This is a genomic window from Shinella sedimenti, assembly GCF_022601905.1.
In the GTDB taxonomy this organism is placed as follows: Bacteria; Pseudomonadota; Alphaproteobacteria; order Rhizobiales; family Rhizobiaceae; genus Shinella; species Shinella sedimenti.
In genome coordinates, this window is record NZ_JAKVIN010000006.1 from 280,780 (window position 1) to 337,552 (window position 56,773).

General features: G+C 61.8%; 51 protein-coding genes, 1 tRNA gene and 1 pseudogene (2 of these 53 running past the window's edge). 34 read left to right on the top strand and 19 right to left on the bottom strand.

Annotated elements, in window-relative coordinates; translation table 11 throughout:
• The 11 genes from tolA to serA all read left to right on the top strand — a co-directional run.
• Positions 1-608 carry the 3' portion of a cell envelope integrity protein TolA gene (gene tolA / locus MKI86_RS15660; RefSeq protein WP_241602110.1) on the top strand. The gene continues 505 nt to the left of window position 1, outside the view, so 608 of the gene's 1,113 nt are visible here — the last part of the coding sequence; its start codon lies off the left edge, out of view; the stop codon is at positions 606-608.
• 22 nt (positions 609-630) lie between these two features.
• The gene (gene tolB / locus MKI86_RS15665) at positions 631-1,935 is read left to right on the top strand and encodes a Tol-Pal system beta propeller repeat protein TolB (RefSeq protein ID WP_241602113.1); all 1,305 of its coding nucleotides are present in this window, start codon (positions 631-633) and stop codon (positions 1,933-1,935) included.
• A 240-nt stretch (positions 1,936-2,175) separates the two neighbouring features.
• Positions 2,176-2,715: a peptidoglycan-associated lipoprotein Pal gene (gene pal / locus MKI86_RS15670; protein WP_241602116.1), complete on the top strand. Its 540-nt coding sequence runs from the start codon at positions 2,176-2,178 to the stop codon at positions 2,713-2,715.
• Between the two features lie 153 nt (positions 2,716-2,868).
• Positions 2,869-3,867, top strand: a complete 999-nt coding sequence (ybgF, locus tag MKI86_RS15675) for a tol-pal system protein YbgF (RefSeq protein WP_241602119.1) — start codon at positions 2,869-2,871, stop codon at positions 3,865-3,867.
• Between the two features lie 14 nt (positions 3,868-3,881).
• The gene (tilS, locus tag MKI86_RS15680; RefSeq protein WP_241602120.1) at positions 3,882-5,168 is read left to right on the top strand and encodes a tRNA lysidine(34) synthetase TilS; all 1,287 of its coding nucleotides are present in this window, start codon (positions 3,882-3,884) and stop codon (positions 5,166-5,168) included.
• Between the two features lie 201 nt (positions 5,169-5,369).
• The gene (gene ftsH / locus MKI86_RS15685) at positions 5,370-7,292 is read left to right on the top strand and encodes an ATP-dependent zinc metalloprotease FtsH (protein WP_241602123.1); all 1,923 of its coding nucleotides are present in this window, start codon (positions 5,370-5,372) and stop codon (positions 7,290-7,292) included.
• Between the two features lie 285 nt (positions 7,293-7,577).
• Complete coding sequence (gene glmM / locus MKI86_RS15690; RefSeq protein WP_241602126.1) at positions 7,578-8,930, top strand: phosphoglucosamine mutase; 1,353 nt, start codon at positions 7,578-7,580, stop codon at positions 8,928-8,930.
• 244 nt (positions 8,931-9,174) lie between these two features.
• Positions 9,175-10,002 (top strand): outer membrane protein, encoded by an 828-nt coding sequence (locus MKI86_RS15695; RefSeq protein WP_241602129.1) that lies wholly within the window; start codon positions 9,175-9,177, stop codon positions 10,000-10,002.
• Positions 10,003-10,179: 177 nt separating this feature from the next.
• Positions 10,180-11,010 carry an outer membrane protein gene (locus MKI86_RS15700; protein ID WP_241602131.1) on the top strand — a complete coding sequence of 277 codons (831 nt, stop codon included), beginning with the start codon at positions 10,180-10,182 and terminating at the stop codon, positions 11,008-11,010.
• Positions 11,011-11,189: 179 nt separating this feature from the next.
• Complete coding sequence (locus MKI86_RS15705; protein ID WP_241602134.1) at positions 11,190-12,371, top strand: phosphoserine transaminase; 1,182 nt, start codon at positions 11,190-11,192, stop codon at positions 12,369-12,371.
• A 76-nt stretch (positions 12,372-12,447) separates the two neighbouring features.
• Complete coding sequence (serA, locus tag MKI86_RS15710; protein ID WP_241602137.1) at positions 12,448-14,043, top strand: phosphoglycerate dehydrogenase; 1,596 nt, start codon at positions 12,448-12,450, stop codon at positions 14,041-14,043.
• Positions 14,044-14,107: 64 nt separating this feature from the next.
• On the opposite strand, the gene MKI86_RS15715 is transcribed toward serA, so the two are convergent.
• Complete coding sequence (locus MKI86_RS15715; RefSeq protein ID WP_241602140.1) at positions 14,108-15,001, bottom strand: DMT family transporter; 894 nt, start codon at positions 14,999-15,001, stop codon at positions 14,108-14,110.
• A gap of 214 nt (positions 15,002-15,215) precedes the next feature.
• On the opposite strand from MKI86_RS15715, the gene MKI86_RS15720 reads away from it, so the two are divergent.
• Together MKI86_RS15720 and MKI86_RS15725 are read left to right on the top strand one after the other, a co-directional pair.
• Positions 15,216-16,511: an adenylosuccinate synthase gene (locus MKI86_RS15720; protein ID WP_241602142.1), complete on the top strand. Its 1,296-nt coding sequence runs from the start codon at positions 15,216-15,218 to the stop codon at positions 16,509-16,511.
• A gap of 69 nt (positions 16,512-16,580) precedes the next feature.
• The gene (locus MKI86_RS15725; RefSeq protein ID WP_241602145.1) at positions 16,581-18,836 is read left to right on the top strand and encodes a hypothetical protein; all 2,256 of its coding nucleotides are present in this window, start codon (positions 16,581-16,583) and stop codon (positions 18,834-18,836) included.
• Positions 18,837-18,920: 84 nt separating this feature from the next.
• Here MKI86_RS15725 and rpoH read toward each other — a convergent pair whose 3' ends face one another.
• Positions 18,921-19,826 carry an RNA polymerase sigma factor RpoH gene (rpoH, locus tag MKI86_RS15730; protein WP_241602148.1) on the bottom strand — a complete coding sequence of 302 codons (906 nt, stop codon included), beginning with the start codon at positions 19,824-19,826 and terminating at the stop codon, positions 18,921-18,923.
• A gap of 235 nt (positions 19,827-20,061) precedes the next feature.
• Positions 20,062-21,105 carry an RluA family pseudouridine synthase gene (locus MKI86_RS15735; RefSeq protein WP_241602149.1) on the bottom strand — a complete coding sequence of 348 codons (1,044 nt, stop codon included), beginning with the start codon at positions 21,103-21,105 and terminating at the stop codon, positions 20,062-20,064.
• A 35-nt stretch (positions 21,106-21,140) separates the two neighbouring features.
• Here MKI86_RS15735 and MKI86_RS15740 point away from each other — a divergent pair, with 35 nt between their 5' ends.
• Both MKI86_RS15740 and MKI86_RS15745 read left to right on the top strand, forming a co-directional pair.
• The gene (locus tag MKI86_RS15740; protein WP_241602151.1) at positions 21,141-21,530 is read left to right on the top strand and encodes a hypothetical protein; all 390 of its coding nucleotides are present in this window, start codon (positions 21,141-21,143) and stop codon (positions 21,528-21,530) included.
• Positions 21,531-21,536: 6 nt separating this feature from the next.
• The gene (locus MKI86_RS15745) at positions 21,537-22,367 is read left to right on the top strand and encodes a TrmH family RNA methyltransferase (RefSeq protein WP_241602154.1); all 831 of its coding nucleotides are present in this window, start codon (positions 21,537-21,539) and stop codon (positions 22,365-22,367) included.
• Positions 22,368-22,375: 8 nt separating this feature from the next.
• Here the strand turns inward: MKI86_RS15745 and MKI86_RS15750 are convergent, their stop codons facing one another.
• Entirely contained in the window at positions 22,376-23,527 is a 1,152-nt protein-coding gene (locus tag MKI86_RS15750; RefSeq protein WP_241602155.1) for a hypothetical protein, read from the bottom strand.
• A gap of 145 nt (positions 23,528-23,672) precedes the next feature.
• Complete coding sequence (locus tag MKI86_RS15755) at positions 23,673-24,251, bottom strand: DUF1134 domain-containing protein (protein WP_241602163.1); 579 nt, start codon at positions 24,249-24,251, stop codon at positions 23,673-23,675.
• Between the two features lie 221 nt (positions 24,252-24,472).
• On the opposite strand from MKI86_RS15755, the gene chpT reads away from it, so the two are divergent.
• Together chpT and MKI86_RS15765 are read left to right on the top strand one after the other, a co-directional pair.
• Positions 24,473-25,126 carry a histidine phosphotransferase ChpT gene (gene chpT, locus MKI86_RS15760; RefSeq protein ID WP_241602169.1) on the top strand — a complete coding sequence of 218 codons (654 nt, stop codon included), beginning with the start codon at positions 24,473-24,475 and terminating at the stop codon, positions 25,124-25,126.
• A 113-nt stretch (positions 25,127-25,239) separates the two neighbouring features.
• Positions 25,240-25,602 (top strand): response regulator, encoded by a 363-nt coding sequence (locus tag MKI86_RS15765; protein ID WP_241602172.1) that lies wholly within the window; start codon positions 25,240-25,242, stop codon positions 25,600-25,602.
• Between the two features lie 153 nt (positions 25,603-25,755).
• Here the strand turns inward: MKI86_RS15765 and ctrA are convergent, their stop codons facing one another.
• The gene (ctrA, locus tag MKI86_RS15770) at positions 25,756-26,454 is read right to left on the bottom strand and encodes a response regulator transcription factor CtrA (protein WP_018327818.1); all 699 of its coding nucleotides are present in this window, start codon (positions 26,452-26,454) and stop codon (positions 25,756-25,758) included.
• 529 nt (positions 26,455-26,983) lie between these two features.
• On the opposite strand from ctrA, the gene MKI86_RS15775 reads away from it, so the two are divergent.
• Positions 26,984-27,334: a flagellar export protein FliJ gene (locus MKI86_RS15775; protein WP_134650592.1), complete on the top strand. Its 351-nt coding sequence runs from the start codon at positions 26,984-26,986 to the stop codon at positions 27,332-27,334.
• Between the two features lie 66 nt (positions 27,335-27,400).
• Here MKI86_RS15775 and MKI86_RS15780 read toward each other — a convergent pair whose 3' ends face one another.
• Positions 27,401-27,682, bottom strand: coding sequence for a GNAT family N-acetyltransferase (locus MKI86_RS15780; RefSeq protein WP_241602175.1), 282 nt, complete (start codon positions 27,680-27,682; stop codon positions 27,401-27,403).
• Positions 27,683-27,778: 96 nt separating this feature from the next.
• On the opposite strand from MKI86_RS15780, the gene MKI86_RS15785 reads away from it, so the two are divergent.
• Positions 27,779-28,273: a paraquat-inducible protein A gene (locus MKI86_RS15785; protein ID WP_370879985.1), complete on the top strand. Its 495-nt coding sequence runs from the start codon at positions 27,779-27,781 to the stop codon at positions 28,271-28,273.
• Between the two features lie 37 nt (positions 28,274-28,310).
• On the opposite strand, the gene sciP is transcribed toward MKI86_RS15785, so the two are convergent.
• Positions 28,311-28,586: a CtrA inhibitor SciP gene (sciP, locus tag MKI86_RS15790; RefSeq protein WP_023515011.1), complete on the bottom strand. Its 276-nt coding sequence runs from the start codon at positions 28,584-28,586 to the stop codon at positions 28,311-28,313.
• Between the two features lie 439 nt (positions 28,587-29,025).
• On the opposite strand from sciP, the gene MKI86_RS15795 reads away from it, so the two are divergent.
• The 3 genes from MKI86_RS15795 to MKI86_RS15805 all read left to right on the top strand — a co-directional run bounded on the left by MKI86_RS15795 (position 29,026) and on the right by MKI86_RS15805 (position 31,370).
• Positions 29,026-29,775 (top strand): helix-turn-helix transcriptional regulator, encoded by a 750-nt coding sequence (locus MKI86_RS15795; protein WP_241602181.1) that lies wholly within the window; start codon positions 29,026-29,028, stop codon positions 29,773-29,775.
• Positions 29,776-29,962: 187 nt separating this feature from the next.
• On the top strand, positions 29,963-31,159 hold the full coding sequence (gene mnmA / locus MKI86_RS15800; protein ID WP_256465738.1) for a tRNA 2-thiouridine(34) synthase MnmA: 1,197 nt from the start codon (positions 29,963-29,965) through the stop codon (positions 31,157-31,159).
• A gap of 134 nt (positions 31,160-31,293) precedes the next feature.
• Positions 31,294-31,370 (top strand) — tRNA-Met (locus MKI86_RS15805).
• A 437-nt stretch (positions 31,371-31,807) separates the two neighbouring features.
• Here MKI86_RS15805 and MKI86_RS15810 read toward each other — a convergent pair.
• Positions 31,808-32,449 (bottom strand): annotated as a pseudogene (locus MKI86_RS15810) (phage tail sheath subtilisin-like domain-containing protein); the annotation flags it as partial.
• 747 nt (positions 32,450-33,196) lie between these two features.
• Between MKI86_RS15810 and MKI86_RS15815 the strand changes: the two are divergent.
• Complete coding sequence (locus MKI86_RS15815) at positions 33,197-34,315, top strand: hypothetical protein (RefSeq protein WP_241602185.1); 1,119 nt, start codon at positions 33,197-33,199, stop codon at positions 34,313-34,315.
• A gap of 60 nt (positions 34,316-34,375) precedes the next feature.
• Here the strand turns inward: MKI86_RS15815 and MKI86_RS15820 are convergent, their stop codons facing one another.
• Positions 34,376-35,803, bottom strand: coding sequence for an oligosaccharide flippase family protein (locus MKI86_RS15820; RefSeq protein WP_241602188.1), 1,428 nt, complete (start codon positions 35,801-35,803; stop codon positions 34,376-34,378).
• A gap of 3 nt (positions 35,804-35,806) precedes the next feature.
• Positions 35,807-36,865 carry an endo-1,4-beta-xylanase gene (locus tag MKI86_RS15825; RefSeq protein ID WP_241602191.1) on the bottom strand — a complete coding sequence of 353 codons (1,059 nt, stop codon included), beginning with the start codon at positions 36,863-36,865 and terminating at the stop codon, positions 35,807-35,809.
• 210 nt (positions 36,866-37,075) lie between these two features.
• Here MKI86_RS15825 and MKI86_RS15830 point away from each other — a divergent pair, with 210 nt between their 5' ends.
• Entirely contained in the window at positions 37,076-38,020 is a 945-nt protein-coding gene (locus MKI86_RS15830; protein WP_241602194.1) for a glycosyltransferase family 2 protein, read from the top strand.
• Between the two features lie 3 nt (positions 38,021-38,023).
• Here MKI86_RS15830 and MKI86_RS15835 read toward each other — a convergent pair whose 3' ends face one another.
• Entirely contained in the window at positions 38,024-39,379 is a 1,356-nt protein-coding gene (locus MKI86_RS15835; protein WP_241602210.1) for an O-antigen ligase family protein, read from the bottom strand.
• The gene (locus tag MKI86_RS15840; RefSeq protein ID WP_241602213.1) at positions 39,379-40,893 is read right to left on the bottom strand and encodes a GumC family protein; all 1,515 of its coding nucleotides are present in this window, start codon (positions 40,891-40,893) and stop codon (positions 39,379-39,381) included. Before MKI86_RS15840 ends, MKI86_RS15835 begins: the two co-directional genes overlap by 1 nt.
• Before the next feature lie 315 nt (positions 40,894-41,208).
• On the opposite strand from MKI86_RS15840, the gene MKI86_RS15845 reads away from it, so the two are divergent.
• Genes MKI86_RS15845 through MKI86_RS15865 form a run of 5 tightly spaced genes read left to right on the top strand, consistent with a single transcriptional unit; the run spans position 41,209 to position 46,945 of the window.
• Positions 41,209-42,648, top strand: coding sequence for a UbiA family prenyltransferase (locus tag MKI86_RS15845; protein ID WP_241602216.1), 1,440 nt, complete (start codon positions 41,209-41,211; stop codon positions 42,646-42,648).
• Positions 42,648-44,000 carry an FAD-binding oxidoreductase gene (locus tag MKI86_RS15850; protein WP_241602536.1) on the top strand — a complete coding sequence of 451 codons (1,353 nt, stop codon included), beginning with the start codon at positions 42,648-42,650 and terminating at the stop codon, positions 43,998-44,000. The genes MKI86_RS15845 and MKI86_RS15850 overlap by 1 nt, the downstream gene beginning before the upstream one ends.
• Before the next feature lie 7 nt (positions 44,001-44,007).
• Positions 44,008-44,430: an EamA family transporter gene (locus MKI86_RS15855; RefSeq protein ID WP_241602219.1), complete on the top strand. Its 423-nt coding sequence runs from the start codon at positions 44,008-44,010 to the stop codon at positions 44,428-44,430.
• 48 nt (positions 44,431-44,478) lie between these two features.
• Complete coding sequence (locus tag MKI86_RS15860) at positions 44,479-45,489, top strand: NAD-dependent epimerase/dehydratase family protein (RefSeq protein ID WP_241602222.1); 1,011 nt, start codon at positions 44,479-44,481, stop codon at positions 45,487-45,489.
• A gap of 10 nt (positions 45,490-45,499) precedes the next feature.
• A complete protein-coding gene (locus tag MKI86_RS15865; RefSeq protein WP_241602225.1) occupies positions 45,500-46,945 on the top strand; it encodes an aspartate aminotransferase family protein in 1,446 nt (481 codons plus the stop codon).
• A 46-nt stretch (positions 46,946-46,991) separates the two neighbouring features.
• Here MKI86_RS15865 and MKI86_RS15870 read toward each other — a convergent pair whose 3' ends face one another.
• From MKI86_RS15870 to MKI86_RS15880, 3 genes are all read right to left on the bottom strand, one after another.
• Positions 46,992-48,671: a hypothetical protein gene (locus MKI86_RS15870; RefSeq protein ID WP_370879987.1), complete on the bottom strand. Its 1,680-nt coding sequence runs from the start codon at positions 48,669-48,671 to the stop codon at positions 46,992-46,994.
• 130 nt (positions 48,672-48,801) lie between these two features.
• On the bottom strand, positions 48,802-49,746 hold the full coding sequence (locus MKI86_RS15875) for a glycosyltransferase family 2 protein (RefSeq protein WP_306424465.1): 945 nt from the start codon (positions 49,744-49,746) through the stop codon (positions 48,802-48,804).
• 128 nt (positions 49,747-49,874) lie between these two features.
• Positions 49,875-50,666 (bottom strand): WecB/TagA/CpsF family glycosyltransferase, encoded by a 792-nt coding sequence (locus tag MKI86_RS15880; RefSeq protein ID WP_241602229.1) that lies wholly within the window; start codon positions 50,664-50,666, stop codon positions 49,875-49,877.
• A 287-nt stretch (positions 50,667-50,953) separates the two neighbouring features.
• Here MKI86_RS15880 and MKI86_RS15885 point away from each other — a divergent pair, with 287 nt between their 5' ends.
• The gene (locus MKI86_RS15885) at positions 50,954-51,607 is read left to right on the top strand and encodes a hypothetical protein (protein WP_241602230.1); all 654 of its coding nucleotides are present in this window, start codon (positions 50,954-50,956) and stop codon (positions 51,605-51,607) included.
• Between the two features lie 111 nt (positions 51,608-51,718).
• A complete protein-coding gene (locus MKI86_RS15890; RefSeq protein ID WP_167719284.1) occupies positions 51,719-51,880 on the top strand; it encodes a hypothetical protein in 162 nt (53 codons plus the stop codon).
• 53 nt (positions 51,881-51,933) lie between these two features.
• Here MKI86_RS15890 and MKI86_RS15895 read toward each other — a convergent pair whose 3' ends face one another.
• Positions 51,934-52,773, bottom strand: coding sequence for a fumarylacetoacetate hydrolase family protein (locus MKI86_RS15895; RefSeq protein WP_241602233.1), 840 nt, complete (start codon positions 52,771-52,773; stop codon positions 51,934-51,936).
• Between the two features lie 114 nt (positions 52,774-52,887).
• Between MKI86_RS15895 and MKI86_RS15900 the strand changes: the two genes are divergently transcribed.
• Positions 52,888-53,562, top strand: coding sequence for a GntR family transcriptional regulator (locus tag MKI86_RS15900; RefSeq protein WP_241602245.1), 675 nt, complete (start codon positions 52,888-52,890; stop codon positions 53,560-53,562).
• Positions 53,563-53,566: 4 nt separating this feature from the next.
• Here MKI86_RS15900 and MKI86_RS15905 read toward each other — a convergent pair whose 3' ends face one another.
• Positions 53,567-54,988: an efflux transporter outer membrane subunit gene (locus MKI86_RS15905; RefSeq protein WP_241602247.1), complete on the bottom strand. Its 1,422-nt coding sequence runs from the start codon at positions 54,986-54,988 to the stop codon at positions 53,567-53,569.
• Between the two features lie 55 nt (positions 54,989-55,043).
• Positions 55,044-55,334 (bottom strand): hypothetical protein, encoded by a 291-nt coding sequence (locus tag MKI86_RS15910; RefSeq protein WP_241602249.1) that lies wholly within the window; start codon positions 55,332-55,334, stop codon positions 55,044-55,046.
• A 301-nt stretch (positions 55,335-55,635) separates the two neighbouring features.
• Between MKI86_RS15910 and MKI86_RS15915 the strand changes: the two genes are divergently transcribed.
• Together MKI86_RS15915 and MKI86_RS15920 are read left to right on the top strand one after the other, a co-directional pair.
• The gene (locus tag MKI86_RS15915) at positions 55,636-55,854 is read left to right on the top strand and encodes a hypothetical protein (RefSeq protein ID WP_241602251.1); all 219 of its coding nucleotides are present in this window, start codon (positions 55,636-55,638) and stop codon (positions 55,852-55,854) included.
• A gap of 156 nt (positions 55,855-56,010) precedes the next feature.
• On the top strand, positions 56,011-56,773 hold the 5' portion of the coding sequence (locus MKI86_RS15920; protein WP_241602252.1) for a VOC family protein. It continues 794 nt past the right edge of the window; 763 of the gene's 1,557 nt are visible here — the first part of the coding sequence; the start codon lies at positions 56,011-56,013; its stop codon lies beyond the right edge, outside the window.

Genomic DNA, 56,773 nt, shown 5'->3' on the forward strand with positions numbered 1-56,773 from the left:
AGGCGCTGCCGGACAAGATCCCGCTTCCTGAGATGAAGCCGAAGGTCGAGACGAAGAAGGCCGAGCCGGCCGAAAAGCCCGCCGAGAAGAAGACGGAGACGGCAAAGGCCGAGACCGCCAAGACGCCGGACCGCAAGAAGGACGAGAAGAAGAAGCAGGAGAAGGCGACGTCGCAAAACGACAGCGACTTCAACTCCGACGAGATCGCGGCGCTTCTCAACAAGGAAAAGGCAGCCGGTGGTGGCGCCAAGCGTTCCCAGGAGCAGGCGGCGCTGGGTGGCAAGAAGACCACCAGCGGCACCAAGCTGTCCATGAGCGAGATGGATGCCCTGCGCGGCCAGATCCAGAACAATTGGTCGATCACGCCCGGGATGTCGGGCGCCGAGGATGTGCGCATCAAGGTGACGATGCAGCTCGATCAGAACGGCGACATTATCGGCGAACCCGAAGTCGTCGCGACCGGCGGCACGGACTCTGCGCGCCGCGCCCTTGCCGGTGGCGCGCGCCGCGCCATCATGAAATCGCGGCCGTTCAAGGGACTGCCGCCGGAAAAATATGATGCCTGGAGCGAAGTCGTCGTGAACTTCGACCCCAGCCAGATGATGTAAGAACTAGGGAAGGCCTAGATACATGCTGAGACGTAACCTCATTCGACTTCTGGTCGTGCTGACCGGGCTTGCGGCGTCCATGCCGATCGCATCGGCGAGAGTTGAAATCAACATCAACAAGGGCAATGTTGAGCCCCTGCCGATCGCCGTGACCGACTTCATCGCAAGTGGTGATCTCGGCCAGCGTATCACTGACGTGATCGCGGCGGACCTGAAGCGTTCCGGCCTTTTCGCGCCTGTCAACAAGCAGGCCTTCATCGAGAAGATTTCCAATCCCGACCAGCCGCCGCGCTTTGAAGACTGGAAGGTCATCAATGCGCAGGCGCTTGTGACGGGCCGCGTGACGCAGGAAGGTGACGGCCGTCTGCGTGCCGAGTTCCGCCTTTGGGACACCTTCGGCGGACAGCAGCTCACGGGCCAGCAGTTCTTCACCCAGCCGGAAAACTGGCGCCGTGTGGCTCATATCATCGCCGACGCGATCTATGAGAACCTGACCGGCGAAAAGGGCTACTTCGACACCCGTATCGTCTATGTCGCCGAAAGCGGCCCGAAGACGGCCCGCAAGCGCCAGCTCGCCATCATGGATCAGGACGGCTTCAACGCCCGCGCGCTGACCAATGGCAACGACATCGTGCTGACGCCGCGCTTCTCGCCGAACCGTCAGGAGATCACCTACATGTCCTTCGAGGGCAACCAGCCGCGCGTCTACCTGCTCCAATTGGAGACGGGGCAGCGTGAAGTGGTTGGCAACTTCCCCGGCATGACCTTCTCGCCGCGCTTCTCGCCGGATGGACAGAAGGTCATCATGAGCCTGCAGCAGGAAGGCAACTCGAACATCTACACGATGGATCTGCGGTCGCGGACCACGACACGCCTGACCTCGACGGCGGCGATCGATACCTCGCCATCCTATTCGCCCGATGGCGCGCAGGTCGTGTTCGAAAGCGACCGGGGCGGCAGGCCGCAGCTTTATGTCATGGGGGCTGACGGATCGAACCAGCGTCGTGTATCCTTCGGCGACGGTTCCTATTCCACGCCGGTCTGGTCTCCACGCGGCGATCTGATCGCCTTCACCAAGCAATCGGGCGGCAAGTTCTCGATCGGCGTGATGAAGCCGGATGGGTCGGGCGAGCGTATCCTGACGACGGGTTTCCATAACGAAGGTCCGACCTGGGCGCCGAACGGCCGCGTGCTGATGTTCTTCCGTCAGGCAGCCGGCGCCGGCGGTCCGCAGATCTACTCGATCGACCTGTCGGGTTATAACGAACAGCTGGTCCAGACGAAGGGCTTTGCGTCCGACCCGGCATGGTCGCCGCTTCTGGAATAGTGACGTTTATGGGACGGGCCTGCCGCGTTCTTGCCGCAAAGTCCTGCAAGGCAGGGATGAGGCGAGATACGGCGGGCCCGTATCCACTGGAATGCGAGGGGCCGGGGACGGTCTTGCAAGCAATCATTAACCATAATCGTTGAATGCGGATTAACCGCTCGCGGTTACAGTCTGGCAACCCTGATTGAAACCGATGCTTCAACGAACTTGACGCTAGACCTGATGCAAGGAGACCGGCTCATGAGCCGCATTGATACCCCGGCCACTGGCCGTATGCAGACCATCGCCCGTAACCCGGCCGTGATCGCCCTGTTCATGACGCTGGCTCTCGCGGGCTGCGCTTCCAAGAAGAACCTGCCCAACAGCGCCGGCGATCTCGGCCTGAACGGCGGGGCCGGCGGCTCGGCCACGCCCGGCTCGCAGCAGGACTTCACGGTTAATGTCGGCGACCGCATCTTCTTCGACACCGACTCCTCGTCGGTTCGCGCCGATGCCGCTGCGACACTCGATCGCCAGGCCCAGTGGCTTCAGCGCTACCCGAACTACGCCATCACGGTCGAAGGCCATGCCGACGAACGCGGCACGCGTGAATACAACCTTGCGCTCGGTGCACGCCGTGCGGCCGCGACCCGCCAGTACCTTGCTTCGCGTGGTATCCCGGCCAACCGCATCAAGACGATCTCCTACGGCAAGGAAAAGCCGGTCGCCGTTTGCGACGACATTTCCTGCTGGTCGCAGAACCGCCGTGCCGTCACAGTTCTGGGTGGCGCAGGCATGTAATTCCCCGCCAAGGGGAAGAAACGGAGAGGCGGCCGCAAGGCCGCCTTTCTTTTTTCAACACACTTTGGCCGAACTCCGTTGCTTTTTAAGAGCATTTGGAAAACTCTTGCGCCTGTGCTTCGGCGCATTTTTCGATCAACAGGACGACGATAGATGAAGAAACTTGTCGCGGCAGGCGTTCTCAGTCTGGCAGCGGTTGTGGGCACTGTCGGGCCGATCAGCGCATCGCCGCTCTCCACGCTGGCAGGCGGTCTCTTTACGGCCAAGGCCGAGCGGGTAGAGAAGGGCAATGTCATTCTTGCACAGGCCATGGACCCCAGGGTCGGCCAGCTTGAAGAGCAGATCCGCACGCTCAACGGTCGCATCGAGGAGATGAGCTACCAGCTTCTCCAGATGCAGGAACAGATCCGCAAGGCGCAGGAAGACAACGAATACCGTTTCCAGGAACTGGAAGGCGGAAAATCTGGCGCCAGCGGAAAGAGCGGCTCGCTCGACAAGCCGGTCAATGGCGGAACGGCCGACAGCCAGATTGCAACGAACAACGTGCCGGCGGATGATACCGCCGGTGCGAACACCCGTGCCAATACCGGTGGCGGTGCGATGCCGCAGGAGCTCGGCTCCATCAAGTTCGACGAGAACGGCAATCCGATCGGCGCGGACACCAATCCCGATCTCAACAACCAGAGCGCTTCGATCGGCAACGACAATTCGCTGCCGGGCGTCGATAGCGGCCAGTCGCAGGCGACGCAGTCCTCGACGGCTTCGCTCGACAATCCCGACGATCTCTACAAGGTCGCCTACGGGCATGTGCTTTCCGGCGATTACCAGCTCGCCGAGCGCGAGTTCCGCGATTATCTCGACATCTATCCCAACACGGAGAAGGCCGCCGACGCCAATTTCTGGCTGGGCGAGGCGCAGTACTCGCAGGGCAATTTCAACGACGCGGCCAAGACCTTCCTCAACGCGCATCAGACCTTCGGCAAGTCCAAGAAGGCGCCCGAGATGCTCTTGAAGCTTGGCATGTCGCTTGCTGCGCTCGACAACCGTGAAACTGCCTGCGCCACGCTGCGCGAGGTAAACAAGCGCTATCCGGACGCGTCCAAGGCCGTCAAAAGCAAGGTCTCTTCCGAACAGAGCCGACTGTCCTGCTGATTGCGGGGCATAGAGTGGTCGTGACCCGGGCGGACGATACCGTCATCGAGGCAGCCGACCGCCTTTTCAAAAGTTTCAAGCGTCCCGTAACGCTTCTGGTCGCGGTTTCCGGCGGCAGCGATTCAATGGGGCTTCTCCTCTCGCTCGCGGAACTTTGCGCAAGCGGGCATTATCCCGGCATCCGGCTTTGCGCCTGCACCGTCGACCATGATTTGCGTGCCGGCTCAGCCGAAGAGGCGCAATGGGTCGCAACCGTCTGCGCGCATCATGGCGTACATCATCTCACGCGTCGCTGGAGCGGCCTGAAGCCGCAGGCCGGCTTGCAGGCTGCCGCCCGCGCGAAGCGCTATGCATTGCTCGTGGATGCCGCAGGCGAAGCGGGCGCCGATGCCATCCTCTCCGCTCATACCCTGGACGATCAGCACGAGACCGTGACCATGCGCGCCACACGGTCGCAGGAAGGGGTTGGACTTTCCGGCATGGCGGACGCCGTGCTGCTGGAAAGCGCCATCTGGTTGCTTCGGCCATTCCTCGGCCTCGGCCGCGCCGAAATCCGATCGTTTCTTCAAGAGCGAGGACAGGGCTGGATCGACGATCCCAGCAACAGCAATCCGAAATTCGAGCGGGTGCGGGTGCGGTCTGGCGATGACCCCAGGGTTTCCGCTGTCGAGCCAAACCAGCGGTTTTCCCTTTCCCTGCGCGGGGCGTATTTCCTGCGCGACCGTGTGCAGGCAGCAAGTGAGGCCTTCTTGCTGTCGCCGAATGGCGTCCACGCGGCACTGGGCGATCCGGCCGCGTGGCGGGCGCTTCTGTTGCTGGCCGCAACGGCGGGCGGACGTCCTCACGTCATCGAAGCGCGGGCTGCCGGGCGGCTTCGCGCTTTCCTTGCCAGCGACACGCTGTCGCGGCTGACCGCGGGTCGCGTGGTGTTTGATCGGCGGCGCGATGGGCTTTATCTCTATCGCGAATGCCGTGACATCGCGGCGGTGACTGTGCCGCCGGAGGGCGTGGCGCTGTGGGACGGCCGTTACCGGCTTGCCAACCGTGGGGGCCGCGCAATTATCGTGACGGCCTCCGATGAGGTCGGTGGGAAGGGGCTGCGTGGACCTGCTTTGCGGGCTGCAAGTGCGGCGCCGCGCCTCATTTTCGAGCGTGGCGGTCGCGTGCCTGACGGCGCCGTGCTTTCGGAGCGGTTGATTGCGCCTTACACTCATTTTCTGCCGCGTTTCGACCTGCCGCTGGCGCAGGCGCTGGCAGTGCTGTGCGGCCGGCTGCCGTTTCTCTCTCCGCCAAACGAATGAAGGCCGCGCCTTGGGCGTTGTGCTAGAATGCAGCGATGCGGGCGGGAGGCAGAACAGCCGCTGTCGCGTGCCTGTTGACGATAGTTTGAGAAATGCCCGCTTGCCGTGCTCTTTGCCTTGGCAAGGCGGCGTGGCGACCCTATGTTAGAGACCAGAGAAGCGGCCGGGACAGCCCGGCCGGGAAAGTGCCCGGACCGTTCGATGAATCCCAATTTCCGAAACTTCGCCCTCTGGGCGATCATCGCCCTCCTGCTGATCGCGTTGTTCAGCATGTTCCAGACGAGCCCGACCCAGACCGGTTCGCGCGACATTCCCTATTCGCAGTTCCTCAAGGAGGTCGATGCGAGCCGGGTGAAGGAAGTCGTCATCACCGGCGAAAAGATCGTCGGCAGCTATGTCGAGACGGGGGCTACCTTCCAGACCTATGCGCCAAACGGCGACAATTCGCTGGTGCAGCGCCTGGAAGCGAAGAACGTCGTGGTCAGCGCGCGGCCTGAAACGGATGGCTCGTCGGGCTTCCTCAGCTATATCGGCACACTGCTGCCCATGCTGCTCATTCTCGGCGTCTGGCTCTTCTTCATGCGCCAGATGCAGGGTGGCTCGCGTGGCGCGATGGGTTTCGGCAAATCGAAGGCCAAGCTTCTGACGGAAGCGCATGGCCGCGTCACTTTTGCGGATGTCGCAGGTGTCGATGAAGCCAAGCAGGACCTTGAGGAAATTGTTGAATTCCTGCGCGACCCGCAGAAGTTCCAGCGCCTCGGCGGTCGTATTCCGCGCGGCGTGCTGCTTGTCGGCCCCCCCGGTACCGGTAAGACGCTGCTTGCGCGCTCCGTCGCGGGTGAAGCCAACGTGCCCTTCTTCACCATCTCCGGTTCCGACTTTGTCGAAATGTTCGTCGGTGTCGGTGCCAGCCGTGTGCGCGACATGTTCGAGCAGGCCAAGAAGAATGCGCCGTGCATCATCTTCATCGACGAAATCGATGCCGTCGGTCGTCACCGCGGCGCTGGTCTCGGCGGCGGCAATGACGAGCGCGAGCAGACGCTAAACCAACTCCTCGTCGAGATGGACGGCTTCGAAGCCAATGAAGGCATCATCCTGATCGCCGCAACCAACCGTCCGGATGTTCTCGACCCCGCGCTTCTGCGTCCCGGCCGTTTCGACCGTCAGGTCGTCGTGCCGAACCCGGATATCGTCGGCCGCGAGCGCATCCTCAAGGTCCATGTCCGCAACGTGCCGCTGGCGCCGAATGTGGATCTCAAGGTTCTTGCCCGTGGTACGCCGGGTTTCTCCGGTGCCGACCTGATGAACCTGGTCAACGAGGCCGCTCTCATGGCCGCGCGTCGCAACAAGCGCCTCGTCACCATGCAGGAGTTCGAGGACGCCAAGGATAAGATCATGATGGGCGCCGAGCGCCGCTCCTCCGCCATGACTGAGGCGGAGAAGAAGCTGACCGCCTATCACGAGGCCGGCCACGCCATCGTCGCGCTCAAGGTTCCGCTTGCAGATCCGCTGCACAAGGCGACGATCATTCCGCGCGGCCGTGCGCTCGGCATGGTCATGCAGCTTCCCGAGGGCGATCGCTACTCGATGAGCTACAAGTGGATGGTCTCTCGCCTCGCCATCATGATGGGCGGCCGTGTTGCCGAGGAAGTGACCTTCGGTAAGGACAACATCACCTCCGGCGCCTCCTCCGATATCGAGCAGGCCACCAAGCTTGCGCGTGCGATGGTCACCCAGTGGGGCTTCTCCGATCAGCTCGGTCTTGTCGCTTACGGCGAAAACCAGCAGGAGGTCTTCCTCGGCCATTCGGTGTCGCAGCAGAAGAACGTGTCGGAAGCCACCGCGCAGAAGATCGACAACGAAGTACGTCGCCTGATCGACGAGGCCTATACCGAAGCCAAGCGCATCATCACCGAGCAGCACCACGAATTCGTGGCGCTCGCCGAAGGCTTGCTCGAATATGAGACGCTGACGGGCGAGGAGATCAAGGCGCTGATCCGTGGCGAAAAGCCGGCCCGCGACCTTGGCGACGACACTCCGCCCAGCCGCGGCTCTGCCGTACCGAAGGCGGGCCACAAGAAGGGTGGCGAGCCGGAAGGCGGCCTGGAACCGCAGCCGCAGTAACACTGCTCGTCTTGATAATGCATGCCACACGGCCGGGAAGCAGTTCCCGGCCGTTTTCTTTTGGTAACGGGCTGTAATGAATTCTGATGCACAGGTGGATGTGCTTTGCCCGCATTTGTGGCAAAGAAGCGCGAAGGCCGCGCGCATTTAAGGATAAAGTGATGTTGCGCGCCTGAACGGTTTCCGTCTTGCCCGCCTTGATATATGGCATGGCGACAGCTGCAGGTTGAGCATGTTGCGGATGGAGAGCGCCGCACCGGCCTGCGATCTTTTTCAGGAGCGAACATGAAACGTCGTTATTTCGGCACGGATGGTATCCGGGGGCAGTCCAACATCTTCCCGATGACGCCGGATCTCGCCATGCGGGTTGGCATTGCCGTGGGCACGATTTTCCGGAACGGCGATCATCGCCACCGGGTGGTGATCGGCAAGGATACGCGTCTTTCCGGCTATATGCTGGAAAATGCCATGGTGGCGGGCTTCACCGCCGCCGGCCTCGATGTCTTCCTGCTCGGCCCGATCCCCACACCGGCCGTCGCCATGCTGACCCGTTCGCTACGCGCGGATATCGGTGTCATGATCTCGGCTTCGCACAATCCCTATCAGGACAATGGCATCAAGCTGTTCGGCCCTGACGGCTACAAGCTTTCAGACGCCATCGAGATGCAGATCGAGGAACTGCTCGACAGCGATCTCTCCACGCAGCTGGCAAAGCCTGCCGATATCGGCCGGGCCAAGCGCGTCGAGGGCGACATTTATCGCTATATCGAGCAGGCCAAGCGCACGCTGCCGCGCGATGTCACGCTGCAGGGCCTGCGGATCGCCGTCGACTGTGCGAACGGTGCCGCCTACAAGGTCGCACCGCTCGCGCTCTGGGAACTCGGCGCCGACGTGGTGACGATTGGTGCGGAACCCGATGGACGCAACATCAATCTCGAATGCGGCTCGACCCATCCCGAAACCCTCCAGCGCAAGGTGCATGAAGTGCGCGCCGACATCGGCATCGCGCTTGATGGCGACGCCGACCGCGTGCAGATCGTCGACGAGAACGGCAAGATCATCGATGGCGACCAGCTGATGGCCGTGATCGCCGAAAGCTGGGCGGCAGACGGCATGCTGCGTGGCAACGGCATCGTCGCCACCGTCATGTCCAATCTCGGCCTCGAGCGCTTCCTCAAGGGCAGGGGCCTCGGCCTTGAGCGCACAAAGGTCGGCGACCGCTACGTCGTCGAGCATATGCGCCAGAACGACTACAATGTCGGCGGCGAGCAATCGGGCCACATCGTGCTCTCCGATTTCGGCACGACGGGGGACGGCCTCGTCGCCGCCCTGCAAATCCTGGCCTGCGTCAAGCGCAGCGGCAAGACGGTCAGCGAAGTGTGCAACCGCTTCGAGCCGGTTCCGCAAGTGCTGAAGAACGTCCGGGTAAAGGCCGGCGCGCCGCTCGAAGATGCCGCCGTATTGCAGGCCATTGCCGATGCGGAGAGTGAACTCGCCAAGAACGGCCGCCTGCTCATCCGTCCGTCCGGCACCGAACCGCTCATCCGTGTCATGGCCGAAGGCGACGATCGCGCCCAGGTCGAGCGCATCGTGGACGAACTCGTCAGCGTGATCGGCGCCGTACGCAACGCAGCCTGAGACATTCCTCTTACAAGTGTTCTAGAAGGCCGGAGCCAATGCTTCGGCCTTTTCTTTTGTCTTGAAGTCGATTCCGCGATTTTATTTAAAATTTTACCGAATTGGTAAACCAAATTTAATGAACAGGGTAAATCTTTGTAGTTAATCGCCCCTTAACCTTTCTTCTTCATTATCCATGCCTGATCGAAGGGCTTGGGGACCGGGGTGCCGGGCGTGCCAAGCGCAAGCCTATTGGAGTCAGGCGATGAGGAAAGTTTTGAGTGGCGTCGCGGCCGTGCTGCTGACAGGCACGTCGGCCTATGCGGCCGATATCTATCAGCCGCAGGTTATCGAGGCACCGGTCCAGGAAACCGCCATCGTCGAGACGGGTGGCTGGTATCTGCGCGGCGACGCGGGCTGGTCCTACAACAAGCTGCGCGGTGCGCACTACTTCCAGGGCTCCAACGGCCTTGATCGTGATTTCGACACCGCCAAGCTGAAAAGCGGCTTCATCATCGGCGGTGGTGTCGGTTACCAGATCACCGACCACTTCCGTACGGACTTGACGCTTGACTATATGTTCAAGTCGAAGTTCCGCGGCAGCACCAGCGGGGACTGCGGTGGCTTCCCCTGCACGTCGAGCGATGAGAGCTCGCTGACGGCACTGACGCTCCTCGCCAACGCCTATGTCGATATCGGCAAGTACGGTGTCTTCACGCCTTATGTTGGTGGCGGTATCGGTGGCTCCTATGTCAAGTGGAACAAGCTGCGGAACACCATCTGCGACGGTCCTGGTCCGGGCTGTGACACCACCGAACACGGTGGCAAGAAGAGCTGGCGCTTCACCTATGCCCTGATGGCCGGTACGGCGATCGACCTGACCTGCAACCTGAAGGCTGATGTTGGCTATCGCTTCCGCCACGTCACCAAGGGTGACATGTTCGGATACGTTGCAAATGGCGGCCCGGGTTACGACAAGGGTTTCTACAGCCACGAAGCGCGGGCCGGTCTGCGTTACTCCTTCAACGGCTGCGAAACGGCGACTTACATTCCGCCGGCCGATATCCCGATCGAGCAGCCCGTCTACAAGTAATCCATTTCCGCAATTTGAAATTCGAAGGCCGTCCGAAAGGGCGGCCTTTTTGCGTCGAGGCGACGCTTAACCGTTTTTTCACCGGTTAACGAATATGGTTAATCAACGGTGTAGCGTGTCGGATTCGGCCTGCGCCGATGGCTCAATCGCCGGCTTTCGGCTGCAAGGATAGAGATCATGGTCCGTCGCATCGCATCGCCTGTCATCGCGGCCTTCGCCGGCCTGCTTGCCACGAGCGCCCTTGCCGGCGACCTCGATATCATCAACGCGCCGGAAATCGACGTCTCCCAGACGACGCTGGCGCAGGGCTGGTACATTCGCGGCGACCTCGGTTATTCCGGCTGGGGCAGTACCGACAGGCCCGATTACACGGCGGAGCGGGCAGGTGGAGGAACGTTCTCGCAACCGTTCGACAGTGCGCGCTTCTCCAAGCCGGTCTCCTATGGTGTCGGCGTGGGCTACCAGTTCAGCGATTTCAGCCGTGCGGACCTGACGACGGATTTCTTCAGCGGCGACATGTCCGGCGATTCGGCGTTCTCCGGCGGCTGCGCTGCGGGCGCGCCCGGCGGCACGAACTGCCGTTTCGACTACAAGGGCGACTATTCCGCCGTGAACGTCATGGCCAACGGATATGTCGATCTCGGCACGGTCGCAGGCATTACGCCCTATGTCGGCATCGGTGCCGGTGCGACCTACGTGAAATGGAGCGACACCAGCGTCCTTCCGGTCTGCCTGGATGGCGCCGGCAGCTGCGCGGGCGCAAGCAACGGTGCCGTCGGCCTCAAGGGCGAGGACAGCTGGCGCTTCACCTACGCTCTGATGGCCGGCGCATCCGTCGATCTGACCGAGCGCGTGAAGCTCGATTTCGGATATCGATTCTCCGACACGGCGGGCGGCAAGGCCTTCAGCGGGCGTGGGCTCGGAACCTCCGTCGATGCCGTCAACGGTCGTGACGATGGTTTCCAGAAGCACGAGATCCGTGCCGGTATTCGCGTCAACACCTGGTAAATCCTTTCAATCCAGTCTTCCTCGCGGCGTGTCGGGCAACCGGCGCGCCGTCTTCGTTTGCGCCGGATTATTTTTCGATAGCGACAGAAACCTCTTGACGAAAATAGTGGTTTTCCATATTCACGGCGGCGGGACACTCCTCCCCAACGAGGAGCTATCTATCTGGAAGGATAGCGATCATGACGAAGACCGTCACCGCACCGGACGTACGTCCGAACAATACCCATTTCTCTTCTGGCCCGTGCTCGAAGCGCCCCAACTGGTCGCTCGACGCGCTTTCCGATGCTCCGCTCGGTCGTTCGCACCGCGCCAAGATCGGCAAAGCCAAGCTCAAGCAGGCCATCGATCTCACCCGTGAAGTTTTGGAAGTGCCTGCGGATTACCGCATCGGCATCGTGCCCGCCTCGGACACCGGCGCTGTCGAAATGGCGCTCTGGTCGCTGCTTGGCCCGCGCGGCGTCGATATGGTCGCATGGGAAAGCTTTGGTTCGGGCTGGGTGTCGGATGTCGTGAAGGAGCTGAAGCTTCCCGACACGCGCAAAATTACCGCCGATTACGGCCTGCTCCCCGACCTTTCCACGATCGATTTCGACCGTGACGTGGTCTTCACCTGGAACGGTACGACCTCGGGCGTGCGTGTGCCGAACGCTGACTTTATCCCGGCCGACCGCAAGGGCCTGACGATCTGCGACGCGACTTCGGCCGCTTTCGCTCAGAACCTCGACTTTGCCAAGCTGGATGTCGTCACCTTCTCCTGGCAGAAGGTTCTCGGCGGCGAGGGCGCACATGGCGTCATCATCCTGTCGCCCCGCGCTGTCGAGCGTCTGGAAAGCTATACGCCGGCATGGCCGATGCCGAAGATCTTCCGCATGACCAAGGGCGGCAAGATCATCGAGGGCATCTTCCAGGGCGAGACGATCAACACGCCGTCCATGCTCTGCGTCGAGGATTACATCGATGCGTTGCTGTGGGCCAAGGAAGTTGGCGGCCTCAAGGGCCTGATGGCCCGCGCCGATGCCAATGCCAAGGTCATCTTCGATTTCGTCGAACAGAACGACTGGATCGCCAACCTTGCCAAGGACCCGGCGACCCGCTCCAACACATCGGTGTGCCTGACGATTGCCGACAAGGATGTGCTGGCGCTCGACGCCGATGCGCAGGCGGCGTTCGCCAAGGGCCTCGTCTCTCTCCTCGACAAGCAGGGTATCGCCTATGACATCGGCGCCTATCGCGATGCTCCTTCAGGCCTGCGCATCTGGGCTGGTGCCACCATCGACACCGCCGATCTCGAGGCGTTGATGCCTTGGCTGACCTGGGCTTTCGAGACCCAGAAGGTGACGCTTTCCAAGGCTGCGGCCTGATCTCGCGACCGGCTTCGTCCCTTGGGCGAAGCCACCTTTGATCTTATTTCCCCTGTTTCATTGAAGGAGGCCTCTCATGGCACCTCGCGTACTCGTATCCGACGAACTGTCGGAAACCGCCGTCCAGATCTTCCGCGATCGCGGCGTCGAAGTCGATTTCCAGCCGAAGCTCGGCAAGGATAAGGAAAAGCTTGCCGAAATCATCGGCAACTATGACGGTCTCGCCATCCGCTCGGCCACGAAGGCGACGGAAAAGCTGATCGCCGCTGCGACCAATCTCAAGGTCATCGGTCGCGCCGGCATCGGCGTCGACAATGTCGATATCCCGGCCGCCTCGCGCCGCGGTATCATCGTGATGAATACGCCTTTCGGCAACTCGATCACGACCGCCGAGCACGCCATCGCGCTGATGTTCGCCGTCGCCCGCCAGTTGCCCGCCGCCGATACCTCCACGCAAGCCGGCAAGTGGGAAAAGTCGAAGTTCATGGGCGTCGAAATCACCGGCAAGGTTCTGGGTGTGATCGGTGCCGGCAATATCGGCGGCATCGTCTGCAAGAAGGCGATCGGCCTTGGCATGCATGTCATCGCCTACGATCCCTTCCTGTCCGCCGAGCGCGCCGTGGAAATGGGCGTCGAGAAGGTTGAACTGGACGACCTGCTCGCCCGGGCCGACTTCATCACGCTGCACGTTCCGATGACCGACAAGACCCGCGGCATCCTCGGCAAGGAAGCACTGGCCAAGACAAAGAAGGGCGTGCGCATCATCAACTGCGCCCGCGGCGGTCTCGTCGATGAAGCAGCCCTTGCCGAAGCCATCAAGTCCGGCCATGTCGCTGGCGCCGGCTTCGACGTGTTCGAGGTCGAGCCCGCAACCGAAAGCCCGCTCTTCGGTCTCGAGAATGTCGTCTGCACGCCGCATCTCGGCGCGTCGACCACGGAAGCACAGGAAAACGTTGCCTTGCAGGTTGCCGAGCAGATGTCGGATTACCTCGTCAAGGGTGCGGTTTCCAACGCCATCAACATGCCGTCGATCACGGCCGAGGAAGCGCCGATCCTGAAGCCCTTCATCCGTCTCGCGGACGTGCTCGGCGCCTTCGTCGGCCAGGTCACGGAAAGCGCGATCAAGGAAATCGAGATCCTCTATGACGGCGCAACCGCGTCGATGAACACCAAGGCGCTGACCAGCGCGGTGCTGGCCGGCCTCATTCGCTCCCAGGTCTCCGACGTGAACATGGTCTCGGCCCCGGTCATGATCAAGGAAAAGGGTGTCATCCTGTCCGAGGTCAAGCGCGACAAGTCGGGCGTCTTCGACGGCTATATCCGCCTCACGGTAAAGACGGAGAACCAGACGCGTTCCATCGCCGGCACGGTCTTCTCCGACGGCAAGCCGCGCTTCATCCAGATCAAGGGCATCAATCTCGATGCCGACGTGGGCAACCACATGGTCTACATCACCAACACCGACGTTCCCGGCATGATCGGCTTCATCGGCACGACGCTCGGCGAAGCCGGCGTGAACATCGCCAACTTCCAGCTCGGCCGTGACAAGCAGGGCGGCGACGCCATCGCGCTGCTCTATGTCGATGCTGCCGTGTCTGAGGACGTGCTGAACAAGCTGCGCGCCAATTCGGCAATCCGCCAGATCAAGCCGCTGGTCTTCAACGTCGACTGACCATCGTCCTCCCAAGACGAAAGCCAAGGCCCGCAGTTTTTTACCTGCGGGCCTTGTGCATTTCTCAGGCTGTCTTTTCCTTGGGGCGGCCCCATTCGGCTATCGCTATGCCGCCCAGCACGAAGAGCAGGGCGATGACATGGAAGAGGTGCAACGTCTCGCCGATCAGCAGCACCGAAAGGATTGTTCCGAAGATGGGAATTGCGTTGATGAACAGTCCGGCACGGTTGGCGCCGATCATCTCGACGCCGCGCACGTAGAGCACCTGCGAAAGCAGGGATGGGAAGATTCCGGCATAGAGCACCACTGCCCAGCCGGTGGTATCCGGAAAGATCGCAGCACCCCGCGACAGCTCCCAGAAGAACAGCGGGATGGCGCTGAGCAGGGCGCCGAATGCGGAAGCGGCGATAAGACCCTGCCACTGCAGGTCCGGTTTCCAGCGTAGCGCAACGGTATAGGCGGCGTAGACGATGCCCGCAAGCAGCATCAGCGCATCGCCAAAATTGAATTCCAGTTCCGCCAGCGCCGAGAAGTCGCCGTGCGAGGCGGTGATGAGAACCCCGATCAGCGTCACGCTAAAGCCCAAAACCTGTGCGAGAGACGCCTGTATGCGAAACAGCACGAAGTTGAAGACGAAGATCAACATGGGAATGCCGGCCTGCTCGATGACGGCATTGATGGCGCTGGTATAGCCGAGGGCCGTGTAGAGCAGCGCGTTGAACGCCGTAAAACCGACGGCGCCGTACAGCAGCAGCTGGAGCCAATGCCTGCGGATGATCGGCCAGTCGCGTTTCACCTGCGGCAGCAGGAACGCCAGGATGATGAGGAGCGCGACGATCCAGCGGTATGTCGTCAGAACCATCGGGCTCACATGGCCGACGGCAAGTTTGCCTGCCACGGAGTTCGCGCCCCAGAAAAGCGCGGTGATGCACAGGTAGAAATAGGCTCTGCTGTTCACGGCTGTATTGTCTCGATGAAGGAACGGCGCACGAAGGGGCGCCGGCGGGTGCCACAGATAAGGCGAAAAAGCGCGGGAAGTCACTCAAAAAGCGGATGCCGGCCGTCATAACAGGGTCGCATTCCCAAAGACAACACAGTATAGATGCGCGGGTTTGAAGTCTGGCGTCCACGCATGTGTCCATGCGTTTTCGCGCGAAAACGGGAAAGATGAAATGGCAAGTGTGGTGGTTGTCGGTTCGCAATGGGGTGACGAGGGCAAGGGCAAGATTGTCGACTGGCTCTCGGAACGGGCCGAGGTAATCGTTCGCTACCAGGGCGGTCACAATGCCGGCCATACCCTTGTCATCAACGGTATCAGCTACAAGCTGGCCCTGTTGCCCTCCGGTCTCGTGCGCGGCAAGCTCAGCGTCATCGGTAATGGCGTCGTCGTCGATCCGCACCACTTCGTCGCAGAAGTCGAGAAGCTGCGGGCCCAGGGCGTTGCCATCACGCCGGACGTTCTGCGCATCGCCGACAACGCGCCGCTCATCCTGTCGCTTCACCGCGATCTCGACGCGCTTCGCGAGGACGCGGCTTCGGCCAGCGGCACCAAGATCGGCACCACCCGCCGCGGCATCGGCCCGGCCTATGAAGACAAGGTCGGCCGTCGCGCGATCCGTGTCATCGATCTTGTCGAGCCGGAGACGCTGCGTCCGAAGATCGAGCGTCTGCTCACGCATCACAACGCGCTGCGCCGCGGCATGGACCTTCCGGAAATCTCCGTCGAGTCGATCGAAGAGGAGCTGTCCGCCGTCGCCGCGCACATCCTGCCCTATGTCGACCGCGTCTGGGATCTACTCGACAAGCAGCGCAAGGCCGGCGCGCGCATCCTGTTCGAGGGCGCGCAGGGCGCGCTGCTTGACAACGACCACGGCACCTATCCGTTCGTGACCTCGTCCAACACGGTGGCCGGGCAGGCTTCGGCCGGCTCGGGCCTTGGTCCTACGGCGATCAACTATGTATTGGGCATCACCAAGGCCTACACGACCCGCGTCGGCGAAGGTCCTTTCCCGTGCGAGCTGGAAGACGAGATCGGCAAGCACCTGGCGACGGTCGGCCGCGAGGTCGGCGTCAACACCGGTCGCCCGCGCCGTTGCGGCTGGTTCGATGCGGTTCTCGTGCGCCAGACGGTCAAGACGAACGGCATCACCGGCATCGCGCTTACCAAGCTCGACGTTCTCGATGGTCTGGACGAGCTGAAGATCTGCGTCGGCTACAGGCTCGACGGCAAGGAGATCGACTACCTGCCAGCCAGCCAGGGTCAGCAGGCTCGTGTCGAGCCCATCTACATCACACTGGAAGGCTGGAAGGAATCGACCGTCGGCGCACGCCGCTGGGCGGACCTGCCGGCACAGGCGATCAAGTATGTCCGTCAGGTCGAGGAGCTGATCGGCGCGCCGGTCGCGCTGCTTTCGACCAGCCCGGAACGTGACGACACCATACTTGTGACGGACCCGTTTGAGGATTAATCTCAAAATCAAAACAAGTTCCGCGACCTATTCCAATGGGATAGTGCGCGGACACGATGGAAAGTTCTGATGGCGGATTTTGTAGCAGTCATTCGAAGGGCCGTTGATGGCCTCTCGGACAACAATGCCGAGATGCGGCAGAAGGTTTATGACAAGGCGCGCGGCGCGGTTCGCCGTCAGCTTGAATCCATGAACCCGCGCCCTTCCGATGACCTCATGAAGCGCCAGCTGGACAAGCTGGAAGCGGCGATCGAAAGCGTGGAAATCGACCATGCCGAAGCGCTGCCGGTCGAGGAGGCCGCGCCGGAGCCCATCGAGGAAATTGCCCCGGCGGCAACAGTCGAGCCGGAGCCCGTCGTCGAGGATCCGGTTCCTGCCAGCGAAGCTGTCGAAGAACAGGCAGCGGTCGAGGAAGAGCGTTATGACGCTTCGCCAGCGGTCGCTGACGTATCCGAGCCCGAGCCGGAAGAGCCGGTCGAGGCCGAGACGCATGCCTATCAGCCCGAGGCCTATCACGATGAGCCAGTGGCTGATGAACCCGCGCCTGAGCCGGTAGAAGACCATCGTGAGGACGCCTTCACCGAGGGCGCGCCGGTAGACGAACCGGTCGCTTATATCGAACCCGCGCTCGAAACGGAGCCGGAGCCGCAAATCGTCGAGGCCCGTTCGGAGCCGTCGTGGCAGGTGGAAGCAACGCCGGCGGACGATTATGTGCCGTCCTGGCAGGAGCCTGAGGCCGAGCGTCAGTCGGCGGCGATGCCAGCGGCGGTCGAGACCGCCGAGGCTTTCGATCCCGCCCCGCATCACGACTACGAGGTGCACGACGCGCAGGTCCCCGAGGCCGAGCCGGTCGCCGATGCGCGCCTGCCCGATGTCGATGCGCAGTGGGAGTGGCATGAACAGCCTTCCCTTGAAACACCGGCGGAAAAGTCGGTGCCGGCCGCGCAGGAACCTGATCTGCTTGCTTGGGAATGGCCGCAAGACAAGGGCGCAGACGTTAAAAGCGTTGAAAGCCAGCCCGAAAAATCTGCCCATGCCGGCAGCTGGAGCGATCTCGACACGCTGCTTGGCACCACGCCGGCCGCCGTTGCGACGGCGGCTGCGGCATCGCAGGCCAATGTTGCTGGCGATGCATCGTCGTCGGCTGCGGCATCGTCCATTTCGACGGCTGATACGACACGCGCTCCACAACGCTCGTTCCGCACCGAGCCGCGCAAGTCCCGCCTCAATCTCGGGGCGCTCGCCGCCACCGTTGCGTTGCTGGCGGTTGTTGGCGGTGCGGGCGCAGCATACTGGTTCAACCGCGATGCTGTGAACGGCTGGGTCGGCAATCTCGTGGCCTCGGTCTCCGGTTCTGCGAGCGAGGACAAACCCGTGGAAACGGCCGAAGGCACACGCGGCGTGTCTGCCGAGACCCCGCCCGCCGAAACGGCACAGACGTCGCAGGACAATACGGCGGGCGGTACGGACGTCGCTGCCGTCACACCGTCAAGCGGCGGCAAGTTTACCCAACGCCTCCTGGCGGACGGCACGGAGGTCGACAACGGCCCCGCGCAGGCGCTCGACGGCACGGCGGAAGAAGGCAAATCCGTTGCCGCGCAGACGACGGAATCGGCATCTGCTGCCGTCGGCGCCGGTACGCCGGCCACGGGCGGCGAGGCCGCTGCGACCGCGACCGATGGCACTGGGCAGACCCCGGGTGGTGCGACCGCTGCCGGAACCGACACGCAGACGACGGCAGCCGGCGGCGAGCAGGCCGCCGCCATCGGCGTGACGCAGAAGATGTTCCTCTATGAAGAGCGGCTCGGCCAGACATCACCGACGGCGATCGAAGGCACCGTCGCATGGTCGTCCGGCGAGGAATCACCGGGTGGAGACGCCAAGCCGGAGCCGGTCGTCCGCGCGCAGATCAATGTGCCCTCCAAGGGCCTGACGGCGCTTGTCACCTTCCGCCGCAATGCCGACAATTCCCTGCCCGCGAGCCATATCATCGAACTCGTCTTCTCCCTGCCGGAGAACTTCGAGGGCGGCGGCATCGAAAGCGTGCAGCGCGTGGCGATGAAGCGGACCGAGCAGGATCGTGGCGATGCACTCATTGCCGTGCCGGCGAAGATCACCGACGATTTCCACATGATCGCGCTGAACGACTTCCCGGAGGCGATTGCCAAGAACACGGAACTTCTGCGCACGCGGCCCTGGATCGATATCCCGATTACCTACCGCAATGGCCGCCGCGCCCTTTTGACCCTCGATAAGGGAACTGCTGGCTCCGAAGCGTTCGACAAGGTCATGCGCGCCTGGGCAGCGGCGGGCAGCAGCCAGTAGCGGCCTGCACGCGATTTGGAACAGCAACAGAAAAGGCCCGGCATTACTGCCGGGCCTTTGTTCATTTCTGATATCGCTGGCGCCTTAGGCGTCTTCGATGACGCGAACGGCATTGGCCTGTTCAGCCGCGTATTTCTGCACGGCCTCCTGGACCTTCTCGAAGGCGCGGACCTCGATCTGGCGGACGCGCTCGCGGCTGATGTCGAACTCGGAGGAGAGCTCTTCCAGCGTGACCGGATCTTCCGCAAGGCGGCGAGCCTCGAAGATGCGGCGCTCACGGTCGTTCAGCACGCGCATGGCACGGCCGAGCATCGCACGGCGCGTTTCCAGCTCGTCCTGCTCGATAAGCGTCTGTTCCTGGCTGTCGTGGTCGTCGACAAGCCAATCCTGCCACTGGCCGGAATCGCCTTCCGACGCCTTGATGGGCGCGTTCAGCGATGCGTCGCCGGAGAGGCGGCGGTTCATCGAGACGACTTCTTCCTCGGAAACTTTCAGCTTGGTCGCGATTTCCTTGACCTGATCGGGACGCAGATCACCATCGTCGATGGCCTGGATCTTGCTCTTCATCCGGCGCAGGTTGAAGAACAGGCGCTTCTGGTTGGCGGTCGTGCCCATCTTCACGAGCGACCACGAACGCAGGATATACTCCTGAATCGACGCCTTAATCCACCACATGGCATAGGTTGCCAGGCGGAAGCCACGTTCCGGATCAAACTTCTTGACGGCCTGCATCAGGCCAACATTGCCCTCGGAGACGACTTCGCCGATCGGCAGGCCGTAGCCGCGATAGCCCATGGCGATCTTTGCCACGAGACGAAGGTGGCTCGTCACGAGCTGATGGGCGGCGTTGCGGTCGTCGTGTTCCTGGTAGCGCTTGGCGAGCATGTATTCCTGCTGCGGCTCAAGCATCGGAAATTTACGGATTTCGTCGAGATAGCGGTTGAGACCACCTTCTCCAGACGTGATAGACGGCAGTGTATTGCGGGCCATTCAGCACCCCTTTCTGAGACGGCTTCCATTGAGGCAAGCCTTGGTATGGAGCTTGATCCTGAAACAGGCTCCCCGTCAGCAACCACGCTCCCTGTGGGACATGGCGTCCCCACGATCCTAAAGATAGGTATGGCGAAACAATGGTTCAAGACGCCGCACGCTTCACGGCTGCGTGAAGGCGGCGATGACGGACGGCTTTGCGCACCCTGCTCAAATGGTGAGCAGGGCCGGAAAATCAAGGGGTATCGGCTTCATCCATACCCCGCAGCGCGTTGATCAGCTGTTCCATGTCCGCAGGCGGCGGCGCTTCGAAATGCATGGTTTCGCCAGATGTCGGATGCTCGAACTGCAGCATGAAGGCATGCAGCGCCTGCCGGTGGAAACCGTTGACGACGGCACGGGCCTTTTCGGGCAGGAGGTTGGCCTTGGTGCGGAAGGCCGCGCCATATTCGGGATCGCCGATCAATGGGTGGCCGATATGGGCCATATGCACGCGGATCTGGTGGGTTCGGCCGGTCTCCAGATGGCATTCGACGAGCGAGGCGAGGCTGGTCGCCGCCTCTGTCTCCATGTAGCGCTCGACCACCGTGTAGTGCGTGATGGCCTCGCGCGCGTCATCGGCGTCCTCGCGCTTGACGGCGCGCTTGGTGCGGTCATTGCCTCGGCCGAGCGGGGCGTCGATGGTGCCCTTGAGCTGGCGCGGGCGGCCCCAGACCACGGCCTGATAGGCGCGTTCCAGCGGGCCGGAGCGCCCGTGGTCGGCAAACTGGTCCGAGAGATGGCGGTGGGCGGCATCGTTCTTGGCAGCGACCATAACGCCGCTCGTTTCCTTGTCGAGCCGGTGCACGATGCCGGGACGCCGCACGCCGCCGATGCCGGAAAGGCTCGTTCCGCAATGGGCGATCAGTGCATTGACGAGCGTCCCGGTCCAATTGCCGGCGCCGGGATGCACCACCAGTCCGGCCGGCTTGACCAGCACGATCAGGTCGTCGTCCTCATAGAGCACCTCAAGGGGAATATCCTCGCCCTTGGGTTCGGGATCGCGCGGGGCGGGAAGCGCCAGCTCCACCACGTCGCCCGGCTGGATCTTGCGCTTCGGCTCCGTCGTGACCTTGCCGTTGACGAGTGCTGCGCCTTCCTCGATCAGCGCCTTGATGCGGCTGCGCGAAAAGTCGCCAGCAAGGGTGGCGGCCAGCCACGCATCGATGCGTCCCTCGGCATCTTCGGGCACGGTCAGGACTTTTCTTGTGGCGTCGGCTTCTTTAAAGGGGTTGGTCATCGTTCAATTATACTCATTGCCGGAAGGGCGCCGCCATGTCCAACATCGAAAACGACGATCAGGAAGACAAGCCGCTCGACCCGGTCATGGAAAACGTCCGCCGCAAGATGATGCGCCTGCAACTGATCTCCGGCGGTATCATGTTCCTGATGTTCCTGGCGGTGCTTGCTGCCATTGTCTATAAGATCAACACGCGGGATGGCAAGCCGGAAGCGGTGGCGACTTCAAGCGGCCTGTCCGTTCCGAGCGATGCGCCGGTCAAGGCGACGGCGGTGCTGCCCGATGGATTTGCGGTGTCGGCCGTATCGCAATCGGGCGGGCAGATTCTCTTCTACGGTGTCATGCCGGGCGGCGCGCGCAAGGCGCTGGTGTTCGATATCGCGGCTGGCCGCATCGTCGCCGAGATCGACGTGACGGGCAACTGATCCGGTATGGCCGCCACACCGGTCCGCATCGACGATCCGGCTGATCCGCGTATTGCCGGCTTTGTCTCCATCCGCGAGCGTGACCTGACGGGCCGTGAGGGCCTTTTCATCGCGGAGGGCACGGTGGTGCTGCGCATGCTGGGGCAGCCCGCGGCGCTGGCCAACGGTTTTGCTGCGGAGTCGATCCTGCTTCTGGAAAATCGCCTTTCAGGCATTGCAGATATCCTGGATTCATTCCCAGACACCGTGCCGGTCTATGTCGCATCGCAGGCGGTGTTCGATGCCGTCGCGGGCTTCAACATGCATCGCGGTGTGCTTGCCCTCGGCCGCAAGCCGCCGGTAGAGCGGACGGCCTCCCTCATGGATCGCCTGCCGGAGACAAGTCTCGTACTCGCCGGTTGTGGCCTCTCCAACCACGACAATGTCGGATCGATCTTCCGCAATGCCGCCGCCTTCGGGGCCGACGCCGTGTTTCTCGACGAGACGTCCTGCGATCCGCTCTATCGCAAGGCCATCCGCGTGTCCGTCGGCTCCGTGCTGAGCGTGCCGTTCTCGCGCGGGTTTGCGGCTCAGGTCATGCTGGAGCGGCTTGCGGCGGCAGGTTTCGAGATCTGGGGACTTTCGCCGCGTGGCGCGGTGTCCGTGTCGGCGGTTCCGGCGGCGCGACGTATTGCGCTGGTGCTGGGCACCGAGGGGGAGGGGTTGCCGGCCAGCATTCTATCGTCCTTCCGCACGGCCCGCATTCCCCAGCGGCCGGGCCTCGACAGCCTGAATGTCGCGACGGCCAGCGGCATCGCACTTTACCAGATTGCTCTTGCTATGGGGCGTGTCGGCTAAGGGGCCGATCAGCCCTCGTCGTTGCCAAGCCGTTCGCGGACCCGGCCTGCCAGGCTTCTATCGTCGCCTTCAAGCGAAGGGTCGATCGTTGCGAGCAGGTCGTGGACGGGTGAACTGGCACCTTCGCGAGCGGCTGTCAGCACGATCATCTTGCTGGCGAGATCCGCCATTTCCTCGCGAAGCGCCGCGTCGTTGCCGCCGTTTCCGGCAGCCATCAGCCGCTCCGTCAGTGCGGTGCCCTGGTTTCGGACTTCCTCTTCCAGCGTGGCGATATCGACCGGCGGTGCCGGCTTGGCCTTGGTGGGGCGACGCGGCGTGATCCGGTTGGCGGCGATGGTATGGGCAAGCCCCGTGGTGCGCGCGGCCTTGGCCGCTTCCTTGTTTTCCGCTGTCAGTGTCTTCACCTTGTCTCGAAGGCGATCGATTTCGGCGATACGCCGCTCGATGGCGTTGTCCTTGTCGGCGCTGCCGGCAAGCTCGCGTGTCAGCCGGGTTTCCAGCTGGCGCGAGCGGCCCTCTTCGCGCGACACGCGAAGCTCCAGCGATTTTGCCTTCTCGCCCACCGTCTTAAGGTCGTCGCGTGCCTTGTCCCGCTCGTCCTTCAGATTTGTGATGCGGCTCTTCAAGGCCTCGATCGTGGTGTCGCGGGTAGCGAGGTCGATTTTCATATTGTCGATATCGGCTTCGAAATGCGCGATCGTAGCGTTGAGGCGTTCGATATCGGAAAGTCGTGCGCGGATCTCGCGGTCGGCATTGGCGAGTGCTGTGCGCAGTTGCTCGCTCTTCATCTCCTCGCGGCGAAGCGCCGAACGCATGTCGCCGGCCTCGATGTTCATGTCGGCGATCTGCGCGTGCAGCTCGGCATTTTCCGTGCCGACGGCGGCGGCATCGGCAAGAAGCTTTTCGCTGCGGACCATCTCCTGGGTGCGCTTTTCGCGTTCACGGCGCACATTCTGCGCCAGCCGGGCATTTTCTGCGGCAAAAGCAGCGCGAGCCATGTCCTTCTGCGCGCGCACTTCCTGCGGGCTGAGCGGCATGGTGGCGCGCATGCGGTCTTCGGTGAACTTTACGACGCGCTTTTGAACCGCCGGCGCGACAAGGAGGCCGGTCAGCGTGGCGGCGAGGAAGCCGAGCGCGAAGAGAAGGGCATACTCGATCACGGATCTACCTAACAGGCGCCAAACGGAAGCCCGGCGCGGGACCGGGCGACTGCACTATAGCGGTTCACCCGGATTTGCGGGAGGGGCTGTCCCGGCGAAATCAACTTTCGGTTAACCAGACGGGCCGGGACAGACTTTCATTCGATCAGAAGGGGTTCCAGGTCGGCTGGCGTGTCAGTTTGAGATAGCCGGCATTGATGCCGATCCGTGCGCCGACGCCGGTGCGGATCGGCACCAGTACGATATCGCGGTTGACGTTTACCTGCATGCCGACGCCGGCAATGACATAGGCCGAGCCCGAAACACCGCCGAAACGGTCATAAAGGGCGTTCACGTCAGGCAGATTGTAGACGAGCATCATCGTCCGGCTGCCCTGGCCGCCCCAGTCGAGGCCAAGGGACGGGCCTTGCCAGAAAACCGGATGCTGGCCGGCATTCTTGGTGTTGAGCGTGCCTTCGCCATAGGTCAGGCCGGCAACGAAAGCGCCGGATCCTTCCTGGCCGAGGATGTAGCCGTTGGGCAGGCCATAGGATTCGAACGCGCGTTCCACCACCTTGGCCAGTCCGCCAGAGGCCTCACCGAAGAAACCGTGTCCAGCATCGATGATTTCCTGCATGCTGTACTGATTCGATTGCTGCGCCGCGGCTGGTCCAGCGAGGACGATTGCCACGGCCGCCGCCGTCACGATCCTGAACGCCGCGGTGAGGAGATTTGAACCAATCATATCCCGTTCGCCTTCCTTTTGTTCTAGGCTCCGTTCCATGCAGCAATTTGATCCGAGGGTATTAACAATCGGTTTACCAAATGTGGTGTCATTATGGCTGTCTTTAAATGGAGCACGCCTCGCGCAATTCAGGCGTGCTATGCGTCGCGCGGAATGAATCCGCGTGCGCCTTTAACAAAGGCGTCCCGCGATGAATGAATGCGTGGATTTGGGAGAATTTTATGGCGAAAAATCCGAACCTTACGCTGACGGGCCCCGATCTGGCAGCGCTTCTTTGCAGCCGTGTCTGCCATGACGTCATCTCGCCCGTGGGCGCGATCAACAATGGGCTCGAACTGCTCGATGAGGGTGGCGCAGACGCCGAGGCGATGGATCTCATCCGTGCCAGCGCGCTCAACGCTTCAGTCCGGCTGAAGTTTGCCCGCCTGGCGTTCGGTGCCTCCGGCTCCGTCGGCGCTTCGATCGATACGGGCGAAGCCGAGAAGGCCGCCCGCGATTTCGCCGTTGCCGAAAAGAAGACGGAAATCACCTGGACGGGCCCGCGCGCCATTATCCCGAAGAACAAGGTCAAGCTGCTGCTGAACCTGTTTCTCGTGGCCTACAGCGCTATACCGCGCGGCGGTTCGATCAATATCAGCCTCGAGAACCCTGAGACCGACGCGGTCTTCAAGCTCGTGGCCAAGGGCCGCATGCTGCGCGTTCCGCCGAAGTTCACGGAACTCCTGTCCGGAACACCGGAAGAGGCGGTCGATGCGCACTCGATCCAGCCGTATTATACGGTGCTGCTGGCCGACGAGGCGGGGATGGAACTCGCCGTGGAGCCGCGCGAGGACGAGATCGTGTTCTCCGCCCGCTCGATGGTCGCCCCTGAATGATCCGTGTCGGCGGCTGTGGCGTTAACCATGGCCGCTAACGCTTTGTTTGCCAGCCGTCGGTAAGCTGCACCTGTATCGTTCCTGCCTGATGGCGGGAGACCTAGGAGCAGATAATGCAGCGGTTGATGATCGCCGACGGTTCCGATGTCGTCCGGAAGGTCGGCAAGCGTATTCTTTCCGGTTTGGATTTTCTCGTCCTTGAAGCATCCAGCGCGCTCGAAGCCTTGGTGCGCTGTGAGGCGGAACTGCCCAACATCCTCATCGTCGATTCCACCATGGACGGCGCACTCGAGTTGATCGGCAATATCCGCAATCTGCCGCAGGGCAAGTCCGTGCGCATCTTCTATTGCGTGGTCGAGGCCGACCTGAAGAAGATGATGATGGGCAAACGAGCCGGCGCCGACGACTTCCTTCTCAAGCCCTTTGATCGCAAGATCCTGACACAGGTCTTCGGCAGCCTTTCGCTCGCTGCCTGAAATCTGACGTTACAAGACAGAGTTTCGCGACGCGGCCGCTCCCCGGAGCCGGCCGCGTTCTGCTTTTTGCAACATCGGCGGCAATTTGGAATCGCGCAAAAGAAAACCCGCCGGCAAGCGGCGGGTTTCGAAATACGTGAGCGGGGAGGGGTATCAGGCGCTTTCGGCGTAGTCGCCATCAGGCTCGCGCAGCACATAGCCGCGGCCCCAGACCGTCTCGATGTAATTGGCGCCGCCGGCGGCGTTTGCGAGCTTCTTGCGCAGCTTGCAGATGAAGACGTCGATGATCTTCAGTTCCGGCTCGTCCATGCCGCCATAGAGGTGGTTCAGGAACATTTCCTTGGTGAGCGTCGTGCCCTTGCGCAGCGAGAGCAGCTCGAGCATCTGGTATTCCTTGCCCGTCAGGTGCACGCGCTGGCCGCCGACTTCGACGGTCTTGGCGTCGAGGTTGACGATAAGCTCGCCCGTCGAGATGACCGACTGGGCATGGCCCTTGGAGCGGCGCACGATGGCGTGGATGCGGGCGACCAGCTCGTCCTTGTGGAACGGCTTGGTCATGTAGTCGTCGGCGCCGAAGCCCAGGCCGCGCACCTTGTCCTCGATGCCGGCCATGCCGGAGAGGATGAGGATCGGCGTCTTGACCTTGGACAGGCGCAACGTGCGAAGAACTTCGTAACCCGACATGTCGGGCAGGTTCAGGTCAAGCAGGATGATGTCGTAATCATACAGCTTGCCCAGATCCACGCCTTCCTCGCCGAGGTCGGTGGTGTAGACATTAAAGCTTTCGGACTTCAGCATCAGCTCGATGCTCTGCGCTGTCGCGCTATCGTCCTCAATGAGTAGAACCCGCATATCTGTCCCCTTTTCCGCCGCTCAAGGTATCCTGGCCCCCTACGCGATACGGATCCAGTCGTTGCCTGATTTGGAGGCTGCCACGAAATGGTTAACAAATCCTGATTCACTTTGGCAAGGTGTATCGATCTGTTAATTATTTCGGGCAGTCCCCTGATTTTTCATATGAATCAGAATTGTGACTCTTAACATACAAAGTGAAGAAACACAGCTAACCGACTCTTTAGACTCGTCAATGCGGAACATGTCGTTTTTTGCGAACCGCATTTACCGGGCCTTAAACCCTGGTCCCTATGATTAACGATGCCCGTAAACGAAAGGTTACCAGCGGTAGGATTTCATTAATCTCGCTGAATTTTTTTTAAGGTCCGGCACTCTGGCCGGTCTACGGGTGGAATGACGGTGCGCGGCGCGTGGTGATTCACCATGGTCCGTGTGCCGATTTGGAGTGCCGGTGAGCGGTCGGATGTGTTTCTCGGCGATCGTTCACTTCAATGCCGGGGTCTCGCTATCCACGGGAGTATTGCGTATGAAGTCGCGTGAGAGCCTAGTTCGCCTGAAGGAATTTCAGGTCAAAGACAAAAGACGGCAGCTGGCCCAGCTTCAGTTGATGATGTCCGAATTCGAACGGATGTCGAAGGAACTGGAAACCCAGATCGCCATCGAAGAGAAGAAATCCGGGATCACCGATCCCACTCACTTCGCCTATCCCACCTTTGCCAAGGCAGCCCGGCAGCGCTCCGACAACCTCCAGGTCTCTATTCGGGAACTGAAGGTTCAGCAGGACGCGGCCGAACTTTCGCTGGAAGAGGCGGAAGCGGAGTTCGCCAAGGCGGCGGCGCTCGAAGAGCGCGACAACGCGGTGCGTCTGCGCGCCTGAGGACAAGACCTCTGAAGACCCCTCGCGAGTGGCCGCAAGACCGCTCACGAGGGTTCTTGGCGTTTTTCAGGCGTTGACAACGTCCGACCACTCCTTGTGGCGGAGCGACTGAGCCCGGAAGAACGGGCAGAGCGGCATGATCTTCCAGCCGCCCTTTCGGGCTTCCTCGACGGCGTGCGCGGCGAGCGCCTGACCGACGCCTTTGCCGCGCAGCGCATCGGGAACGCCGGTATGATCGATGATGACGAGCTGCGCCGATGCGCGGGAATAGGTCATTTCCGCTTCATGCCCCTCGACGATGGTGTAGTAGCGGCCCTTCGAGCCGGTGTCTTCGTGTCGGATGTCCATGATGATGCCCTCGCTTTTTTTGCGTTAGCACCATCCTTTCCTCTTCCGGGCAAGACGGCAAGCTTCGCTGCGGTGAACAGTTCGTGCTGCATCCGGATGCGGCGGGTGTTATCGAAGGCAATTCGAAACGCGAAACCGCCCATGATTCTCGTCGTGCCTGTTCTTCTGGTTCTCTCAGCGATGTCGCTCGCGCTCGGCCTCGTCCTGCCCCTCGTGCATTTCAAGAAGCTCTACTTCTTCAACGAAACACCGTCACTGATCGACATCGTCGTTTCTCTGTGGGGGCAGGGGAGTGGTGGCCTGGCGGTGCTGATCGCCCTGTTTTCCATCGTCTTTCCGGTGGTAAAACTGTGTGCGATCGCGCTGGAAGCGACGGCTCCCGCCTTCGCCAGCGGCAAGGCGACCTGGCTTTCGCGTCTGCTGCCGGTGCTCGGAAAATGGTCGATGATGGATGTCGTGCTGGTGGCGCTGGTCATCGTCGCGGCGAAGACGAGCGGCATGGCCTCGGCGTTCACGCAGCCGGGCCTGTGGTTCTATGCGGCGTCTGCCATCACGACGGGCGTTCTGCAAATGACGTTGCGGCCGCATTGAGCGGCCGCTGGTCGGTCTTGACGAATGATGGGATCGCCTAGTGGCGGTACTGCTGGATGCGCGTGGTGCGCAGGCCGGCAAGGCCATGGTCGTTGATCGAGGACTGCCAGGACAGGAATTCTTCGACCGTTAGCGTGTAGCGTTCACAGGCTTCCTCGAGGCTGAGCAGTCCGCCACGTACGGCGGCGACGACTTCTGCCTTCCGGCGAATCACCCAGCGCCGTGTATTGGCAGGCGGCAGATCGGCGATCGTCAGTGGGCTGCCATCGGGGCCGATGACGTATTTAACGCGGGGTCGTATCAGATCGGTCATTGTACTCTCTACATAAACGCAAGACCATATGACGGAACTCTAGCCCGCCACATTTAAGATTTGCCTAAGCGCATGCTAACAATTTTCTAATCTTTTGAGCGGCTTCGCGACCGCAACACCCCTTGGGAATGCTTCACTTTCCGCTCCATAAGGCGGATCGCCCGGCGCATGACCCGCATGGGAGCCATGCAAATATCTCATTTCTATTTTATTCAAATACTGCTAATACGCGGCAAAATTTGGAGGCGGCTATCGGATCGATGCCACCGGAAGCCTCCAGGAAGCACCCAATTGAATACCCTCCGCAAGCTGTTTCCCTTCGGGAGATGGCTTTAAGCGGCGTTTTTAGTCGCCGTCTGAACGCCGGGTGCCCCTGAAATTTTCCGGACCGAGAATACACCCGAGCCCGGCGCTTGAGCGCCGGCGTTGGAAACGGAAAATGAGAGACCCAGACAACATGCTCATGCGGCAGGGTTGGTCGCCTGAATTTCTGGCCGCAGCAAACATCGAGACCGTGCAGACCGAATACGAGGTGCTGCACCTCATGCGTCAGTGTGCCAATCACTTCTCCTTCAGTCACTTCCTCGTGACGCGCTTTCCCGCGAATGCCCAGCAGCGTTTTGCCGAGCGCCTGATGGTCAGCAACTGGCCGGCCGACCTGGTGCGCAAATACGATGCGATGAACCTCTTCCACATCAGCCGGCTGGCGCTCGATACCGGCGCCACAAAGCTGCCTGTGCAGGGCGACAGTTCGCTTCTCGCGCCCGCCGACTGGGAAAACACCCAGGCCGGCGAGGCAATCGCGCTTGCCGAAAGCCACGGCCTTTCCACGTCAACGGCGTTCCTTTTGCACTCAACGACGTCGGACCCTTATCTGATGGTGTTTTCCGGCATACGCACACCGTTGTCCCACCCGGAGTTGACGGAGCTGCATTTCGCCGCCCTGCAGCTTTTCGAATGTCTCGAAAAGACATTTACGGCAGCAACAGCCGGACGGGAAAAGCTCTCCAGCCGCGAGGTCGAATGTCTGCGCTGGGCTGCGGCCGGCAAGAGCAGCGACGAGATCGCCGTCATTCTCGGCATTTCCGTCTATACAGTCAGCAGCTACTTCAAGAGCGTTACCCGCAAGCTGAAGGCCGTTAATCGCATGCAGGCCATCGCCATCGCCATGCGCCTGCGGCTCATCTGACGTCGCCTGAGAAAGTGACAAGGGTCGGAAAGACGAGGTTTCGGGCCTTCTCTTGCCCTTGCAGCGGCAAGTTTCTATATGTCGCCCGAAAGGCGCTCCGGCTTGACGGGGCGCCGCAACGGCCGGTTTCGGCCCCAGGACAAGGTGTCCGGTGACAAGGGTCCCGCGGCACCGGAACGGACCTCGCGTGAACAGTCTCGATTTCGATCGCAAGCCGGAAGATACCCGCGTCGTCGTCGCCATGTCCGGCGGCGTCGACAGTTCCGTCGTGGCCGGCATCCTGAAACGCGAGGGCTATGACGTCCTCGGCATCACGCTGCAGCTCTATGATCATGGCGCGGCCGTGCATCGCGCCGGCTCCTGCTGTGCCGGCCAGGATATCGACGACGCGCGCCGGGTGTGCGAAACTCTGGGCATTCCCCACTACGTGCTCGACTACGAGAAGCGTTTTCGCGAGACCGTGATCAATCCCTTTGCCGAAAGCTATGTCGCCGGCGAAACGCCGATCCCCTGTGTTGCCTGCAACCAGACGGTCAAGTTCGCCGATCTTCTGGCGACCGCCAAGGATCTCGGCGCGGACGCGCTTGCAACGGGGCATTACATCCGCTCGCGCCCCAATCCCGCGCCGGGCGCCCCGGAGCGTCGCGCGCTTTACCGCCCCGTGGATGCGGAACGCGACCAGAGCTATTTCCTTTTTGCCACCACGCAGGAACAGATCGATTATCTGCGCTTTCCGCTCGGCCATCTTTCCAAGGCCGAAACCCGCGCGCTGGCCGAAGAGATGGGCCTTGTCGTCGCCAAGAAGGCGGATAGTCAGGACATCTGTTTTGTTCCGCAGGGCAAGTATTCCGACATCGTCAATAAGCTGAAGCCGAATGCCGCTCTGGCTGGCGATATCGTGCATATCGATGGCCGCCATCTCGGTCGCCACGACGGTATCCTGCATTATACAATTGGCCAACGCCGCGGCATCGGGGTGGCGACCGGCGAGCCGCTCTATGTCGTTTATCTCGATGCGCGCTCGCGGCGTGTGATCGTCGGCCCGAAGGAAGCGCTTGAAACGCGGCGGCTCTATCTGCGTGACATCAACTGGCTGGGGGACGGTAATCTCGATGCCGTGGCCGCTGGCGGCTTCGATTGTTACGCGAAGGTCCGCTCCACGCGTCCGCCGCGCCCCGCGCGCCTTCAGGCAAATGAAAGCGGTATCTACGTCGAACTCGAAGAAGGCGAAGCCGGCGTTGCCCCAGGGCAGGCCTGCGCGCTTTATTCGGGCGAGGGCGAGGATGCGCGCATCTATGGCGGCGGCTTCATCCAGCGTTCAGAGCGCGAACCCGCGGCCGAAGAGGCGCTGAAGCGCATCCTGTCGACCCCGGTTGCCGCCTAGCGCCAAGCATACGCCAAGGCCCTTGCGGACAAAGCGATTTTTCCTGCGAAGGTCGCTTGACACCCGCGGGAACAGCGCCTTATAAGCCGCGCACCGGACGCGAACGCACATCGTTGTCGATCGTCCCTTCGGGCGGCGGAGTAGCTCAGTAGGTTAGAGCAGAGGAATCATAATCCTTGTGTCGGGGGTTCGAATCCCTCCTCCGCTACCATCGAATTTCCCAAATATATCAGATCAGGAATGCACGATTGTAGCTCGCCGCGAAGTTTCGGAATTTTGACACGGAAAATCGGAATTATCAGATTTCTGGATCTGTCTCAGGTGTCTGTTCTGAAGGCTCGAGGAGCCCTTTAAGGGAAAGGCTAGTTGTCATTTTCACGACGAAGGCCGCTAACTCTTCGATCTCCAGCGCATGAATGCGGGGGGTGTTGCAACCCTCCGACCGCTTCAGCGCATTTCCGGCTACGACTACAGCGTTATTTAGTCGCGCAAACTCCCGAGGGTACTTCAAGCTAAAGGATGACCTAAGGTCATTGCTGGACCTTAGCCATTTCGAATTGTTCCTAAGATGTTGGGCGGTTCGGGCTATAAATAGCTCATCCGTCCAGTCTGCCTCGTTAAGCTTAATTTGGAAAACAGGTGTGAGGCCATGTTGTCGTCGATCGCCCAGGGTCGGAAGCCGGCGACGATCGCCTTCTCGATCGTGGCGCGCGTGCGCACCACGTTCACGAACTGCCAGATCGGGTCCTCGGATGCCGTGCGGTTGCCCCAGAGGATGCGGCCGTTCGACGAGAACTGGCCGCCGGCGCCCTGGACGATGCGCGAAGGGATGAAGGTGGCGATGCCCGCCTCGTTGAGGAGGTTGGCCTCGTGGTCGATCTCGCCGTCGAAATAGGTGATCGGCCGTGACGTCCCGAGAATGCCAAGCACTTCCTGACTGGACGGCGACCAGTAGGGACCGCCCTTTTTCTTGTCCTTGGCGACGAACATGGCCGCTGCCCAGGGCGAGGCCGGCTTGCTGATGATCGCGCTGCCGTCCGCGACACGCACATAGGGATCGACGAGGTAGGTGAAGCGGGACGAGAAGTCGGCGCGATATGCGAGGCTTGCCTCGCTATCCGGGCCACCCGTGTCAAAGATCGAAATCGCCTTCAGCTTGGCTGCGACACTTTCGACGGCGGCAGCATAAGGGTTCTTCGCATTGGCAACACGCTTGGCCGAATACCCGCCGCCGACGATGAGATCGACCGAGCGGCCGACATGACCCTCGGCATAGCTCAGGGCGTGCACAGCGCGGCCCTGGAAAGGATACCAGCAGGTGAACCACCGACGCGCTCTAGGCATGGTCGCCTCCGGTCGGTTTGCTGCTGGCCTCGTATTGCGTGCGGTTAAGCATTAGGTCGCGTGTCACGGCTTCGTGATCTGTGGCGCGCTGCTCCTTGTTCCCAATTTCGGCTGGAGACCTTAAAGTAAACATCGCAGTAAATGAGCGAATTTGTGAGTTCAGTTCGAAGTTAAGCGGTGTGCTGGGTGATAATGGGGGTGCGGGAATGTGAACGTTTTTGTGAAAGTTTATGAGAGCGGGATCTTGGTTGCTATCGCCTGTATCCCTCAGATCAACGACTGTATTTCGGAAGGAGATGATGAAACTCTGAGTGCAGAGGCGGTAATTGATAATACGAAATCGATGCTGCGCCGCCACAGTCGATTTTGTGAAGCGGAACTCGACCGTTGTACCTACTCGATATGGCAAATCTCGTAGCTTGGACGGTTTAATCGGAGGATGTCCTCCGTCCGGTTGGTGGCGGGGATACCTGTGTCAGACAACAACGCCAGTTGTGCATTCGTTTCTTGAGTGTGCCGATACCGTCTGTTGTTTAACGAACAGGGAAGCTCTCTCGCATAGGATGTGACCAGTCTATTTGGCCCGTTGCGCATTCGTCGCGCAGGTGTGGCGCGCAACCTGCGAAATGCTCCATGACCGAAACGCCGTTCTCACCCCTCCTGTCGATTGTTTCGCTGTCGGATTTTTCGCCTTTGCAGCGGGAGCCGCAGCGGCCGGTGGAATTCAGGACGGATGACTTCGACCGCAAGTTCGATAGCGATGTGCTGATCTATGACGCGTTTCGCCGGCGGGATGGCAAGGTCGTGCTGCTCGGGCCGCCGCTTTTCAATCTCGAGCCGCTGCTGCGGCCCGACAGCGTCCGTGCACTGCCGGGCAATAGCGTATGCGCGTTTCGATACCGCAAGCTCGATCGCCACATGCAGATCATCGTGGAGGCGCCGGCCGATTGTGCAGCGCTTTCGCTCGACCTCGGCGGGCATCGCGCCGAGGTGGTCGTCGGGTCCAACCTGTCCGAACGCTTTGCCGGGCGCCGTGTGCTGTTCACGCTGTCGAAGAACAACGATCCCGTGTGGATACGCGACTGGGTGCGCTTTGCGCAGCGGTTCCACGGAGCCGACGCGGTTTTGCTGTATGACAATCTTTCCGATCGGTACGGCCTGGAAACCGTGCGGGAGGCGCTCTCCGGCGTTGCGGGTATCGAGAGCGTCGAAGTTTTGTCGTGGCCCTTCAAATACGGGCCGCAGGGGCTGGATGCCTGGCGCTTCTGGGATTCCGACTTCTGCCAGTTGGGCGCCTGGGAACAGGCGCGGTGGCGTTCTCTGGCAATGGCGCGATCCGTGCAGGTCGGGGACATCGATGAACTGGTCTTGTCGAGAACTGGCAAGAGCGTTTTTGCGGCGGCTGAGGATGATCTCTTTGGCACGGTACGCTACCGCGGTCGATGGGTCATCGGGACGGACAGGATGCCGCCGCTCGACACCGCAAGACTTCGCCGGCACGCCGACTACGATACCATACTGCAGCGCCGCGAGCGTCGGCGCTTCGGTTTTCTGCCGCAGGACGCAAATGCCTGCCCGCCGAAATGGACGGTCGTGCCCCGGCGTTGCCCAGAAGCGGCGCAGTGGGGGGTGCACCGCATTGCCAACTGGCTGCCCGCCGCAAGGGTCAGTTCCGCTTTTTCCTATCGCCATTTCCGCGAGATCAACAGCAATTGGAAATATGATCGCCTTGATCGCGATGCCTTCGATCCCGCCCTTCATGAAATCGATCACGAGCTGATCGGGCATTTCGCGCGCTGGAAGGCGGACTGACGTGGACAAGAGCATTTCCAGCCGAAGCGGAGTTGCTCAGGCGCCGGAAATGCTCCTGGATCAGGCTAGTCTGGCCCGCAAGCGCGCCAGCATCGACCAAGCCGTCGCGCGCAGCGAGAGCACGTCGAGCAGGATGGCCGAGAGGCCGTAGGCGGCGATGCCGGCGCTGACGGCGATCAGCAGCGACAGGGCCGGTCCGAACGGGCTCATCGTCAGCACGGCAAATGTCGACCCGGCCATAATCGCAGTGGCGAGCGTCACCTTGCCGATATCTGCCAATCGAAAGGCGAGCGGCTGGGCCCGGAACGACAGTACATAGCCGAGAACCATGCCGCAGAATTCGGTGAAGACAAGCGCCCAGGCAGCACCCACAAGGCCATAGGCCGGCACCAGGAGGAACATCGCACCCAGATTGATCGCGAGCATTGCCAGCCCCTGGTAGAGCATCAGCGAGGGCTTTCGGCCGAGATGGAAGCTTGCATGCACATATTGCTGGGTGATCGCCTGGAAGAGCCAGGAGAAGGCCAGGATCGGCATGACCGTTTCACCGGCTTCGCGAAATTCAGCACCCAGCATGAGCTGCGAGAGCGGGCGCGCGACGAGTGCCAGCCCCACGACCGCCGGCAGCACGACCGCCAGCAGCAGCTCGGCGCTGCGTTCCAGATGGTGGCGGGCGGCAAGCGGCTCGTCATTGGCCAGCAGGCGCGCGGCGACGGGAATTATCGCCGAGCCGATGGCGATGGACGGGAAGAGGATGATCTGCCGCACGAGATCGGCGACAGCACCGTAGGTTCCCGCTCCGGCTTCGCCCAGATAGGCGAGGATGATCAGGCGGTCGAGCAGCGCATGCAGAGCGAAGGCACCGCCCGAAATGGTCATCGGCACGCCAAACTGCACGAGATTGCGCAGGATCGCGTGGTCGAAGCCGCGGCGCGGCCCACGCCAGACGCTTGGCGCGGAAACCAGTGCCGCCAGCGCATAACCCAGACAGATGCCGACCAGAAACCCTTCTCCGCCGTAACCGGCAAGCACGAAGACCATGGAAAGCGCGAAAGAGGCGACCGAACGCAGGATGACGGCGCGCGCGTAGGACCCCGCTTCCTGCCGGACCCGGAAGATATCCTGACCGAATTCGAAGAAGGCGAGGAGAAAAGCCACGAGCACCGCAAACGCGCCCTGCCAGAACGGTACATTGGCAAGGAGGGAGGCGATGCCTGCCGTGACCGGCGCGAGAAGCAGCAGGCCCAGATAGCAGATGAGCGCGGTGCCGCGCATGTCCGTTTCCGGACCGCCATGATTGAAGCGGACGACGGATAGCCGGATCCAGGAAAAGGCGATTGCCGAGATCACGCCGGCAAGACCCATGATGACGACGTAGAGGCCGTATTGATCGGGCGTCAGCAGATGCGTGAAGACGACGATGGACAAGAAGCCCAGGATCGCCGACACCATATGGGCTGCGAGGTATGTGGAAGCCTGCCTCAACATGCCTCAGGCTCCCGCTACGGCCTGCTTGATCGTCCGCATCATCGGCTTTTCCCTGTAGTTCTCGTCCAGAGGCAGCGGGCGGTTGGCGTATCCGTCCGAGCGCTTGTACCAGATGGGAACCCAGGTATAGCGGTCCGTTATGCCCCAGGTCAGGACAGCCGTCGGCCGCGTGACGTCGAGAATGGCGCCCAGCAGGGCGCCGACGCGCTTGGCGGCGATCGCATCTCTCTCCTTGAAATCAGCGGGAAGCTGGTCGTCGATGACGTCGAGTTCCGTTACCAGCACGTCGAGGCCGAGATCCTTGACGTCGGACACGAAACGCGAAACCTCGTCCTTGTCGATCTCCTCGTTACCCGGAAGGTGGGCCTGGAAGCCCAGTGCCTGAACGGGAACGTCGCGGTCGCGCAATCGGCGCAAAAGATCGAGCATCGCCCGGCGACGCGCGCTGGACTTCGCCGTTGCGGCCTCAAGCCCGTAGTCGTTGATGACGAGCTGGGCGTTCGGGTCGGCGGCACGGGCGGTGTGGAAAGCGAGATCGATATAATATTCGCCCAGGCTGGACGACCAGACGGATTCGCGCAGCCCGACGCGCGGGCCATCATCCGAAAGCGCCTCGTTGACGACGTCCCAGCTCGGGATGCGACCTTTGTAGCGCCCGACGACGGTTTCGATATGTGTCATCAGCTCCCGGCTCGTCTCGGCCTCGCCCTTCAGTTGCAGTGCCCAGTCGGGCATGGCGGCATACCAGGCAAGCGTATGGCCGCGCATCTTCATGCCGTTGGCTTCTGCGAAGGTGATGAGGCGGTCAGGCTGATCGTAGACATATTGAGAAGGAGAAGGGCGCAGGTCTGCCCATTTCAACCCGCCTTCGCCCACGACGAGATGGCAGTGTTCGATCAGCGCCTTCTGGTAGGCAGCGTCCGTCTGGAGCGGCCCGTCATTGACGGCGGCGCCAAACGGAATGGAAGAATGCGATTCGGCAGCGGCCCCTTCGAAGAGCCCGCGGGTCCACAGTGCCAGACCAGCGGCACCGGCCGCCGTGACGAAGTCTCGTCTGCGCATTCAAGCCACACTTTCCGTTCGACCCGCGGCGCGTCATGCGCGGAAGGCTGCGCCAGCGGGGCTGGCTTGTTCCCGCAATCATAGGGGCGAGGGGTAATTGCAACGTTAAGAGTAGTCCTTAACGCGTTCTTCAGACGGCAAATCTACAGTCTGGGCATCGTCGCGATCCCTGCATCGGTCTCGCGCGGCTCGATTTCGCGGATAATGCAAATGAACAGCACACCTCTCGACAGCAACGTGGAAGCCGTCGTCTGTATCCCAACCTTCCGCCGCCCGGCCTGGCTGCGCCAGACGCTCGAATCCGTGCTTTCGCAGAAAACCGATTTTCCTTTCGCCATCGTCGTCGTCGACAATGATGCGGCCAATCCCGCCGGCCACGACGTGGCGAAGGCAATGCTCGAGACATCCGGTATTGCCTCAACACTCGAGATCGAGCCCTCGCAGGGTAATTGTTATGCGATCAACCGCGCTTTTTCTTCTGCACTCCAACGCTATCCGTCGGCGCGCTGGTTTCTGATGATCGATGATGACGAGATCGCAGAGGCTGGTTGGCTGCAACATATGGTGGCTACGGCGCGCCGCAACGACTCCGATATCGTCGGCGGCCCCGTCACGCGGACATTCGAAGAGGATGTGCCCCCGTCCATCCGCAACCATGCGATCTTCGGCTCCATCGAAGGAGAGACGCGTCAGGTGGAAATGATCCACGGGTCGGGCAACTGCCTGATCGCTCGCCATGTTTTCGAGCGCTTCGGAGCGCCGTTCTTCGATTTGCGCTTCAATTTTCTCGGCGGGGGCGACATGGAATTCTTCACCCGCTGCCGGCTGGCCGGCTACAAGACCTGGTGGTGCGCCGAGGCGATCATCCACGAAACGGTCCCGTCCGATCGGTCCAATCCGAAGTGGCTCATGCAGCGGTCGATGCGCATCGGCAGCATTAACTTCGTGATCGATCGGCTGCATATGGGTGCCTTCGCCGGCGTGAAGGTGTTCGCGAAGAACATCGTCAGCCTCAGTCTTGGCGTTGTGCGCTCGCTGGCTATCCTCCTGCGGACCGGCGAAATCATTCCGGCAACCCATCCGCTGCTGATGTCGATTGGCCGTATGGCACCGCTTCTTGGGCTCACCCCAAGCCCGTATCAAGCGAAGGCCTGAGCGTCAGCCGCGACGCACGGGCTTGCCTGCGGCGGGCAGCGCGTCGTTTTTCGCCAGCGTCGAGCGGGCCTGCAGGCCGAGACCGAAGACGCTGAGCAGGATCGTGAACCAGACCGGCCCGGTGTTCACGTAGAAAGCACTTTCGAGGCACGACAGGAAAAGGCCGAAAAGCCAGATCCGCAGGAAAAGCCGGGTTAGGCGGATGTCGTTTTGGCTTTCAAGGGCTGCCGTCGCATTTCGCAGCGGCGAATAGACCATCCAGATCAGGGTCAGGATCAGGCCAGGCACGCCGGCATTCACCATGGCCTCAACATAGGCGTTATGGGCGTTTGCGGCCGTCACGGCCCAGGTTTCGAGGGCCGCGTCGCTATCGAACAGCGCCTGGGTCTGCCAGAAGGACTGGAAGCCGTAGCCGAGCAGCGGACGCTGTTCGATGGCGTCAATGGAGAGCCGCCAGATGGAGCTGCGGTCCGTGAAGGTCGCGTCGACGCCGAGGCTTGTCAGCGTGTCCGCAACCGTAGGCGATAATGCCGAGCCGAGGAGGATGGTGTTGGCGACGATGAGGATGCCCCACACCATCAGTCCGCGAACCCGTCTGAAGCGCTCGAAGGCCCAGGCGACCAGCAAGGTGAAGGGCACCATGATTGTCGAGGTCTTGCCGCCGGAGAACAGGACGAAGAGCAGCGCGCCGATGGCCAGTGCCCAGCCCAGGCGTTTCGATCCGGTAGAGACGATATAGAGGCCGATGAAGACGGCCATCGCCATGGCGGCAGCGGTGATGTTCTTGTGGCTGTAGATGCCGCGCCAGCTGCCGGCAAGCGAGGCTTCGAGGCCATCCGTCGCCTGGTGGATGGCGCGCACCGGCAGCGCGATGACCCCGATATAGGAAAGGCCGACGACAATGCTGACGATGCAGGCAAGGGTGAAGGTAAAATCCGCCTGGTTGCGCGGCACGAGCAGGAAGGCATTGGCGCAGAAGCAGACGATGACCACGAACATCATGCGCCGGAAACCGGCCGCAGGGTCATTCCCGAGCAGCGCCGTCGCCGTGAACCACAGGAGAATGAATGTCAGGAGAAGACGTTGCTGGAAGATGAGCTTCCACGCCCTTGTGGCCGCGAGGCTGGCGAGGATACCGCCCGCCATGAGCAGTACGATGATCTGATTGAGCGCACTGGAGCTTGCGCCCCATCCGGTGTCCGAGGTCAGTTCGGACATGTCGGGCAACGGCGAAAGCGTGATCCAGAAGTAGGCCATCACGATAAACAGGATGGGCTTGACCGAGCGGCGGCTGGCGGAAGGCTCGTGCTCAAAAGGCTTTATGACGGCGGTCGTTGCCATACCGGCCTTACGCGACATCACCCGGCCCTGCGCGGCGAAAGGCTTCGCCACAGGCCGAAGAGAATGGCAAGGCCTGCGCCGGCGATGAACCCGGCCATCAAGCCGGCAGCGAGGATAATGACACCCCTCGGCGGATAGCTACGATGGATCGGTGGCATCGGCTGGGTCACGACACGCACGTTGGTCGCATCGATGCGCTGGCGTTGTGCGGCTTCACTCGCACGGTTCATGTAGCTTTCGTATACGGAAGACTTCGCCTGCGCCTCGCGCTCCAGCTGGCGCAGCTGAAGCTGCGCTTCGGATTCCTTGAAGACGACGGACTGGGCGGTGCCGAGCTCGGCGTTCAGCCGGTCATAGGCGCCCTGTGCCTGCTCAAGCTCGGCCTTGCTGGACTGGACGACACGCTGGATTTCGGCCTGGATCTGCGCCTGGATCGCATCGGCTCGCGGTTTCAGGGCGAGAAGGCTCGGATGGCGGGGGCCGAGAACCGCGGATTGTGAGCGGATCTGCTGCTGGATCAGCGATTTCTGCGTCAGCAGGGCGGTCATCGTTTCCGACTGGGCGCTTGCGGCGTTGAGGCGGCTCTCTGGATCGTTCGAGGTCAGGCCCTTATGGCGGGCCTGTGCGAGAATGAGCCGTGCGCGCGCGTCGATGACCTGGCTGTTGACGCGGGTGGCGCTGGTCGAGCTTGCCAGCTCGCCGGCGCTTGATCGCAGGCCGTTTTCGCGCTTGAACGTCTCCACCTTGGCTTCGGCTTTTTCCACTTCAACCTTCAGGTCGTCGATGCGTGCCACCAGTGCCCTGGCGGCGCGGCCGGCGCCTTCGACCTGGGCATTGCCCAGTTCGTCCTGGAAGGATTCGATCAGTTTATTGGCGATCTCGACGGACTTGTCCGGATTTCCGCTCCAAACGCTGAGGCTGACGAGGAAGGAGCGCGTGTCGCGCCGCGCGTCGATGCGCTTTTCAAGCGCAGCAAGGGCATTTCGATCCGCGTCCGATGCCGGCTTTCCACCAAACTCCGGGTCTTTTGCCAGGTCGAGGCTCGTCACCACGCGTTCCAGGACATTGCCTGAAGTGATCAGGCGCAGCTTGCTTTCGACGGCAAGCAGCTGCGAGTCGCGTTGTGCGTTCTGCGAAAAGATGTCGTCAGCCACAACGTTCAGATCCGTCGGCTCGACCAGCAGTTCAGCATAGGTTGTGTAGCGCGGCGGCGTGATCTTGAGAAATGCAAAGGCTGCGACACCGCCGACGATGACCGTCGCAAGGATGAGCAACTTGTAGACAAGCAGCCATCCGAAAAGATTGGAGACTGTGAAGAGGTCCAGCCAGCTGGATGTGCCTGCCGTTTCCTCTTCCCGCGCATCGCGTTCAGCGGAGTAGCGAGGCTGGGCTAGGTTGTAATCGTTCGTAGCGCTGCGTTTGAGATAATCGCGGGCGCTAACCCGGGGTTTTGACGCGTGAACGGCGGCGACCGGCGGCGATGCGCGCAGCCGCTTCCTGTGTCCCCGGTCCGGGTGATCGTCAGTGTACATTCTCGAGCTCGCAGCGAATCCACGCTCGTTTAGAACAAATCAACCTTAACAGCCGATTAAAATGCCACTTCGACGGGAGCCCGGAGTGCGTAAATCCGGTCGCCGTTGCGCGCTGGAGTGTCGCGTTGCGGTGCGCTGAAACTGAGGGTTTCTTAACTGTAATCCCAGTTTGCCGACCCCAAAGGCCGCTGCGGCATTTCCCATTAACGGGTGTTTTCGAACTTTCCATCTAGGGTTTCGTCGAATTCTACGGAGGCACACCGTCCTGCGGCCCGCGTCATGGGTGCGGGCGAGGGCCGGGGTTTGGTTGAGACGATGAACGCGCCTGTACACCACAGAATGGATCTACCGCTGGCAGTCGACCTGGACGGGACACTGGTCTCGACGGACATGCTGTGGGAAACCGTCTTCCTCCTCCTGAAGAAGAACCCGCTTTATCTCTTCCTGCTTCCCGTCTGGCTGTATTCCGGCAAGGCGCGACTGAAATGGGAAATCGCTAAGCGCGTTACCGTTGATGCGAGCCATCTGCCCTATCGTAAGGACTTCCTTGCGTTCCTCCGGCGCGAGCATGCGGCGGGACGGCAGATCGTACTGGCCACTGCTTCGGCCGAGCCGATCGCCCGGGCTGTTGCGGATGAGCTGAAGCTTTTCAGCGCTGTTTATTCGACAAGTGCGGGAAACAATCTTTCCGCCAAACGCAAGGCGTCTGCGCTTTGCGCTGCCTATGGCGAAAAGGGCTTCGACTTTGCGGGTAACGACCGCGCCGATATTCCGGTGTTCGATGTCGCGCGCAGCGCCATCATCGTTGCGCCCGATGTTGCCGCTGATCGTTATCAGAAGCGTCACGGCACCCAGCGCTTCGATTCCCATAAGGCGAGCCTGAAGACTTATGTGAAGATGCTGCGGGTACATCAATGGCTGAAGAACCTGCTGGTCTTCGCTCCGGCCGTGCTGGCCCATACGATCGCCTATTCGGAAACGATCATTGCCTCCTCCATCGCCTTCCTGGCGTTTTCGTTCTCCGCGTCGGCAATCTATATCCTGAACGATATCATCGATCTGCCGCTCGACCGCCGCCACCCCACCAAACGCAACCGGCCGTTTGCCTCCGGCGCGTTGTCCATTCCGTTCGGGCTGACCATGTCGGCATGCCTGCTGCTTGCCGCAGCATCGCTTTGCCTCCTGCTGCCCGCCGCCTTCGCTGCTGTCATCGGAATCTATCTGATCGCCACGACGGCGTATTCGTTGTCGGTAAAGCGGATGCTTCTGATCGACGTTCTGTGCCTGGCCGGTCTTTACAGCCTTCGCCTGCTGGGCGGAAAGGCCGCGACCGAACTGCCGCTGTCGTTCTGGCTCGTAGCGTTCGCCCTGTTCTTCTTCCTCTCGCTCGCCCTCGTCAAACGCTATGTCGAATTGCAGGTCGCAACCGTTGACGAGCGGGACAGGATCGCAGGCCGTGGCTATCGCCCGGAGGATATCCAGGTGGTTGGACAGGCCGGCGTGTCATCCGCTTTCGCGGCGGCCCTCGTTCTGTCGCTCTACATCCAGTCACGGGAAACTGCCGAGCTTTATACCCAGCCGTGGCTGATCTGGCCGATCGTGCCCATCGTTCTCTACATCATCGTGCGTGTGTGGATCCTCGCGCATCGCCGGGAGATGCATGACGACCCCGTCGTCTTCATCGCCACCGACTGGCGCAGCCAGGCCTTTATCGTCCTCGGCGCATGCCTGCTTCTCGTTGCGAGTTTCATATGATGCGGGGAGCTTTCGACAGCTTCGGTCGCGTGAACCGGCATGAAAGACAGGGCCTCGCCCTCGATCTCGCGCTGAACGGTTTGCTCCGCCGGACGGGCACGCTTCCGAGCCTGCTCGCCTATGGCAACGGCCGCTCCTATGGAGACAGTTGCCACAACGACACGGGTGCTCTCGTTGCGATGCGCTCGCGACACGCGATCATCGATTTCGATCCGGCGACGGGCCTCATCGAGGCGGAGGCGGGCGTGAGCCTTGCCGAGATCATCGCGCATGCGGCCCCCTCCGGCTACTTCCTTCCGGTGACACCCGGCACGCGCTTCGTGACGCTGGGTGGCGCGATCGCTAATGACGTGCATGGCAAGAACCATCATGTCCGCGGCACCTTCGGCTGCCATGTCGAGAGCCTGGAGCTCCTGCGCTCCGACGGGGTCGTCCATCACTGCTCCGCGTTGGAAAATACGGGTCTTTTCGCGGCCACCATTGGCGGCATGGGCCTGACCGGTCTGGTGCTGAGCGCTAAGCTTCGCCTCATGCCTGTCGGCTCGCTCGATATCGAGGAACGGATCACCGCCTTCGCCAATCTCGACGGCTATTTCGATCTGGCCGAAGCCGCCGATGCCGAAAATGAGTATGCGGTCGCGTGGGTGGATCAGCTCGCTGCCGGAGATTCGGCCGGCCGTGGCGTGCTGATCAGCGGAAATCATGCGGGGAACGGAAATTTCAAGACAGATGACAGGGCGGCGCGCCTGAGCGTTCCCTTCGATCTGCCGTTCTCCATGCTGAACGGACTGAGCCTGCGCCTGTTCAACGGCGCCTATTTCCTTGCCAAGAAGCGCAAGGAGGCGCCGCATATCAGCGGTTACGGCGCATTCTTTTACCCGCTCGACGGTATCGGGGGCTGGAACCGGCTCTATGGCCCGGCCGGTCTCTACCAGCACCAGAGCGTCATTCCCTTCGATGCTGCGCGTGCGGTCATCCCGGAGATGCTGGCGGCCAGCCGCACGGCCGGCCATGCCTCGTTCCTGACCGTGCTGAAGCGGTTCGGAACGGTGCCGTCGCCGGGCCTCCTGTCCTTCCCGCAGCCCGGCTACACGCTGACGATGGATTTTCCCAATCGGGGTGCTTCGACCCATGCCCTGCTCGAAACACTTGACCGGATGACCGTCGCCGCCGGCGGGCGGGTCAATCCCTACAAGGATGGGCGGATGAGTGCCGCAACCTTCCAGGCCGGGTTTCCGGAATGGGCGGCGCTGGAAAGCATGCGCGACCCTGCCTTCTGCTCGGATTTCTGGCGGCGCACCGCGCTGACGCTACAGGGCCGCGATGATGCCGCCGGCCGCAAGGACACATGAGGACACCATGAAGTATATTCCGTTCATCCTGTTCACGGTCATGACCAATGCGGCGGCGCAGCTGCTTTTGAAGTACGGCATGATCACGCTCGGCCCGCTCAGCTTCTCATCGGAATCGCTGATCCAGAAGATTTTCCAGATCGTGTTCAATCCGTGGGTGTTCGCGGGGCTGGCGATGTTCGTGATCTCCATGGCCTCGCATCTCTATGTGCTCTCGAAGGTCGACCTTTCCTTCGCCTACCCGTTCCTCAGCCTGGCCTATGTCGCAGTAGCACTTTGCGCATGGCTGCTGTTCAAGGAGGAACTGGGCGCGCTCAAGATTGCAGGCATCGCCTTCATCTGCGTCGGCACGATCCTGATTGCGCAGAGCGGCAGCAAGTCGGCCGAAACCGAGACGGCGGCGGCGAGCTACAAGCTCAACAAGACCTGACATCGATCCAGAAACAAGAACTCCATCAGATAAGACAGGGATAGGACCATGAAACACATTATTTTCGGCGGTGACGGTTTTGTCGGGCGCTACCTCGCACCCCGCCTGCTCGCCGACGGCCATGAGGTCGTGGTTGCCGACATCGTGAAGAGCGATCTCGCTCACTATCGCGACGTGCGTTTCGTGGAGACCGATGTCACGGACCCGGCGTCCATCGCCAAGCTCGGTATCGGCGCCGACGACATGGTCTACAATCTGTCCGCCAAGATGCTGTCGCCCATCCAGGTGCGCGCCAAGCGGCACGATTTCTTCTTCCCGGTGAACTATTACGGCACGGAGAACATCATCAAGGCGATGGATGCGGCGGGTGCGAAATCGCTCGTGCACTTCACCACCGACATGGTCTATGGCCACACCTATACCTGGCCGCAGAAGGAGGATCACCCCTGCGCGCCGCTGGGCGAGTACGGGCTGTCCAAGCTCAAGACGGAGGAACTGGCGGCCGACTGGCGCCAGCGTGGCATGAATATTTCGCTTTTCCGCCCGCGTCTCATCATCGGTCCCGGCCGCCTCGGCATCCTGTCCAAGCTGTTCAAGCTGATCGACAGCAACCTTCCGGTGCCGATGATCGGCTCGGGTAAAAACCCGTACCAGTTCATCTCGGTGTTCGATTGCGCTTCGGCGGCGCATGCCGCCTTCAAGGCCGGCGTGCCGAACGAGGTCTACAATCTTGGCTCGCTGAATCCGCCGCCGGTGCGCAAGCTGCTCGGCGATCTGGTCAAGCATGCCGGCTCGAAGTCTATCCTGCTGCCGACGCCGGCCTGGGCGGTCAAACAGGTCCTCAACATGCTGGATCTCGTCAATATGCCGCTGATGGATCCCGAACAGTATCTCATCGCTGACGAGATGTGCGTTCTCGACGTATCCAAGGGCGAGCGGGAACTCGGCTGGGTGCCGCAGTACCGCGACGAGGACATGCTGATCGCCGCCTATACGGAATATCGCAAGAAAATCGGCGGCAGCGTCGAGGCCCATGTCGGCCAGTCCAAAGCTGCCTGAGGAGAACAAAATGAACAGTCAAGTCCGCCTGGCCCACACCGAGGTTTCCACGCCGGTCACGCCGAAGCCCGCCCTTCTTTCCGTCGACGACGCCAAGGCCCTCGACCTCGCGAAGATGACGGAGATCTTCACCAGCCATCTCAACCCCGGCCAGCTGCATTTCATGAAGCTGCTCGGCTTCCACAAGATCAAGGTCGAGCGTGCCGATGGCATGTACTACTACGACCAGAATGGCCGCAAGATCCTCGATTTCTTCGGCGGTTTCGGTTCGCTCGCCTTTGGCCACAACCATCCGCGTATCGTCGCGGCGCGCCAGGCCTTCCAGAACGAGAAGCGCCACGAGATCGCGATCGCCTTCATGTCGCAATATGCGACGGCGCTTGCCCATAACCTCGCAGCCTGTTCTCCCGGCGATCTCGACATGGTGTTCCTCGGCTCCTCCGGCTCGGAAGCCATGGAGGCGGCTATCAAGGTGGCCGAGCGCGCCGTCGGCCCCGCCAAGCCGAAGATCGTCTATGCGACGAACTCCTTCCACGGCAAGACCAAGGGCGTTCTGTCCATTACGGACGGCCCGCTCTACCGCGGCGAATTCAAGCTGGTCGAAAACAATGTGCGCGTGCCGTTCGGCGATATCGAGGCCATCGAGAACGCCTTCCGCTCCGATCCGCAGATCGGCGTGATCGTGCTGGAAACCGTGCAGGGTGGCGGCGGCATCATCCAGGCCGACGAAGCCTTCTGGAAAAAGCTGCGCCAGCTCTGCGATCAGTATGGCGTGCTGTGGGTGGCCGACGAGGTCCAGTGCGGCTTCGGTCGTACCGGCAAGTTTTACGCGTTCGAGCATTACGGCGTCGTGCCTGATGTGACGGCGCTCGCCAAGTCGCTCGGCGGTGGCAAGGCAGCGGTGGGTGCGATGATCGCTCGTCGCGAGGTCTATATGAAGGCCTATGGAACGCCCAAGACAGCGATGATCCATGCCATGGCGACCTTCGGCGGCATCGGCGAGGCCTGCATCACCTCCATCGAGGCGCTGAATGTGCTTTACGACGAGGGGCTGATCGACAATTCGGCCGAGGTCGGCGACTATCTGCTGGAGCGGCTGCAGGCCTTGCAGGCGCGCTATCCGACGCTCCTCAAGGAAGTGCGTGGCAAGGGCATGATGGTGGGCCTGGAGTTCCACGATTTCTCTCAGGCCATGCCGATGGTCCTGCGCCCCTTGCTTTCGGTGCTGGACGACAAACTCAAGGGCTCGCTGCCGGGCTTTATCGGCAGCCATCTGCTGCGCGATCACGGCGTTCTGGTGGCCTTCACCGAGTACAACCGCAATGTCATCCGGTTGGAACCGCCGCTCATCTGCGAACGCAGCCATGTGGATGATTTCATTACCGCGCTGGATGAGGTCCTGTCGCGCGGCATCGTCAAGATCGTCCGCGATTTCGTGACGGCACAGATGAAATAAATCCGCCACCGCGGAGAAAGAAGAGGCCGGGGAAACCCGGCCTTTTTTATTGCGTCTGCAGGTCGGGCCGCAACAGCAGATCCCAGCAGGATGTCAGCGCAACAACCTTGCGGCCTTGAAGCGCCTGCGCGTAGGTGGCCTGAAGGTCGCGGCGCGCCCAGGTATAGGGGCAGTTCGGTTTCAGAATGCCCGCCGTCGCCTCGATCGCCCGCCGCGTCTCCGGCGTCATCTCGCCGACGGTCCTGGACGGGTCGCGACCGATCTGGACATGGCGGGTCGGCGTGCGGTTCAGGATCCAGGGAAACGGATCGGTGAAGTCGAGCGTCATGACGCTGTCGAGGCGCATGTTGTTCGACGTCTCGAATGTCTCCAGCGCCGCAAGCATCCTGTTTGCCGAAAGCAGCCATTGGAGCTGGTTGTCGGGTTCGGAATAATATTGCCAGCCGGGCATTTGTTCGTGCCTGGCAAGGTCCTCGTAGGCCGGCTCGAAGCTGGCGAAGTGGTCATCGAGCATCTCGGCGCGCGCAAGGATGTCGTGGCGTGCTGAGACCTGGCCGACATTGCGCAGGCGTGACAGGTCTGGCTGCTCGTAAAGCGGCATCACCGCGACGGCCCTCATCGTCTTGGCACTGATGGCCGATGCGGTCGGGATCGTGCAGAAGGCGGCGAGTGCGACGAAGACGACGCGTGTCCGTTTTTCGAGCGGCGCGACGCGGCCATAGATCATCAGCAGGACAGGCCAGATGAAAATGAACTCCTGGCTGCCGGTGTTCTGCGTCTCGTAGATCACGCCACCGGCCATCGCCACACAGAACCACACCGTGCTGCTGTCGAGGAGGCGGACGGAACGGTCACGGTGGCGCAAATCGAGCCAGGCGAGAAGCACGGCAAGAGCCACCGCCGGCACGATGACATCGAATTTCGCCGAAACGACCGTGCGGAAGCGCGGCAGGAAGGTACCTTCGTTGAGCGATGCCAGTTGCAGGATATCGCGGATATAGGCAGAAACCATTCCCGTTGCGAGTTCGAGCGCTGCAAGCGGCACCGCGAAGGCGACGGCTGCCAAAAGGGCGGTGCGAACCGAAAGCCGGCCGGACAGCATGGCAATGACCCCGAGCAGCCCGCCGACGAGAAAGCCTGTGATCTTGATCGTGAACAGGGCAAGGCCTGCGACGGCGCAGAACAGGGCAAGCCTGCGCCCGTCAGGCAGGAAAAGCAGCCCGCAGGTCAGCACGTAAAGCAGGATAACGCCTTGCCGGTTGTAGATGCCGAAGCCGTCCACGCCGGGCAGGGGATGGTAGAACTGCGCATTGGAAGGGAAAACGGCAAAGGCCAGTGCCGGAATGAGAAGCGCGAAGGCGAGGCCCCGGCTAGTCTTCGACACCTCTGACACGACAACCGCCATCAGGGGCGCGATGACCACGAGGAGCGACCATTGCGCCAGCAGGAGCGGCTGGGCCGCCGGAAAGAGCTTCAGCCCCCATGCGAACAGGTAATAGCCGAGTGGCCCGACCGGCGCGGCAAAATCGACGCTCGGCATCTGGCCGACGGCGATCCGTTGCGCCGCATCGATATACAGGAACGTGTCCCAGTACATCGGGCCGATGGGCAACACGAGCCTGACGCAGAGCAGTACGGCCAGCAGCGCGGCGGTGAGCCAGAGCCAGAATGCGGGTGCACCGAGGGTACGCAATATGGGGGAGGGCTGCTGGGCTGTCGGCGTCACGGATCGGTCCATTCGTTCTTGAGCAAGGCCGCGTCAGGCCTAGCGGAAAGCGAGATGCGAACCTCGCGCGAGTCGACGGACAGTTGCAAGCGCCGAAGTTGTTCTTCGCGTAAAAAGAACGCCCGGCGCCTCAAATTCCCGCCAGTGCGGCAGCCGACAGCAACATGGCGCGCGGGCTCTGTCGCGGGCGGTTCAGCATCGTGTCGGCAAGGGAAAGGAAGGCATCGCGATAGCGGTGCGCGCGGAAGGCCTGCGCCACGACATAGGCGTTCATGTGGGCCTCGGCCTTGCGGCGTAATTCCGCCAGCCGGTTGGGTGCGACGGTCGCAACGATTGCGGGGTCCGTGAAAACGGCTTCGATCGCGGGGCTGCAATCGGCATAAGTAAGTAGCTGCTTCATCATCACGCTCGCCGTGTGCACCCGGTAATCGAGCACGTAGCAGTCCGTCAGATAGGCGAATGTTCCCAGCGCCGCCAGCCGGCACCAACCATGCCAGTCTTCGGCATAACGCAGGGTCTCGTCGAAGCCGCCGATCGACCGGAAGGCGTCGGTGCGCACCAGCATGATGCCGCCATTGACGATGAAGTTGCGGCCCAGCAGCGTTTCCAAGACATGCCCGCCGCTCTTGCGCCGCGCACGGATCAGGTTGCGGCGGCCGATCTTGGCGCCGGTCTCGCTGATGCGTTCGTAGTCGCCATAGACAGCCACCGTACCGGTATCGACCGCACCGGCGTAAAGCGCGGCGATGGCGCCGTCGCGCAGGCGGTCGTCGGCGTCGAGGAACATGGTCCATTCACCGGTCGCCTGCAAAAGCCCGTCATTGCGTACGGCCGAAACGCCTTGCCGTCCCGAAGAGTGGTCGAGCAGTCGGATTCGCGGATCCCCCATCGCCGCCACCTTTGCGGCGGTGCCATCGGTTGAGCGATCGTTAATCACGAGGATTTCGCCGACAAGCGGCCCCTGCCGCAACGCGCTTTCCAGCGCTTCTTCGATGTAACGCTCGCCGTTGCGAACCGGGATGACTATCGAGACGGACGTCAAGGTCTTGCTCCGTAACCGTGGCTCATCGAGCATTCGCATCGCCGGGTTACCATGCTGTAAATCCACACGCTGTATTTGTATTCGGTTGCAAAATTTAGGCGTGATGCGGCCGTGCGCTGCCGTTCTATGGCAGGATCGGCGTCAGAGAGATGTCACCGGCCTCACCGCGAGTTGAACATGATTTGCCACAGCGCGATGGGGTTCGTCTTCAGATATCGCGACAAGAGACGGCGCGGCTCCAGAATGGTGCGGTAGAGCCATTCGAGACCGACGTTCTGCATCCAGGCCGGTGCGCGGCTGTTCTTGCCGGAGATGAAATCGAAGAGACCGCCCGAGGTCTTGATGACGCCGACGCCGGTGAGCTTGTCGATGTTGCGAGCGACGAACTGCTGCTCCAGCGGCACGCCAAGCCCGATCCACAAGATATCGGGCTTCAGCGCGGCAATCTCGGCAACGATGGCCGGTTCCTTGTCTGTGGTGAAATAACCGTCGCGTGCACCGGCGAAGCGCAGTTTGGGATAGGCCTCCTGCAGGCGCGCGACGGCCGTGCGGTTCACGTCGGGCGTGCCACCGAGGAAATAGAAGCTCAGCCCGGCCTGCTCGGCCTGTGCGGCGACGCTGTGCACGAGATCGGTGGTGGCCACGCGCTCCTTGAGTGCCTTGCGCGAGAAGATGCGCGAGAGCAGCACCATCGGCATGCCATCCGCATGGATCTGGTCGGCGCCGAGCAGGAGCGCCTTGAACGGCTCGTCGCTGCGGGCGAGCGCAATGACCTGGCCATTGGCGGAGGTGGAGTAATAGGGACGCCTGTTGCCGGTGCGCGCCGAAAGCGCGGTCTCGACGAACAGCCGGGCGGATTCCTCCAGATCGAGAAGCGTGATCGGCAAGCCGCCAATGATCGTGGTCTGGTCGACCCGATCCTGCTGCTCTCCCCCGAACTCGTCCGTCCCCATTAGACACACCTCTGACATTGCGACCTTTGCCAAAGCACTGGCACAGGGGGCATGGGCGTGCAAGCGCGTTCCCTTGTTATTACTAATGTGCGGTGAAGCTGCCGGGCCCGGAAAGCCTTGGAAAATCGGGGATTCCCGCGCTCGTTGAACCGGCGTGCATCGCGCACGGGCCGTTTTCCCGCGTCCTGTGCGCCCGTAACCCGCCTTCAGTGATGCGCCGTGCCTTTGGGTTTTCCGGTAACCATATCTTCAAGAGATCGTCGCACTGTCTGGGCCAGGAGAAGGCTATGGCGAAGACGACCAAAAGAAAGAAGCGGACCGGTACGCGGCGAAGTGCGGGCGCGCGCAGCACGGGCGGCATGGCACCGTGGTACGTGCTCGGTGCGGCAATCGTCGGCGGCATCCTTTACATGGACAACATGACTCCTGGGCCGGAAAAGGGGGCTTCGGCCGTTCGCACGGCCTCCATCGAGCGCAAGGACAAGGACAGCCGCAAGGCCGAGCGCCGCGAAGCCGCGCTGCCGCGCCCCAAGGTCGCCGTGGGAGAGAAGAAGGCGGAAGTCGCGCCGGTGCCGGAGGCGCTTCCGGCATTCTCCGGCAAATGGTTCATCTGCACGACGCAGACGGATTACTGCGTGCTGGACGGGAGCACCATTCTCTATGCCGGCCGCAAGGTGCGCCTTGCGGATATCGACGTGCCCGCTATCGACAAGGCGCGCTGCGAAGCCGAGCGCCTGCGCGGCGGGGACGCGAAGCTTCGCCTGCGCGAAATCCTCAATGAGGGCAATGTGACGCTTGTTGCCGCCCGAGGTGCGGCGGCTGGAAAACCGGGCGCTGCACCGCATCTCGTCTTGCGCGGCGGGCAGTCCGTTGGTCGCCGGCTGGTTAGCGAGGGCCTCGCAAGACCGTGGACCGGACAGCACCAATCCTGGTGCGGTTGACGGCTTTTTGCCTTGCCTCTCCTGTCCCTTTCCGGCACAAGCCATGCGCAAGCCTGCGTTCCTATACTTTCCGTTAACCGGGATGGTGCCGGCTGGAATGGGGACAATGATATGTCGAACGACCTCGAACACTACAGCGATTTGGACAATACGGCTGTCGCGCTCTTCCTTCTCGAAAACGAGGCGGACGAACTGACGGATATTCTGGTGGCCGCGCTCAGCGAAGCCTTCCGGATCCTCGAGGACGAAATCTCGCCCGCAACGGTGCACTGACCGCCGGAACGAGAAAGGGGCCCGCAGGCCCCTTCCGAATCATCTTTATGACATCAGCCGGCGGCAACGCTCTGACGCTGGACGCCGAGCCCTGCAATGGCAACTTCCATCGTATCGCCTGGCTTGAGATAACGTGGCGGCTTCATGCCCATGCCGACGCCTGGAGGCGTGCCCGTTGTGATGATGTCGCCCGGTTCCAGGATCATGAACTGCGAAATGTAGTGGATGAGGAACGGCACCTTGAAGACCATGGTGCTTGATGAGCCGTTCTGCACCCGCTCGCCGTTGACGCTGAGCGTCATGGCAAGATCGCTTGTATCCACCTCATCGGTCGTCACAAGCCATGGGCCGATCGGCCCGAAGGTCGGGCAACCCTTGCCCTTCGTCCACTGGCCGCCCCGCTCTGTCTGGAAGGCCCGTTCAGACACGTCGTTGCACACGCAGTAGCCCGCCACATAATTCAGCGCATCCGCTTCCGAGACGTATGAAGCGCGCTCGCCGATGACGACAGCAAGCTCCACTTCCCAGTCGGTCTTTTCCGAGCCGCGCGGAATGAGGACCGCGTCGTCGGGGCCGACGATGCACGAGGGGGCCTTGTTGAAAAGCACGGGCTCGCTCGGCACGGCCATGCCGCTTTCTGCGGCGTGGTCGGCATAGTTCAGACCGACGGCGACGAAATTACCGACGCGGCCAACGCAGGGCCCGAAGCGGCTGCCTTCCGGTGCCAGCGGAAGCGTTGCGGGATCGATTGCGCGCAGACGAGCTAGGCTTTCGCGGCCGAGAACCTCGCCGGCGAGATCAGGCACGATGCCCGACAGGTCGCGGATCTTGCCGTCCGCATCGATAATGCCGGGCTTTTCCGCGCCCGCCGCGCCAAAGCGCACCAGTTTCATGAATGTCCTCCTTGATTGCCGGCCTTGCCGATTTCGATTGCGGACACCATCCTCGCTGCCTTACATGGAGTCAATGATTTTCGAAAATCTATTGGATTTTGTACGGAGGCGCCCATGACACAAAAGCGGGACGGGGCGGGAACACGCGCCGGCGATGCCTATGATGCCATCCGGCAGGCTATCCGCACCGGGGATTTCGGTCCGGGCGAACGCCTGCGGTTTTCGGCGCTCCAAGACTTGTGCGGCATGAGTGTGACGCCGGTCCGCGAGGCCCTGACACGGCTGACGGCGGAAGGCTTCACCGTGCTTGACGAACACCGCGGCTATAGCGTCGCTCGCCTGTCGCTCGCAGAGCTTGGCGACATCACGTCAGCGCGGCAATTGTGCGAAGGCGAGGCGCTCCGCCTTTCGGTGATGAAGGGCGATGAAGACTGGGAAGCCCGGATCTTGGCTGCGCATCATCTCATGGCGCGCATTCCGCAGGGCCGGGAGGATATGCCTTCGGTCATGCGCGAGGATTGGGAGGCGCGGCACGGCGCGTTTCACGTCGCGCTGATCTCGGCTTGCGGGTCGCCGACATTGCTGGAAATCTGCGGGAAACTGACGTTACAGGCCGATCGGTATCGCCGCATGTCCGTGAGCGTGTCGGGCGCGGCGCGCGATGTTCTGGGAGAGCACCGCGAACTGCTGGAACGTGCGCTTGCGCGGGATGCCGACGGTGCCGCAGAAGCGCTTCGCGAGCATTACGGCAGAACCGCCGCGATGCTCGCGAATTTCTTCGAGACCTGATCGCTTACTTGCTGGCGACCGTTGCCGCGCCGATCTCGGCGCCGCCGCCGATGGCGACGTTGAGGGCGACATAGTCGCGCGCCAGCTGGCGGATCGCGGATGCAAGCGACAGGCGGGCGGAGGCTACGTTGCGTTCGGCATCGAGAACATCAAGGATGGTGCTGGCGCCGCCGCGATAGCTTTCACGGGCGAGGTTCAGGGTCTGCTCGTAGGAATTGACCACCTTGCGCAGGGCGGCGACCGTCTGGCCATCGCGAATAAGCGCAGTCTGGGCATTCTCGACTTCCTCGACTGCGTTCAGCACCGTGGACTTCCAGGTCAGGTACTGCTGCTCGGCATTGGAGCGTGCGGCCTTTACCTGTGCCTTCAGCGCACCACCGTTCAGGATCGGCAGGCTCAGCGAGGGGCCGAACGACCAGTTCGAAAGGCTGCCGGTCACGAGGTTGAAATTGCGCGAGGCGCCGATCGAGCCGCCGAGCTGAATGCTCGGGTAAAGCTGCGATTCGGCCACGCCGATTTCGGCGGTCGCGGCCTGCAGGCGGCGTTCAGCGGCGCGAATGTCGGGGCGGTTGCGGATCAGGTCGGCGGGGATGCCGACGCGGGTCGAATAGCGCGGCATCGGCTGGGCCGCGCCCTTGATCAGGCTGGACGTGATCGTGCTGGCGGGTACGCCGAGAAGGGTCGCGATATGGTTGGCAGACTGGTGGAAGCCGGTTTCGAGGCCCGGCAGCTCGGCGAGCGTCTGGTTGACGAGACCTTCGGTCTGCAGCACGTCGAGGCTGGAGGCGGCGCCCGCTTCCTTGATCTCGTTGGTCAGCTTGAGGGTCTCGCGGCGCGACTGAAGGTTCTTGCGGTTGAGCGCAAGCGCCTCCTGATAGTAGCGCGCGTTCACATAGCTCGATACGAGATCGGAGAGATAGGCGAGGCGTGCGACGTTCACGTCGTCATAGGCGGCATCGAGCGAGGCGGTGGCCGCTTCCTTCGAACGGCGATACTGGCCGAAGAAGTCGAGCAGCCAGGATGCGCTCAGACCCGCGCTGATGGACTTGGTTTCCGAATGATCGCGTGTGGTGGTGCGGCGCAGATAGCTGCCGTCCTGACCGGCAACGTTGCCTTCCGCCGCTGCGCCGAGGCTGGGCAGGGCGCCGGCACCGGCAATGACCACGTTCGCTTCGGCGGCCGTGATGCGCTCGAGTGCCTGGCGGACCGAAAGGTTCTCGGCGAGGCCCTGGTGCACGAGGTCATTCAGGCGACGGTCACGGAAGGATTCCCACCAGGGTGTAAGCGTGACGTTTTCGGCGCTGGCAGCCTTGCTTTCGGAGAACTTGGCCGGCAGCACGGCATCCGGCTTCCGGTAATCCGGACCGACGACGCAGCCGGACAAGAGAATCATGCTCAGCGGAAAAAACGCTCTGGTGAAATTCATTGTCACACTACCCTGCCGGCCATCTCGGCTTATCTTAACGGAACGGATTGCTGATTCATCCTTTATTTATAATTGGCTCCAAGATCGAGCCTCCTTTCAAAAAAAGAATGGTCCCACAGCGTTTTTCCCCCGCTTCGGAAGCATGGTGTGTCCGCTCTGCAACGGCTGCGGCTTGCTTTCTGCGCGCTTTGCGAAAGTTGACAAAGCGCAGAACGCCACTGGGTTGCGTCACCGAGATGCCCGCCAATTTTCGTCTTTGTGACATATTTTTCTGCATAATGCTGAGAGCGCGAACATTATTTTGTGTTTCGCGGTGTCCGATGGATTCGATGGTAATTTTTTTCAAAATGCCGCGAGATTCCTTGACAGGAGCCTTAGGGACAATTAACTATCGCAGCATCGCATGAGGGCCGCATGCTGTTTTGATCCGGTCCGCCTCTGACATCCGGTTTTGGGTGTCAGCGCCAACCAAAGGGAGTGTGTCATGTACGATTATAAATGCATCGCCTCCGTGCGCGTGGCGAGCTCCTGTCGTGAAACGATTACAGGGAAAGTGCATACGGCGTTCTGCCGAATGTGATCCGAGTACCCTCTTCGAATTCATCGCAAAGAGAATTGGCTGTGCCCCCGGTACGGCAGGAGTTGTTATGCAAAAGCAGGTTATCGAAATCGGTGGTGAAGCCGTCGGCGTCGTCGTTCCGGATGAGGATCGGCTGAAGTTCGTTGCCGTAAAATATTCCGTCTGGGATCTCGATTCCCAGCGTTTTTCCTCGGCAGAGGAAGTGCGGGCGGCGATCCGCCGTCTTCTCAGCAATCCTCCGGGCGCTGCGCGGGCGATGCCGCAGGGCCGCATCGCGGCGGCGTAATCATCAATTGGATGTGCCCGGCACTGTCTTGTGTCGGTTGACGACCGGCCTCGTTTATCGCGAGGCCGGTCTCTTTTTGTGAACAATCCATTCACTGTCGTTCGGCTGGCGCGGCCCCGCAAATCCTGATTTTCTGAGCGTGAAAGGAGGTGCCCCATGACCAGTGGCATCCATCACATCACGGCGATCACCCGGAAAATCCAGGAGAACGTCGATTTCTATGCGGGCTTTCTCGGCCTGCGGCTCGTCAAGCGGACGGCCGGCTACGAGGACGCCGACCAGCTTCATCTCTTCTACGGCGATGCGGCTGCCAGCCCGGGCTCGCTGATCACGTTCCTGGCGTGGGAGGATGGTTCTCCCGGCCGGGTTGGGCTCGGTCAGCCGTCGGAGATCGCGTTTTCGATCAAGCCGGAGGCCATCGGCTTCTGGCTGACGCGCGCGCTTCGCTACAATGTGGCGATGACCGGTCCCGTGCAGGAGTTCGGCGAAGCGGTGCTGCGCCTGAAGGATCCTGACGGCATCATCGTCAAGCTCGTGGGCGAGGCCGATGTCGACGGGCCGGCGCCGCATGTCCTGAAGGATATCTCGTCGGCGGACGCGATCCAGCGTATCAGGGGTGCGACGATCCTGTCGGAAGCGCCGGCCGCGACCGCTGATTTCATCGCGCGTCATTTCGGCTTCCACAAGGTGGCCGACGCCAATGGCATCCTGCGGCTGGCCGGTGACACCGGCGATATCCTGGATATCCGCGATGCAAGCGGTTTCTGGACAGCGGCACCGGGCACGGGGACCATCGACCATATCGCGCTTCGCGCGCCCGATCGCGCCGCGGTGGAAACCGTGGCCGGCCGGCTGGCGAACGACGATGCGGGCGACACCAACATGCACGACCGCACCTACTTCTACTCGCTCTATGTCC

Excerpts from the sequence above, each read along its gene's own strand:
- tolB (WP_241602113.1), top strand. The coding sequence starts at position 631 with ATGCTGAGACGTAACCTCATTCGACTTCTGGTCGTGCTGACCGGGCTT.
- pal (WP_241602116.1), top strand. The coding sequence starts at position 2,176 with ATGAGCCGCATTGATACCCCGGCCACTGGCCGTATGCAGACCATCGCC.
- ybgF (WP_241602119.1), top strand. The coding sequence starts at position 2,869 with ATGAAGAAACTTGTCGCGGCAGGCGTTCTCAGTCTGGCAGCGGTTGTG.
- ftsH (WP_241602123.1), top strand. The coding sequence starts at position 5,370 with ATGAATCCCAATTTCCGAAACTTCGCCCTCTGGGCGATCATCGCCCTC.
- glmM (WP_241602126.1), top strand. The coding sequence starts at position 7,578 with ATGAAACGTCGTTATTTCGGCACGGATGGTATCCGGGGGCAGTCCAAC.
- MKI86_RS15695 (WP_241602129.1), top strand. The coding sequence starts at position 9,175 with ATGAGGAAAGTTTTGAGTGGCGTCGCGGCCGTGCTGCTGACAGGCACG.
- MKI86_RS15700 (WP_241602131.1), top strand. The coding sequence starts at position 10,180 with ATGGTCCGTCGCATCGCATCGCCTGTCATCGCGGCCTTCGCCGGCCTG.
- MKI86_RS15705 (WP_241602134.1), top strand. The coding sequence starts at position 11,190 with ATGACGAAGACCGTCACCGCACCGGACGTACGTCCGAACAATACCCAT.
- serA (WP_241602137.1), top strand. The coding sequence starts at position 12,448 with ATGGCACCTCGCGTACTCGTATCCGACGAACTGTCGGAAACCGCCGTC.
- MKI86_RS15720 (WP_241602142.1), top strand. The coding sequence starts at position 15,216 with ATGGCAAGTGTGGTGGTTGTCGGTTCGCAATGGGGTGACGAGGGCAAG.
- MKI86_RS15725 (WP_241602145.1), top strand. The coding sequence starts at position 16,581 with ATGGCGGATTTTGTAGCAGTCATTCGAAGGGCCGTTGATGGCCTCTCG.
- rpoH (WP_241602148.1), bottom strand. The coding sequence starts at position 19,826 with ATGGCCCGCAATACACTGCCGTCTATCACGTCTGGAGAAGGTGGTCTC.
- MKI86_RS15735 (WP_241602149.1), bottom strand. The coding sequence starts at position 21,105 with ATGACCAACCCCTTTAAAGAAGCCGACGCCACAAGAAAAGTCCTGACC.
- MKI86_RS15740 (WP_241602151.1), top strand. The coding sequence starts at position 21,141 with ATGTCCAACATCGAAAACGACGATCAGGAAGACAAGCCGCTCGACCCG.
- MKI86_RS15745 (WP_241602154.1), top strand. The coding sequence starts at position 21,537 with ATGGCCGCCACACCGGTCCGCATCGACGATCCGGCTGATCCGCGTATT.
- MKI86_RS15755 (WP_241602163.1), bottom strand. The coding sequence starts at position 24,251 with ATGATTGGTTCAAATCTCCTCACCGCGGCGTTCAGGATCGTGACGGCG.
- chpT (WP_241602169.1), top strand. The coding sequence starts at position 24,473 with ATGGCGAAAAATCCGAACCTTACGCTGACGGGCCCCGATCTGGCAGCG.
- MKI86_RS15765 (WP_241602172.1), top strand. The coding sequence starts at position 25,240 with ATGCAGCGGTTGATGATCGCCGACGGTTCCGATGTCGTCCGGAAGGTC.
- ctrA (WP_018327818.1), bottom strand. The coding sequence starts at position 26,454 with ATGCGGGTTCTACTCATTGAGGACGATAGCGCGACAGCGCAGAGCATC.
- MKI86_RS15775 (WP_134650592.1), top strand. The coding sequence starts at position 26,984 with ATGAAGTCGCGTGAGAGCCTAGTTCGCCTGAAGGAATTTCAGGTCAAA.
- MKI86_RS15780 (WP_241602175.1), bottom strand. The coding sequence starts at position 27,682 with ATGGACATCCGACACGAAGACACCGGCTCGAAGGGCCGCTACTACACC.
- MKI86_RS15785 (WP_370879985.1), top strand. The coding sequence starts at position 27,779 with ATGCGGCGGGTGTTATCGAAGGCAATTCGAAACGCGAAACCGCCCATG.
- sciP (WP_023515011.1), bottom strand. The coding sequence starts at position 28,586 with ATGACCGATCTGATACGACCCCGCGTTAAATACGTCATCGGCCCCGAT.
- MKI86_RS15795 (WP_241602181.1), top strand. The coding sequence starts at position 29,026 with ATGAGAGACCCAGACAACATGCTCATGCGGCAGGGTTGGTCGCCTGAA.
- MKI86_RS15820 (WP_241602188.1), bottom strand. The coding sequence starts at position 35,803 with ATGTTGAGGCAGGCTTCCACATACCTCGCAGCCCATATGGTGTCGGCG.
- MKI86_RS15825 (WP_241602191.1), bottom strand. The coding sequence starts at position 36,865 with ATGCGCAGACGAGACTTCGTCACGGCGGCCGGTGCCGCTGGTCTGGCA.
- MKI86_RS15830 (WP_241602194.1), top strand. The coding sequence starts at position 37,076 with ATGAACAGCACACCTCTCGACAGCAACGTGGAAGCCGTCGTCTGTATC.
- MKI86_RS15835 (WP_241602210.1), bottom strand. The coding sequence starts at position 39,379 with ATGTCGCGTAAGGCCGGTATGGCAACGACCGCCGTCATAAAGCCTTTT.
- MKI86_RS15840 (WP_241602213.1), bottom strand. The coding sequence starts at position 40,893 with ATGTACACTGACGATCACCCGGACCGGGGACACAGGAAGCGGCTGCGC.
- MKI86_RS15845 (WP_241602216.1), top strand. The coding sequence starts at position 41,209 with ATGAACGCGCCTGTACACCACAGAATGGATCTACCGCTGGCAGTCGAC.
- MKI86_RS15850 (WP_241602536.1), top strand. The coding sequence starts at position 42,648 with ATGCGGGGAGCTTTCGACAGCTTCGGTCGCGTGAACCGGCATGAAAGA.
- MKI86_RS15855 (WP_241602219.1), top strand. The coding sequence starts at position 44,008 with ATGAAGTATATTCCGTTCATCCTGTTCACGGTCATGACCAATGCGGCG.
- MKI86_RS15860 (WP_241602222.1), top strand. The coding sequence starts at position 44,479 with ATGAAACACATTATTTTCGGCGGTGACGGTTTTGTCGGGCGCTACCTC.
- MKI86_RS15865 (WP_241602225.1), top strand. The coding sequence starts at position 45,500 with ATGAACAGTCAAGTCCGCCTGGCCCACACCGAGGTTTCCACGCCGGTC.
- MKI86_RS15875 (WP_306424465.1), bottom strand. The coding sequence starts at position 49,746 with ATGCTCGATGAGCCACGGTTACGGAGCAAGACCTTGACGTCCGTCTCG.
- MKI86_RS15880 (WP_241602229.1), bottom strand. The coding sequence starts at position 50,666 with ATGGGGACGGACGAGTTCGGGGGAGAGCAGCAGGATCGGGTCGACCAG.
- MKI86_RS15885 (WP_241602230.1), top strand. The coding sequence starts at position 50,954 with ATGGCGAAGACGACCAAAAGAAAGAAGCGGACCGGTACGCGGCGAAGT.
- MKI86_RS15890 (WP_167719284.1), top strand. The coding sequence starts at position 51,719 with ATGTCGAACGACCTCGAACACTACAGCGATTTGGACAATACGGCTGTC.
- MKI86_RS15895 (WP_241602233.1), bottom strand. The coding sequence starts at position 52,773 with ATGAAACTGGTGCGCTTTGGCGCGGCGGGCGCGGAAAAGCCCGGCATT.
- MKI86_RS15900 (WP_241602245.1), top strand. The coding sequence starts at position 52,888 with ATGACACAAAAGCGGGACGGGGCGGGAACACGCGCCGGCGATGCCTAT.
- MKI86_RS15905 (WP_241602247.1), bottom strand. The coding sequence starts at position 54,988 with ATGAATTTCACCAGAGCGTTTTTTCCGCTGAGCATGATTCTCTTGTCC.
- MKI86_RS15915 (WP_241602251.1), top strand. The coding sequence starts at position 55,636 with ATGCAAAAGCAGGTTATCGAAATCGGTGGTGAAGCCGTCGGCGTCGTC.